The 57,671-nt window shown below is 67.0% G+C and carries 47 protein-coding genes and 3 pseudogenes (2 of these 50 only partly in view); 39 read left to right on the top strand and 11 right to left on the bottom strand.

Annotated features, from left to right (window positions below):
- Positions 1-2,716, top strand: partial view of an NACHT domain-containing protein gene (locus GA0070613_RS31745; RefSeq protein ID WP_089015637.1) — the 3' portion only. It extends 182 nt beyond the left edge of the window; only the last 2,716 of its 2,898 coding nucleotides appear in the window; its start codon lies off the left edge, out of view; it ends in the stop codon at positions 2,714-2,716.
- A gap of 431 nt (positions 2,717-3,147) precedes the next feature.
- Here the strand turns inward: GA0070613_RS31745 and GA0070613_RS31740 are convergent, their stop codons facing one another.
- Positions 3,148-3,807 carry an HNH endonuclease family protein gene (locus GA0070613_RS31740; RefSeq protein ID WP_089015636.1) on the bottom strand — a complete coding sequence of 220 codons (660 nt, stop codon included), beginning with the start codon at positions 3,805-3,807 and terminating at the stop codon, positions 3,148-3,150.
- A 117-nt stretch (positions 3,808-3,924) separates the two neighbouring features.
- Positions 3,925-4,206 (bottom strand): hypothetical protein, encoded by a 282-nt coding sequence (locus GA0070613_RS31735; RefSeq protein WP_157746228.1) that lies wholly within the window; start codon positions 4,204-4,206, stop codon positions 3,925-3,927.
- A gap of 330 nt (positions 4,207-4,536) precedes the next feature.
- Here GA0070613_RS31735 and GA0070613_RS32605 point away from each other — a divergent pair, with 330 nt between their 5' ends.
- From GA0070613_RS32605 to GA0070613_RS31725, 3 genes are all read left to right on the top strand, one after another.
- A complete protein-coding gene (locus GA0070613_RS32605) occupies positions 4,537-5,286 on the top strand; it encodes a hypothetical protein (protein WP_157746632.1) in 750 nt (249 codons plus the stop codon).
- 406 nt (positions 5,287-5,692) lie between these two features.
- Positions 5,693-6,025, top strand: a complete 333-nt coding sequence (locus tag GA0070613_RS31730) for a hypothetical protein (protein WP_157746631.1) — start codon at positions 5,693-5,695, stop codon at positions 6,023-6,025.
- 430 nt (positions 6,026-6,455) lie between these two features.
- Entirely contained in the window at positions 6,456-6,941 is a 486-nt protein-coding gene (locus GA0070613_RS31725) for a hypothetical protein (RefSeq protein WP_089015634.1), read from the top strand.
- A gap of 516 nt (positions 6,942-7,457) precedes the next feature.
- Here the strand turns inward: GA0070613_RS31725 and GA0070613_RS32600 are convergent.
- The 4 genes from GA0070613_RS32600 to GA0070613_RS31715 all read right to left on the bottom strand — a co-directional run bounded on the left by GA0070613_RS32600 (position 7,458) and on the right by GA0070613_RS31715 (position 12,194).
- Positions 7,458-9,758, bottom strand: coding sequence for a hypothetical protein (locus GA0070613_RS32600; protein WP_157746630.1), 2,301 nt, complete (start codon positions 9,756-9,758; stop codon positions 7,458-7,460).
- 843 nt (positions 9,759-10,601) lie between these two features.
- On the bottom strand, positions 10,602-11,525 hold the full coding sequence (locus tag GA0070613_RS31720) for an IS110 family RNA-guided transposase (RefSeq protein ID WP_197699026.1): 924 nt from the start codon (positions 11,523-11,525) through the stop codon (positions 10,602-10,604).
- On the bottom strand, positions 11,501-11,623 hold the full coding sequence (locus GA0070613_RS34125; protein WP_269459027.1) for a hypothetical protein: 123 nt from the start codon (positions 11,621-11,623) through the stop codon (positions 11,501-11,503). The genes GA0070613_RS31720 and GA0070613_RS34125 overlap by 25 nt, the downstream gene beginning before the upstream one ends.
- 319 nt (positions 11,624-11,942) lie before the next feature.
- The gene (locus GA0070613_RS31715; protein WP_089015633.1) at positions 11,943-12,194 is read right to left on the bottom strand and encodes a winged helix-turn-helix domain-containing protein; all 252 of its coding nucleotides are present in this window, start codon (positions 12,192-12,194) and stop codon (positions 11,943-11,945) included.
- 217 nt (positions 12,195-12,411) lie between these two features.
- Between GA0070613_RS31715 and GA0070613_RS34255 the strand changes: the two are divergent.
- From GA0070613_RS34255 to GA0070613_RS31635, 15 genes and pseudogenes are all read left to right on the top strand, one after another.
- Positions 12,412-12,777, top strand: a pseudogene (locus tag GA0070613_RS34255) (hypothetical protein); the annotation flags it as partial.
- On the top strand, positions 12,774-13,082 hold the full coding sequence (locus GA0070613_RS34250; RefSeq protein WP_089015631.1) for a hypothetical protein: 309 nt from the start codon (positions 12,774-12,776) through the stop codon (positions 13,080-13,082). The pseudogene GA0070613_RS34255 and the gene GA0070613_RS34250, both read left to right, overlap by 4 nt.
- A gap of 1,617 nt (positions 13,083-14,699) precedes the next feature.
- Positions 14,700-14,885 (top strand): helix-turn-helix transcriptional regulator, encoded by a 186-nt coding sequence (locus GA0070613_RS31695; protein ID WP_089016315.1) that lies wholly within the window; start codon positions 14,700-14,702, stop codon positions 14,883-14,885.
- Between the two features lie 873 nt (positions 14,886-15,758).
- The gene (locus GA0070613_RS31690; RefSeq protein ID WP_089015629.1) at positions 15,759-16,556 is read left to right on the top strand and encodes a hypothetical protein; all 798 of its coding nucleotides are present in this window, start codon (positions 15,759-15,761) and stop codon (positions 16,554-16,556) included.
- Positions 16,557-16,606: 50 nt separating this feature from the next.
- Entirely contained in the window at positions 16,607-17,734 is a 1,128-nt protein-coding gene (locus GA0070613_RS31685; protein ID WP_331716712.1) for a hypothetical protein, read from the top strand.
- Complete coding sequence (locus GA0070613_RS31680; RefSeq protein ID WP_089015627.1) at positions 17,731-19,218, top strand: hypothetical protein; 1,488 nt, start codon at positions 17,731-17,733, stop codon at positions 19,216-19,218. The genes GA0070613_RS31685 and GA0070613_RS31680 overlap by 4 nt, the downstream gene beginning before the upstream one ends.
- The gene (locus tag GA0070613_RS31675; protein ID WP_197699025.1) at positions 19,209-20,525 is read left to right on the top strand and encodes an AAA domain-containing protein; all 1,317 of its coding nucleotides are present in this window, start codon (positions 19,209-19,211) and stop codon (positions 20,523-20,525) included. The genes GA0070613_RS31680 and GA0070613_RS31675 overlap by 10 nt, the downstream gene beginning before the upstream one ends.
- A 121-nt stretch (positions 20,526-20,646) precedes the next feature.
- Positions 20,647-21,903, top strand: coding sequence for a metallophosphoesterase family protein (locus GA0070613_RS31670; protein ID WP_157746629.1), 1,257 nt, complete (start codon positions 20,647-20,649; stop codon positions 21,901-21,903).
- Positions 21,900-24,899: an AAA family ATPase gene (locus tag GA0070613_RS31665; protein ID WP_089015624.1), complete on the top strand. Its 3,000-nt coding sequence runs from the start codon at positions 21,900-21,902 to the stop codon at positions 24,897-24,899. The genes GA0070613_RS31670 and GA0070613_RS31665 overlap by 4 nt, the downstream gene beginning before the upstream one ends.
- Before the next feature lie 320 nt (positions 24,900-25,219).
- On the top strand, positions 25,220-26,782 hold the full coding sequence (locus GA0070613_RS31660) for a DUF3375 family protein (RefSeq protein WP_089015623.1): 1,563 nt from the start codon (positions 25,220-25,222) through the stop codon (positions 26,780-26,782).
- A 121-nt stretch (positions 26,783-26,903) separates the two neighbouring features.
- The gene (locus GA0070613_RS31655; protein ID WP_157746628.1) at positions 26,904-27,551 is read left to right on the top strand and encodes a DUF4194 domain-containing protein; all 648 of its coding nucleotides are present in this window, start codon (positions 26,904-26,906) and stop codon (positions 27,549-27,551) included.
- Positions 27,544-30,903 (top strand): ATP-binding protein, encoded by a 3,360-nt coding sequence (locus tag GA0070613_RS31650; protein WP_172875938.1) that lies wholly within the window; start codon positions 27,544-27,546, stop codon positions 30,901-30,903. The genes GA0070613_RS31655 and GA0070613_RS31650 overlap by 8 nt, the downstream gene beginning before the upstream one ends.
- Positions 30,900-32,099 carry a Wadjet anti-phage system protein JetD domain-containing protein gene (locus GA0070613_RS31645; protein ID WP_089015620.1) on the top strand — a complete coding sequence of 400 codons (1,200 nt, stop codon included), beginning with the start codon at positions 30,900-30,902 and terminating at the stop codon, positions 32,097-32,099. The genes GA0070613_RS31650 and GA0070613_RS31645 overlap by 4 nt, the downstream gene beginning before the upstream one ends.
- Before the next feature lie 156 nt (positions 32,100-32,255).
- Positions 32,256-32,633, top strand: a complete 378-nt coding sequence (locus GA0070613_RS31640) for a type I restriction-modification system subunit M N-terminal domain-containing protein (protein WP_231929607.1) — start codon at positions 32,256-32,258, stop codon at positions 32,631-32,633.
- 43 nt (positions 32,634-32,676) lie between these two features.
- The gene (locus GA0070613_RS31635; RefSeq protein ID WP_089015619.1) at positions 32,677-33,456 is read left to right on the top strand and encodes a transposase family protein; all 780 of its coding nucleotides are present in this window, start codon (positions 32,677-32,679) and stop codon (positions 33,454-33,456) included.
- Between the two features lie 89 nt (positions 33,457-33,545).
- Here the strand turns inward: GA0070613_RS31635 and GA0070613_RS31630 are convergent, their stop codons facing one another.
- Complete coding sequence (locus GA0070613_RS31630) at positions 33,546-34,466, bottom strand: transposase family protein (RefSeq protein WP_089015618.1); 921 nt, start codon at positions 34,464-34,466, stop codon at positions 33,546-33,548.
- 696 nt (positions 34,467-35,162) lie between these two features.
- Here GA0070613_RS31630 and GA0070613_RS31625 point away from each other — a divergent pair.
- Positions 35,163-35,360, top strand: a complete 198-nt coding sequence (locus tag GA0070613_RS31625; RefSeq protein WP_089015617.1) for a hypothetical protein — start codon at positions 35,163-35,165, stop codon at positions 35,358-35,360.
- Positions 35,361-35,510: 150 nt separating this feature from the next.
- Here the strand turns inward: GA0070613_RS31625 and GA0070613_RS31620 are convergent, their stop codons facing one another.
- The gene (locus GA0070613_RS31620) at positions 35,511-36,764 is read right to left on the bottom strand and encodes an NAD(P)/FAD-dependent oxidoreductase (protein WP_089015616.1); all 1,254 of its coding nucleotides are present in this window, start codon (positions 36,762-36,764) and stop codon (positions 35,511-35,513) included.
- Positions 36,765-36,922: 158 nt separating this feature from the next.
- On the opposite strand from GA0070613_RS31620, the gene GA0070613_RS31615 reads away from it, so the two are divergent.
- The 16 genes from GA0070613_RS31615 to GA0070613_RS31540 all read left to right on the top strand — a co-directional run bounded on the left by GA0070613_RS31615 (position 36,923) and on the right by GA0070613_RS31540 (position 52,209).
- On the top strand, positions 36,923-37,744 hold the full coding sequence (locus GA0070613_RS31615; RefSeq protein WP_172875937.1) for an IclR family transcriptional regulator: 822 nt from the start codon (positions 36,923-36,925) through the stop codon (positions 37,742-37,744).
- A gap of 160 nt (positions 37,745-37,904) precedes the next feature.
- Positions 37,905-39,080, top strand: coding sequence for an ABC transporter substrate-binding protein (locus tag GA0070613_RS31610; RefSeq protein WP_089015614.1), 1,176 nt, complete (start codon positions 37,905-37,907; stop codon positions 39,078-39,080).
- Between the two features lie 70 nt (positions 39,081-39,150).
- Positions 39,151-40,020, top strand: a complete 870-nt coding sequence (locus tag GA0070613_RS31605) for a branched-chain amino acid ABC transporter permease (RefSeq protein WP_089015613.1) — start codon at positions 39,151-39,153, stop codon at positions 40,018-40,020.
- The gene (locus tag GA0070613_RS31600; protein WP_089015612.1) at positions 40,017-41,744 is read left to right on the top strand and encodes a branched-chain amino acid ABC transporter ATP-binding protein/permease; all 1,728 of its coding nucleotides are present in this window, start codon (positions 40,017-40,019) and stop codon (positions 41,742-41,744) included. Before GA0070613_RS31605 ends, GA0070613_RS31600 begins: the two co-directional genes overlap by 4 nt.
- Entirely contained in the window at positions 41,741-42,442 is a 702-nt protein-coding gene (locus tag GA0070613_RS31595; RefSeq protein WP_089015611.1) for an ABC transporter ATP-binding protein, read from the top strand. The genes GA0070613_RS31600 and GA0070613_RS31595 overlap by 4 nt, the downstream gene beginning before the upstream one ends.
- Positions 42,439-43,281 carry an amidohydrolase family protein gene (locus tag GA0070613_RS31590; protein WP_157746627.1) on the top strand — a complete coding sequence of 281 codons (843 nt, stop codon included), beginning with the start codon at positions 42,439-42,441 and terminating at the stop codon, positions 43,279-43,281. Before GA0070613_RS31595 ends, GA0070613_RS31590 begins: the two co-directional genes overlap by 4 nt.
- Before the next feature lie 7 nt (positions 43,282-43,288).
- The gene (locus tag GA0070613_RS31585; protein ID WP_089015609.1) at positions 43,289-43,804 is read left to right on the top strand and encodes a 3-phenylpropionate/cinnamic acid dioxygenase subunit beta; all 516 of its coding nucleotides are present in this window, start codon (positions 43,289-43,291) and stop codon (positions 43,802-43,804) included.
- Between the two features lie 47 nt (positions 43,805-43,851).
- Positions 43,852-45,273: an aromatic ring-hydroxylating oxygenase subunit alpha gene (locus GA0070613_RS31580; protein WP_089015608.1), complete on the top strand. Its 1,422-nt coding sequence runs from the start codon at positions 43,852-43,854 to the stop codon at positions 45,271-45,273.
- The gene (locus tag GA0070613_RS31575) at positions 45,240-45,968 is read left to right on the top strand and encodes an SDR family oxidoreductase (protein WP_157746626.1); all 729 of its coding nucleotides are present in this window, start codon (positions 45,240-45,242) and stop codon (positions 45,966-45,968) included. Before GA0070613_RS31580 ends, GA0070613_RS31575 begins: the two co-directional genes overlap by 34 nt.
- Positions 45,969-46,019: 51 nt before the next feature.
- On the top strand, positions 46,020-47,252 hold the full coding sequence (locus GA0070613_RS31570) for an NAD(P)/FAD-dependent oxidoreductase (RefSeq protein WP_089015606.1): 1,233 nt from the start codon (positions 46,020-46,022) through the stop codon (positions 47,250-47,252).
- Positions 47,253-47,316: 64 nt separating this feature from the next.
- Positions 47,317-47,517 carry a ferredoxin gene (locus GA0070613_RS31565; RefSeq protein WP_089015605.1) on the top strand — a complete coding sequence of 67 codons (201 nt, stop codon included), beginning with the start codon at positions 47,317-47,319 and terminating at the stop codon, positions 47,515-47,517.
- Entirely contained in the window at positions 47,514-48,398 is an 885-nt protein-coding gene (locus GA0070613_RS31560) for an alpha/beta fold hydrolase (RefSeq protein ID WP_089015604.1), read from the top strand. Before GA0070613_RS31565 ends, GA0070613_RS31560 begins: the two co-directional genes overlap by 4 nt.
- Positions 48,399-48,474: 76 nt before the next feature.
- Entirely contained in the window at positions 48,475-49,434 is a 960-nt protein-coding gene (locus GA0070613_RS31555; RefSeq protein WP_089016314.1) for a 3-carboxyethylcatechol 2,3-dioxygenase, read from the top strand.
- The gene (locus GA0070613_RS31550; protein ID WP_089015603.1) at positions 49,422-50,357 is read left to right on the top strand and encodes an acetaldehyde dehydrogenase (acetylating); all 936 of its coding nucleotides are present in this window, start codon (positions 49,422-49,424) and stop codon (positions 50,355-50,357) included. Before GA0070613_RS31555 ends, GA0070613_RS31550 begins: the two co-directional genes overlap by 13 nt.
- Positions 50,354-51,367 carry a 4-hydroxy-2-oxovalerate aldolase gene (gene dmpG, locus GA0070613_RS31545; RefSeq protein WP_089015602.1) on the top strand — a complete coding sequence of 338 codons (1,014 nt, stop codon included), beginning with the start codon at positions 50,354-50,356 and terminating at the stop codon, positions 51,365-51,367. The genes GA0070613_RS31550 and dmpG overlap by 4 nt, the downstream gene beginning before the upstream one ends.
- A gap of 59 nt (positions 51,368-51,426) precedes the next feature.
- Positions 51,427-52,209, top strand: coding sequence for a 2-keto-4-pentenoate hydratase (locus GA0070613_RS31540; RefSeq protein ID WP_089015601.1), 783 nt, complete (start codon positions 51,427-51,429; stop codon positions 52,207-52,209).
- A gap of 29 nt (positions 52,210-52,238) precedes the next feature.
- On the opposite strand, the gene GA0070613_RS34120 is transcribed toward GA0070613_RS31540, so the two are convergent.
- Complete coding sequence (locus GA0070613_RS34120; RefSeq protein WP_269459026.1) at positions 52,239-52,367, bottom strand: hypothetical protein; 129 nt, start codon at positions 52,365-52,367, stop codon at positions 52,239-52,241.
- Between the two features lie 256 nt (positions 52,368-52,623).
- Between GA0070613_RS34120 and GA0070613_RS31535 the strand changes: the two are divergent.
- Positions 52,624-53,447, top strand: a pseudogene (locus GA0070613_RS31535) (IS5 family transposase).
- A 55-nt stretch (positions 53,448-53,502) separates the two neighbouring features.
- On the opposite strand, the gene GA0070613_RS31530 reads toward GA0070613_RS31535, so the two are convergent.
- Entirely contained in the window at positions 53,503-54,828 is a 1,326-nt protein-coding gene (locus tag GA0070613_RS31530; protein WP_231929389.1) for an IS4 family transposase, read from the bottom strand.
- Positions 54,829-55,142: 314 nt separating this feature from the next.
- Between GA0070613_RS31530 and GA0070613_RS31525 the strand changes: the two genes are divergently transcribed.
- Together GA0070613_RS31525 and GA0070613_RS32595 are read left to right on the top strand one after the other, a co-directional pair.
- The gene (locus GA0070613_RS31525) at positions 55,143-56,282 is read left to right on the top strand and encodes an IS701 family transposase (RefSeq protein WP_157746654.1); all 1,140 of its coding nucleotides are present in this window, start codon (positions 55,143-55,145) and stop codon (positions 56,280-56,282) included.
- A 397-nt stretch (positions 56,283-56,679) separates the two neighbouring features.
- A pseudogene (locus GA0070613_RS32595) lies at positions 56,680-57,263 on the top strand (excinuclease ABC subunit UvrA); the annotation flags it as partial.
- A 91-nt stretch (positions 57,264-57,354) separates the two neighbouring features.
- Here GA0070613_RS32595 and GA0070613_RS31510 read toward each other — a convergent pair.
- On the bottom strand, positions 57,355-57,671 hold the end of the coding sequence (locus GA0070613_RS31510; protein WP_089015599.1) for a FadR/GntR family transcriptional regulator. Its footprint extends 379 nt past the window's final position; 317 of the gene's 696 nt are visible here — the last part of the coding sequence; its start codon lies off the right edge, out of view; its stop codon occupies positions 57,355-57,357.

Below are 57,671 nucleotides of genomic sequence, written 5' to 3'. Positions count from 1 at the left end.
GCGCTACCTACTGTCGCCCGACTTCGACCACGTCTGCTTCGAGTACGCCCTGCACCGCCGGCTGAACTACGGCGGCAGTCATCGACAGTACGAGGAGATCGTTACCGCGATCCGTGCCGAGATCATCGAAGGCCTTCGTCACTTCACTTCTGTCCAACCACATCAGCGGACCCTGCTGGCGGACGTCCTGCTGCGGGAGATCGTCGCCGGTGCCGAGGTCGCCATACCCACCAGGGGGCTGATCCCCGACGAGATCGACGTGTCGGTCGTTGGGCACGCCGCCGCAGCGGGAGTGCGGAATAGTCAACTTCTCGCCAAAATCAATAGCTTGTCCGAGATTCACGACTTTGCGCAGCAAATGCGGGCACAAGTCCGGAACTGCCTAGGTGAAATGGCCCTCCCCCATATCCGCGGCGCGCAGAAGGTGCCGTACGAGGAACTCTGGGTGCGACCGGAGTTCGGTCGATTGGGCGAAAAGGCAGTAGAGTCGGCCAAGTCGCCTTCGGGGCCACTGTTCGAAGGACGGAACGTCCTGCTGGGCGCCCCCGGCGCAGGTAAGTCCACGATGGCCCAAAAAATAGCGTTGGATGTCGCGAGCGCGGATCAAGAGGGGAGCGCGCTGGTTCCCTTCCTGGTCGTCCTCCGCAACTTCACAGCCGAGTTTCAGCAGGTCGGCCGGACGCTGGACGAGTTCCTCGAGATGCAATGTGCCGACCCGTACGGACTGAAACCGCCTAACGACGCGGTGCCCTACCTGCTCCAGAACGGGCGCGCGGTCGTCATCCTCGACGGTCTCGACGAGCTGACCCGGGTGTGGCTTAGGCGCCGCGTGGTCGATCTCATTGAGGGCTTCACCTACCGCTATCCCAATGCAAGCATAGTGGTGACCTCGCGGCAGGTGGGATACGAGTACGCTCCGCTATCCCGCAAGCTGTTTAGCGTGTGGAAGCTGGAGCCCTTCACCGACCAGCAGGTCGAACGGTATGTGACCAAATGGTTTGCGCTAGACGCACAGCAGAGCCGGAGCGCTGAAGCCGCAGGGAGCGGTGGCCGTCGGGACAGCTTCCTCCGCGAGAGCGAGTCGATCCGTGACATCCGTAGCAACCCGCTCATGCTCTCGTTGCTTTGCGGCATCTACTTGGCCGAGCACTTCATACCCGCCAACCGCGCCGACGTCTATCGCAAATGCGCGGAGCTGTTGTTCGCTCAGTGGGACGCCATGCGCGCGGTCGCCAGCCAGGACCAAAGCGTACTTGCGGCGCGGACAGCGCTCCAGCATATCGCCTGGGTCTTCTACTCTGAGACACCCGACGCAAAACTCAGCCGTCGACACATGGCAGAGCACCTGAAGCGACACTTCGCGGAGCGGTTCGACGAGGACATCGCGGCCGAGAAGGCGGAGTCCTTCCTGGAGGTTTGTGCGGGTCGAAGCTGGGTATTGGCCCAGGTCGGCTCGACCAACACTGACGAGATTTACGCATTCGTGCACCGAAGCTTCCTCGAGTACTTCGCCGCCGAGCACGTTTCACGGACTTGTACCAGCGTCGAGGGCCTCCTGAGCAAAATCGGCGACCGAATCTCACGGGGTGAGTGGCTGGAGGTCACCTACCTCGCCGTGCAGCTGCACGTCCTCTACAAGGGCGGTGCTCGGGAGGTGGCCGAGGGGTTGCTTAATGGGGTCGGCCCGGGCGTGCGCGGAGAGCCGGTCCTCGCCTTCGTAGCCCAGATGCTGTCATACACGGGCTTCCCGCCGTTCTTGCTGCGCGCGGTCGTCGACCTCATTGTCGTGCTGGCGATCGACAACGTTGACGACACCTCGAACATGACCGTGCTGCGCGATAATCCCCTGAAGATCCTATTGTCCGAGGCCTCTCCCGAAAACCTTGAGATGATCCGCCGTGCGGTGGTCGAGACTATGACGAAGGAGCTGCGGACCCGCCCCTCCAGCGTTATTGCGCTAGTGGTTCACCTTGAGCATTACCTGCAGAACGCATCACCGACGCGATTCGGATTCTGGACGCGGATGCGGGACACCTTCATCGAGGAGTTGCCAGAGATTGCTTTGCCTCAGAATGATCCGCGGGAGCTCTGGTTCCGGGCCTGGCGAGCTCAGGAGGATCTCGCTGCGGCCGTGGAACTCGTCAAGGCCTTCGGGCCTGCCAGCCTCTATGCAGATGTTCCGCTGCGGCTGGGCACGGTGAGAGCTCCGGTAATACGTTTGTTGGTTCACCCCGGAGACTCGTCGCCGACCGGGGAATCCGCTTATGCACTGAGCCAGGTGTTAGTGCAGTTTGATACACCGTGGGTCAGAACTTTACCAGCGGGGCTAGTCAGTCCCGCTCTGGCTGCCATTAACGGACAAGTGGACGTCGATCTGGCAGCCCACGACATGGAGACCAGGACGCTGCTGTCGCTGCCGTTCCTGGAGTGGGTCGCCCATCCGATGCGTCGCGAACTGACCACTGGGCAGCGCGGGGAGACCGTCGATCTCGGTGAACGGCTCACCAGAGACATCCGGGGGCACCGCCTCCTCCGCGCCCGGCGGGACGGCCATGCTCGGAGCGACGTCCTCGCTCACTACCGAGAGGCGGGCTGCAGCGACGACTTTGTGCGGTTCCTTGTGCAGTGGGTCGAGGGCCACCTCAACACCCTTGACTCCAAGGATGTCTCCGTGCCCGCCCAATACACTGGCTCGGTCGTGGTGCTCGATGATTGACCCACTCCGACGGTCCTCACTATCACCGAACGCGTGGGCTCTCGACAGCAACGGGCCCGGACGAGGGCAACGGCCGGCGGCCGGGCGCAGACAGCCGCCCGAGGTCGTAGATGCGGACGGACCCGCCGGACGAGCCGCCTAGAACCTTTTGGCGAGGCGTCAGGGGTTCGCGAGCCCGGGCGCCACGCGGCTGGCGGAAGGCCCGACAGGGGCTGGACTAAGCAGTGTCCGTAGCGCGCAGATTGTCTCAACGCCTGCTGGGCGCTGGGGTGTGGCTGAGGGAGGCCAAGGTTCTAGCTGCGCCGCTAGTTCCGGGGTACCGAGCGTGCGTGCCGTCAGCACCCACCGCTAAGGCAGCGACGAGAGTAGGTCGCCGTCGAGGCGAGGGCGGCGCGGCACGCACGGCGCGGCACCGCCCTTGCCTGTGGTTGTTAGAAGGCGCGGACGACGGTGATGGTGACGTTGGAGCAGGAGTTCGCCCAGCTGGTCAGGGCGTTCTTCTCGGCGGTGTCGACGGTGAGCCGCCAGCGGATTTTGGTGGCGACCCATTCGTTGATGTAGCGGCAGCGGGCCGAGCTGTAGGAGGGCATCCAGGTGGCGGGGTCCTGGTCGCCCTTGGCCTGGTTGACGTTGTCGGTGACGGCGACCAGGGGGCGGGAGTCGCCGAGGTCGTTGGCGTAGGACTGGCGGCGGCTGGTGGTCCAGTTGCGGGCGCCGGAATCCCACGCTTCGGCAAGGGGAACCATGTGGTCGATGTCGAGGTCGCTGGTGATGGTCCAGTAGGTGTTGTCGTAGTAGGAGTACCAGCGGCCGCCGGACAGGGCGCAGCCGGCGCCCACCGAGGGTTTGGTGGTGGCCTCGGCGATGAGGACTTCGTAGCGGGTGTTGCAGCCGTCTCCGTCGGCGTCGATCCACAGGGGGAACAGTCTGCGGTCGTAGCCGGTGCGGACCTCGGTGGCGACGGGCAGGTTCGCCACGGCGGTGCGCAGGGCGGCGGAGTAGGTCTCGGCGTGGGCGGGGGCGGCGGTCAGGGTGGTGGTGGCGGTGACGGCGGCCAGCAGGGTGGCGGCCCAGCGCAGGGTACGGGTCACGATCGGCTCTCCCGGTCATCGAAGATAGCGATACCTCGATATACGCGGGTGTCGACCGCCATAGCAATGGGCTGCAAGCAAACAGCGGCAGAACAACCAATCCGCCGGCGGTAGCGGTCAGTCTCCCGCCTCCGACGGAGGCTGCTGGTACTGGTAGACCTCGATGTCGTCACGACTGTCGGCGAGCACGTAGACGTGCTCAACCGCGGGCGCCGCGACATCACTCGCCCCGAGGTAGAAGCCGGTCTGAGGCAGCTTGACCACCGTCGGCGGATTGCCGTCGGCCGTGGTCTCCACGGGCATCAGTCTCCCGTCGACCGGCCCACCCAGAAACCACGCCTCAACCGCTGCCATCCCGCCATCATGCCGCCCGTCCGCATCTTTGCCGTTGACATCCATCGCTGACATCAACCCCGATGACCGAGGATGGACTCTCATGCACGTTCGCGGGACCCATCGCGGACGGCACGGACATCTACGGACGCCATGACTCATGCCGGAAGCGACTTGTAAGCAAGGCGTCGGGGTCCTTCGCTCAGCTCGCAACTTTCATCGAAGGTACGGATGATCCAGGGGCGGAGACGGAGGCGGGCGCCCTCGCAACGAACAGCGCCACCCTGGGTGACTGCGGACGTTCGGCTGCTGGGCGCGAGGGGCAGCAACTTTGAACGGCGAGAGCTAGGCTCGGGCGGCTCTGGTCCACAGTTTGATCATGAATAAGGGGCCTGCATGACTACTGCAGCTGAGTGGTACGAGGTGGGCAACTTTTGGGTTGCGCTGGCCGGGGTAGTAATCACCTTGCTCATTGGGATGATCACGCTGTGGGATTCTTATAGGAAGGAGATGCCGCAGCGTCGCATCGTCTACAAGTGCGAAGTCGAACCCCTGCACAAAGGCTCTGGCGCCAAGGACGCGGGCCTAGTCGTTCATCACAATGGACAGCTGGTCGAGAGCCCTCGAATCGCCTTCCTGGGAATTGGCAATGACGGCAAGAGAGATGTGCCGTCCAGTCTGTTCGATGGAGACAAGCCTCTTGTGCTCGATTTTGCCGTACCGGTTCTGGAAATCCTCAGCCGTACCTCGAAGCCGCCGGGGACAGTGGAACCGGAGCTCCAGCTCTCTGGCACCAAACTCTACATCGGGCCCTCTCTCTTGGCTGCACGCCAACTGGTCAACGTCTCCCTTCTCCTTAACGGTGATCCCATCCTGTCTGTCTCTAACCCGATTATTAATGTCCGCGAGGTGAATGCTAAAGACGTAGCGTCGAGACGTCAGTTGTTCAGTGGAAGGTTGAGGATAGTGTCGCTAATAACGGCGGCTGTCTCCATACTTCTGCCTGTTGTATTGGGCCTTCGATCCTCCCTGTCAGTCCCGCTTATCGTTATAGGCATGTTCTTCGTGCTTGTTGCGGTCCTCGCTCAAGGCGCAGCGCGAAAGATCCTTGGCAGTAGCATGACCGCAAAGGACAAAAGTATTTAATCGGGCCGAAGAGGAACGCCGAGGCCCGAGGCGGCGACGAGCCGGAGGCAGCGAAGAGGCAGCAAGCCGTTTGATCCAGGCGAGTAGGAGACAGCAGAGGACGCCTAGCGTCAGCTGCGCAACCGCACTGGTCGGTAAGGATTGGCACGAGCCGACGAGGTGTGTCCGGCTCCCCCCGGTGGGGGTCGAAGGTCCGTCTCGACCTGGTCGCCGTACAGCATGGAAGCACACCAACCCATGCCACCGTTACAGCCCTCGACCGGCCGATTGAGGCTCGCGACCTGCTTACCGGACCGTCAGCGACCGCCCTGCCGGCAGTCCATAGGTCCAGGACTACGACCAGGACCAGGACCAGGACCGGCCTCGCGCCTTGGCAACCGTGGTACCAACGTTGTACCTTCTGTTCATGCTTACAGAACTCCAATCTGTCCGATCCGACGTGCTGGCTGCGCTCAACAGGATCGATGCCCTGATCGCAGGCCTTAGCTCCCCCTCCCGCGAAGACGGCGTCCAGGCGCAACGGGAGGAGGTCGCTGCACTGCCCCGGACGAAGGCGATCGAGTGGGTGCTTGCCCGTAGTGGCGAACCTATGCGACCCGTCGAGATCTGGGCCGAGCTCCAGGCGTTGGGTCGCGACGACCCAAAGATGGAAATTCAGGTCACCACCTACGACCTGTGGCAGCGAGGCCGGATCGGAAAGGTCGGACGCGGTCTTTATCAGTCGATCAACGAACGCTGACGCGGCGTCCTGATGCCCCCCGATACGCCCCCGGACCGTGAGCGACGGCGGGCAACGGCTGGACTCAGTGGGACCAGACAAGATCGGCCCCTGACCGCATTTCTGCTGGTCAGGGGCCGTCTTCGCACCTGGTGGCGGGTAGAGGATTCGAACCTCTGTAGCTTTCGCGACGGATTTACAGCACGCCGCCATATCAACGAGCCTCGGGGCTCGGGCGCGCACTCCTGGTACTTGGGGATCCAGCACCCCCTTGATCGTGTCGCCCGGACGCACTTGTGCCGCCGGACCGGCGGTCGCCCGTGCTTCGCCCCATCTGATCCTCGGCGGGGCGGCGGATCGTGATGATCAACCTTAATATCCGCCCATGCCACTGATCTCTGGCAAACGAGGTGGCGGCGCCAACCGGACCCAGGGACGAGGAGGACCGCTGGTGATCGCGTTCAGGGTGCGGCTCGCCGCGATGGTCGCCCTGGGCTTCGCCCTCAGTGGAGTGTTGAGCTGGACAGCAGGCTTATGGCCCAATGACCAGCCACGCGCCGTTATTGACCACTGCTACGTGACGTACGACCGGCTTGAGGTCATGCACAGCCGGTGCATCGGCAACTGGACCCGCGGCGGCCGCGGACACCAAGGGCCGATCTACGGCGTCGACGTCAAGGCGTCCTGGCAGGCCATGGATGAAGAACCCAACAGCGCCTACGAGTGGGAGGTGGCCATCCCCGAGTCGGTCAAGCAGCCCCGGGTACTTGCCGACAGCCGGCAGGCCTGGATGCTTTCGACGCGGGCCCTGCCGTGGGGGATGGTTCCCGCCACCCTCGGAGCACTGCTCGTCGCGCTGGTGTCGTGGTCGATCGTCGCGGTGGCCTGGCCGAGCGCCCGCGCTGAGCCGGCGGGCTCGACTGCCCCGCCAGTCTGACCGGCTACTGGCCGATTCTCGAGGACATCCCCGGCGGGCGATCGACTCCGGCCACACCAGCTGGGCTCCGCTGGCGGCGGTTGGCCTGGGAGCGCTGCTCGGCGAGCAGGGAGATGTCGATGGGGCGAGGGACGCTTACCAGCGGGCAATCGACTCGGGCGACCGCGTGGCCGCTCCGAAAGGGCGGGATTTGCTGATGAGGCTTGACGACGATCACAAGAGGAACCAAGGCGACCCGGATAAGAGAGCGAGTTAAGCAGGCAGGTGAGTGACCCTGATCGTGATGCGATCTTCGCTGCTCGCTCGTGGAGACAGTGAGGGGGAAGGAACGGCGCCGAGAGTGTCGCGGTGAGCGCACGTCTTCTGCGCTCACCGCCAGCCCTGCGGGTGCCGCGATTGTACCTAGTTGCCGGTCCTGAGTAGCTGGCGGCAGGGCAAGCTTCCGGCCTCGTTGCTGACACCTTCATGCTCGTCGCCATCGAGCCGCTGAGGCATCCACCGTCTACCGCCAACGCGTCAGGAACGTTGCCGCCATATCCCGACTGGGAAGGGTGAACTTGGGAGGTCGTAGTCATGGTTGAAGTCTGAAGTCAATTCCCACGCAAGCCTAGGATTGACGGAGAACGCCATACGTGCTCGTGCAAGCCGGTCCGGCGCCGAGTAATGAGATCCTCCGGCAATCCATTCTAGCCGGTCGCGATCAATAGGGCCGTCAAAGAATCTTGCGATCGTTTCGGCGAAATATAGGTAGGCGGCTAATTCGATGCGTAGTCGCGTTAGTGCTTGCCACGCATCGCCCGCACTCGGTTCGCTTCCTAACCCGCTCGGCGATGCCGTTGTTGATTCTATTAGGAGCGAACGCCGGCCCCGCAATACAGAGGCGACATCACGCGCATCGACAACTCCTCGAGGAAGCGTGGAGAGGAAAATGCCGACGGATGGCTCAAGGGCAATCTCTTGAGCGGCGGTGCGGGCTGCCAAGAACTTTCGATTAATGTCGGTTGCTATGACTCCTGCGGTTACCGAGCCTAGGTCGCGATCCTGCCCCTTTTTCTTGGACAGGTTAACGACAGAACGTGCGGCGCGAATCAAATCGCGCGGAAGACCGCCTGAGAGCGCATGACAAAAGCCGATGAATGGTTCCGGCATGCCGATTACGCGACGCCTTATCAGACGGCGTGACTCGACAAGATCAAGATATGGGGTGGCAACTATGGCGTCGAAGGCGGAATCAAAGGCGTCCCGTAGAGGTAGTCCTCGGCGCTCAAACGCGCTCATTGCATTGTCTGATACCGAGACGATGTAATAGCAGCCTTCAAGCCCGAAGATGCTCTTTATATCGTTGAGAAAGCGCTGAGCATCTTCGGCTGATTCAATCTTGTCCAGCTCGTCGATGCCGATAAAGACTTTCTTGTGTCCAGATAGCTGGCGCAGGAAGTCGGCCAGCCGAGATACGATCTCCGGAAGACTCATTGGTCGTTCGGTCATGGTCACGTTGGATGAGCTAGTGGCCTCGAACCCAACGGGAGGTTTCAATGCTGCGGACCAGCCGTGCGCAACCGACTGCTGGTATGACAGACCAACAAGCAAGTTCTCGGCCATCATTTCGATTTGGGACGGACTTGAATGATATTCGCGTCCAAGAGATAGCTCAACACGCCACAGCCGCCTCCTTGCAGCGCGCGTATAAATGAGGGCGGATAAGCCGGAGGCGGATAGGACTATTAAAAGGACGGCGGACTGGAGGCCGGGGTTTATCTTCCAATCTGCAATCACGGCTGCCAGTTGTATCAATCCCCATGCCAGCGACAATGGCAACAAAAGGCGGATTAAAGAAGTGAAGAAGGCCCTGGTTTCATCGAACTGATTTAATGCCGCGTCGAAAGGAGAGCCATACTTACCCACCTCGGGGGCTAGCTCGCGACAAACGTTGGCGAATAGGTGGATCACAAACTCTCGTGCGTCGTAGCGTACGGGGGCTGCCAAAGTGACGCGAACCGCGTCATCTTCCTCGCTAAGCGGGCGAAAATCCCTCGAGCAGAAGTAGCGCAAGAGCGTTGTTTTTCCGGCGCCGCGAGGGCCGGCCAGTCCAATGCTGCCACTTGGCATTGAGTCAAGCAGTTCCTGTATCTGCGCCTTGGCGTCTGTATCAACGAGGTAGAGAGGGTCCCTTACCTCGGAAAGGCCGTTCGCTCGCTGCACGTCTATATGATTGACGAACGTGGGAAGGCGGGCGTTGATCTCTTCTCTAAGTAGCGGTTTTACTCCGTTATCGCCTACTGCATTGATCCAATTTGCGCGAGCCGTCTTGACATTATCCCGAAGAAACTGGAAGGTGCTGGCAGTTCGCGCTCGTTCGGCCAGCTTACCCCGCCTGAATCTAAGCAATAGGACGACGAGGCCAAGACTGGCAGTGGTGATGATTACTAACATCAGTGCGCCGCGGGTTGTGTCCCAGATTGGACCCAGTTGCTCGTGGCTCAGGATGCCATAGAATATGCCGATGCAGCCATAAAGAATGATTGCTAGCGACATCGCGGTCCCAAAGACTGCCCTGATGACTATCTCGTATCTTGGCGCTTTTTCCCACCGTGCTGCAATTACCTCCTCGGCACCTTGAAGCTCCATTGCGCTCAGGTTGAGTTGTTTTAGTTCCGTCAGGCAGGCACTCTCGATTTCGCTGCGCCGGCTGAGGACTGAACTGAACAAATCCCTTTCGTCGGCCTCCGCTTTCTGTATGCCCGATCTAATCTCCCTGTCATTGTCGAGTACGTGGCGTAGTTGGTGCTGAATTACATCATCGGGCCGTTCTGCCACCGATTCTCCTAGTTTGCGGGACGCCGGGGTACACCAGGAGAATTTAGCGTCTGCACAGTGGAAGTGGGCCCGCCGCCCATATGAGTTGCTTGCCAATGCCAATGCGAGGTGGTCGGCGGTTGACTGACGCATGTTGGTGCGGTATAACCAACGGTTTAGATTGTGGCACATGCGCACGAAACGGAAGCTCCTGGACGTGGCGGGTTTTGTGGCGGCGCAGGTCAAGCCAGGTGACTGCCGAGCGGCTTCCGCCATGTCCACCCCTAAACCGCGTGCTGCGGCCGCCAAGCGTGTCAGCGTCCGGGGACCAGGTGGGGACCACACGGCGTGCGCGATGGTGGCCGGCATGCCGTCGACTGCACGGTCTGACCGTGGGGATGGCGTGTGTGACGTGCCTAGACGTATGGGGAATCGTTCTGGGGGTCATCCCTGAAGAGGCGGGGCCGTGTCAAGCGCGGACGCTGGACCGGTTGTGACCGGTTTGTGTTGGATTCCCGGATTGGTGCGGGCAGGCGTCGGTGAGGGGTCGGGGTCCAGGCTCGACCTTTAGGTCGACCCGCGTAGCGGGTGTGGCCTTGACGCCGGTCCCGAGGCGATCGCACGATGGCGGCGCCGGGAGCAGGCTATGAGGTTGTGGGGGCCGTCTTCTCCAAGGTCCTGAATGGACGTGCGGCATGCCGGTTGGGATCCGGCTGCCGGTCATCCCTTCGCCGCTGTTCGTGCGGCATGGAGTGGTGCGGCCACAGCCAGGGCCGGGTCAATCAAGTAACGCTCGACCGCGTCCCGTGTTCGGGAGGGTCAGACCCCCAGCGACCTCGGGTCCTGGCTGTGTCCGGATCAGGCTCACGCCGGTCGGGTGCTCAGGGCGCGGATATGCCCGTCGCGCAGCCCGTAGAACACCAGCGTGAGTAGTTTTCGGCCGGCGGCGACCTTGCCTATGTTGGATCCCCGGCGGGCGCCGACTCGGATCCGGGTCGCGCCGACCGGGCCGCGGCTGAGCCGTTGCACCGCCTCGATCGCAGCCCAGCGCAGCAGGGGACTGCCTTGTTTGGTGATCTGGCCCCGGTGCACGGTGGTGTCGGATTCCCGGTGGCGTGGGGTCAGCCCAGCCCAGGAGCACAGCTGCTGCGGGCGGTGGAAACGGCTGACGTCACCGATCTCGGCAACGAAGATCGCCGCCAACACCGGGCCGACACCGTCGATGGCCTGCACGGCACGGTATCCCGGATGCCCGGCGAGTTTTGCTGCGGTGCGCCGAGCGACCACGTCGATCTCGAAGTCAAGGGCCTCGATCAACCTGCGCAGCGACACGATCCGTGCGTGGTAAGCCGGGTCCAGGCGCAGATCATCGAGGAGCTTCCCGCCCGCCGTGCCGAACAGATCCGACATCGGCACCATGACGCCCTGCTTGCCGAGCACTGTGTGGACCTGCGCTTTGAGTCCGGACCGCAACGCGACAAGCTTGCTGCGATGACGCACCGCTTCCCGCAGCTCCCGCACCGCCGGCGGCGCGATCCACGCCTCCGGCAACCGACCCATACGCAACAGATCAGCCAGATCCGATGCATCGCGCACATCGTTCTTGACCCGCCGATAGGCGAACCCTTTCACACCCAACGGGTGGGCCAGGTGCACCACCGCGCCGGCGTCCTGGAGCACGTCGACGGCCCAGTACCAGCCGTAGGTCGCCTCCAACACCACCTCGGGTGCTTCACCGGCCTTCGCGATCTCCAACCCCAACGTCAGCGGATCGTTGTCAATCCGCACGTCTCGAGGTGCTCCCCGGCCTGCGTCATCCGCACGATCACCGTGCGCCGCCGATGCAGATCGATACCGACGATCTGCTTGCCGTCATACTCATCCACAGGGGCCTCCATCGTCGTGGTGGACGTAGACAGCCCAAGCGAACATCGCAACCTGGGTGACTGTCACGGGGAGGCGAGGCCCCGCCTCTTCATCGCATCAAGGGGTCGACGAGGACTAGGGCCAAGCGATCGCCAGGTCGCCAAGGGCGAGCCTGACATCAGTCGTTGACATCAACGGTGGCGGCCGAGGCTGGACGAGTGTGCACGGTTGCTTCCGACAAGCCGCGCCGATGGACCCCAGCGGACGTAGCGACTCTTGGCGGAAGCGCCTTACAAACGAGGGGTCGATGCCCCACCGGCGGGCGGCTGGCTAGGGGAACTACTCGGCGACGAAGACGCCCACGCCCGGCAGCGTCTCGGTCATCCCTTTGATCCACAGCACCTGCATGGCGCGGTCGATCACCGGCTCCGTGACCCCGTAGTGCTCGATCAACTCTCGCCGGCTGGGCAGCTTGGAGCCGGGTGGGAACTCCCCGGACGAGATGCGTCCAGCAAGGTCGTCGGCGATCTGCTCATAGCGGTAACGCGGTGGCACGGTGTTTCCCCTCGGTTGGCAACACGAGTAGACCACCTACGTCACCCCTTGACTACCCAACGGTACCTGTGGGAGGTTGCCGAGGAGGTCGATTCCCCCGGTTGGCGCTGTGGGCCGTCCTCGCCGGCGTGGATGTCCGGCGCATCCCTGCGATCGGGCATCCACGCCTCCGATAGCTGCGGCAGGAGGAGCTGGCAGTGCTCCCTTCACCTTGGCTGGCACGACAGTTCATGGCTCAGGGGTCGAATGATGGGCCGATGAGGCGGGTCCCGTACGACGAGTACGTCCTGGCGGTTGCGCTGACCCTGGCGCGTCGGCATCGGCCGGTCTGGTGTTGGCGGCGGTGGCGGCGGGTCTGCCGGTGCGGAGCCGAGCTGCCGTGCCGCTCCCGGCATCGGATTCCGATCAACCGTGGCCACTGGCCGGGGGAGGAGGAACAGTGAACGACGGGCAGGAGCGGGTCATCCTCGCGGTGCACGTCCGCGGTCTCGACGGCATGTGCGTCGGCTGCCGCGCGTGGTGGTCGCGGCTGGCGCCGTACCCGTGCTGGCAGGTGGAATGGGCGACCAGCCGGCAGGCCCGGACGATCACCGCCCGGTTCCTCGGCGGTGTGCGGTGACCACCCACGGCCCGGTCATGCCGACCTGGAGCTGCGGCGGCTGCGACATGCCCTGGCCCTGCCCGACGCGGAAACGGGAGCTACGGGCGGAGTATGCAGATGCTCCGGTGTCGCTGGCCCTCTACCTCGGTTCGTACCTCGTCCAGGCCACCGAGGACATGCCGTGGACGCCGGCCGGCGTGCTGCATCACCGCTTCCTCGGATGGACCAGGCAGGTCGAGCGACCAACGCCAGCAGTACAGCAGCGAAGTACAGCAACCGTGCCAGCCACATGGCACCGAGACGAGCCGGAGCAACCCGTCTGACCTCGGAAGATACCCCCGCCGCACCCCATCGCCGACAGTTCACACCGAAGAGGTCACTGGTTCGATCCCAGTATCGCCCACCATAAATATATACAGGCAGGAAGCCCGTCGCCGGAGCCACCGGTAACGAGCTTCCCGGCTGTTGCCCCTTAAATTGGGAGCAATTTGGGAGCAGGGGACGCCGGGACCATCCGCTATCTCCTCGGCCGCGGCTGCGGACGCCAGCACAACAACCCGATGCCGGAGCAGTTCTGGCCTCGAGTGAACCCGGCGAGTGGGCAGCGTGTCGAAGGCCAGGGTGATCTCACTGGTTCGGCTCACCATGATCAATACAGTGCTGTCGGCACCCATTCGGTACGGGAGCGTGAGCAGTCAAAGTTCTGCGCCCAGGTCATTTGGGTGAGGCACTCATCGCCTGGCGGAGTCCATAGGACCGTCCTCACCGGATATGCTTGCTCTGCTGTACGCCTCCGCTCATCGCTGCTCGACGATCCTTCCAGCGTCGATTCCGAGCAACCCGAGGCTGGAGAGACCCGCGGACCGGCACGGCGACCGACACCCGCTCGGCCCCGCCGGGTCAATCGCGGGTAGACGGCTACCACGAGTCCGAGCCCGGCAATGACCCAGCCGTCCGAGCAGTCGACAGCGGCTCGCCGCAGTCGCGCCAAGGCCGTCCCGATCGCTTTCTTCAACCTCCACTTGCGGGTCGCTTGTAGACCGCCGCCGTCGCGGATCGACGACGGCCGCAGGCGGTTGTGGCTGGTGCGGCGCAGTCTCGTTCATCAGCGGACTGATGCCGCCGGCACCTGCAAGCCCACCGCTAGCTCACGAACGTGGTCTTGTCTACGTCGACGTCAACGGCGAGGGCTGCGACGAGGACGTCCCTGAGGTCTTCCCACGCCGGCATCCAGTCGGTGACCGTAGGAAGTTCAGCGGCGAACACCGCGCGAGGGGAGGTCGCCACCCTTATCCGGAGGCTCCGAGCGCAGCCAGCCGAGGAACCGGGCGTGCACCCCACGGTTGTCGAGGCCGAGGCGGTGTAGATCATTCAGGGCGTCAGCGAGAGCGAGTGCGAGGTATACGGCCAGTGACGAGCGGGCGTCCCGGTATTCCGCCAGCAGCGCCAGACGGGCGGGGGAGCAGGGCCAGGGGCAGCCACAGCGGCGGCACCGCCAGAGGGGGCGCATCGGCGTGTGGGGGCATCCCGGTGCGCCGCTCACCACTGAACGCCTGCCCGGCGCGACTGCGCGGGCGTCAGGTGCCCCGCCCGCCCAATTGGCGGGTACAGCGCCGTCACCTCCCGTCTCCATAGTGGCGGCGGCACCGAGGCGGCACCCCGGTATGTCGGCGAGGGCTCGGCCGGGGGTACTGGGCCGCGATCGGGGCACGGCCAGGGCAGGCCGCAGGTGCATCGCCGCCATCTCGTCCGCCAACCCCGGCGGTGTCGTGGACCTGTGGGTATGGGGTGGGGTGTCCTAGTCAGCGGCATGTGCTTATCGTTCGTCGATGGCTAGCCCTTGTCAAGATGCATCCTGCAACGCGACCAGTTGCTGTAAGACAGGCTGCGGTTTGACCAGTTACTGCATGGCTACCCTGCGGCCATGCCACGGCACCTGTATGGAGCGGGGGGAGATCGCTGCGCGCCTCGGCGTCAGCCGGCAGCGGGCGCGGCAGATCATCGACCGCCCGGACTTCCCTGGGCCGTACGACCGGCTCGGGATGGGCGCGGTGTGGCTGAAACGCGACGTGGAGGCGTGGATCGCGGAGCATCGCCCGCACCTGGGCGAGCCCGACGAGGAGTAGCGGCAGGCCAACGGCGGGACAGACGGTTTAGGAAGCCGTTGCTCTATCCCCTGAGCTACGAGGGCGCGAGTCGTCAGTCTAGCGACCTGCGGGTTGCCCTGGGATGCCAGGGAGTGGCCGACGTTGACCTGCGTCGTCCCGGCCGGCCGGGGGTGGGCGATGACCACACATGGACCACACGGGGCGCGCCAGTGACCATGATCATTGACCCCGGTTGACTCCAAGCGGCACCGGTTGACCCAGCATGGCGCCGGCTGGAGAGCACACACCACGCATCATCGAAGATCAGCAACAGCTGGCGTCTCACAACAGGCACACCAGGCTATGGCGCTCCCAGCGAGGCTGGCGGGCTTGCCAACCGGCACGTGGCGCAGTGATAGACGACAGGGCGCGCCCGCGGACGCCTTCCTTGGGGTGCCAACCAGATGAGGGACCTTGGCGTTGACGACAATTCTCCTGGGCAGTTCCCGACCTTGGAGTCCGACCCGCTCGGTATCACAGCAGCGACTCGTCGCGACCCCCTCTGCCCAAGACACTGCCCGAGTCGACGGCTGTCAGGGCGATCATCCTGGCCCGGGCTCGTCATGGGGACGATCTTCAGGCGGCGCTCCTGAGGCGACGGTCACGGGTGATGATCAGCCAGCCCCCGGGTCCACGCCCTCCGGAATCCAGTCCGCGCCCTCGGTCGAAGCCGAGGCGGCGGGCACGGCGAGCGCTGGCGTTTATGGATGACAGCAGGGCTCTGCAAGTCCCTACAACCGGCCGGCCACGAACTCAGGCCGATGACCGGCCGGCGCTCGCGCCATCGAACGGACAAAAATCTGGAAGCCCATGGAACTTGCTGGAATGCCTTGGGGCGGTTAAGGTTTCGTCGTGGCCGACTCGATGGATGCTCTCGAGCAGCGGATCGATGACCTCCGGGCGGAGGTACGGCGATCCGCGATGGCGGGCGACCGCGCCCGGGCCAATCGACTCCGCTCCGAACTGCGCAAAGTGGAGGCGGAGTGGGACGCGACCCTGGCCACCCTTGCCGGGCCGGAGCCGCTCGAGGACGCGGCGATGGCGCCGACCGCACCGCTGCTGCCCGTCCGGGAGCAGGTGCACCAGGCGCTGACGTTCCTCACGGTCCCGGCGGCGCCGAAGTTGATCGTCGCTCTCCATAACGCGCTCTTCGGCGGGACGCTTGCGAGTGGGCAGTTGACCAGCCTTCGGCGGGACGAGGAGCGTTCGTTCAAGACAAACCGGCACGGTCGGCCGTACTACATCTGCGCGGCGTTGACGGCCGATCGGTTGTCGCCCGCGCGCGGGCTGTTGGCGGTATCGACGTGGTCGATGGAGGCGCGCGTCGTCGGACCACTGAGCCCTCGCGTGCACTTTCTCAAGGCAGCCATCCGGGTCGCTGAACACCTTCGGCAACCGGAGTGGGCGACGCTACCCGCGCGTCGGCTGTTGTGGGAGTTCGCCGCCAACATCCCTGGCGGGGCACGGACGTTCGACTCCATGACCCCGGACGCCGTCCAGCACGCAGCACGCACAGAACTTGAAGTTCATGAGGACGCCGACCGTTCGCACCGCGAAGCGGCCGCTCGGCGGGTCATCAAGCTCGACGATCTACAGCAGATGTTCGGCACCACACTCGGACTCGCCCCGGCAACCATGGGCGAGGGGTAGACGCCACCGCTCCGCTGTTCGATCGCACTTCCCACGCGAAGGAAGGGCACGTGAACGATCTCAAAGCGCGTCTCGATGCGCTGCGGGGGTCAGAAGAACGCCGGAAGCTCAACGCCCGCGGGCTCGCCGCACTCACAGCCAACCCCGGCTGCCAGCGGAGGAGCGTTCTGGACGCTGCAGGCATCGACAAGCAGATGCTCGGCTCGGCGCTCGGCTTCGCGATGTCGGCGGACCAGTCCCAGTTCGCCCTCACGCGTGGCACCGCGTTCGAGGCGCAGGTCAAGGCCAACGGATGCGCGCAGCTGCTCACGCTCCTGCGCGAAGTGCTCGGCCTGCCGCTGGCCGAGGTCTCCTACGACGATCTGGAGACCGTCGGCGGGAACGCGAGCCCCTCGGCGCGGCACCGCCACACCGTCCGGCTGCTGACCCAGGCCGGCTCGCTGGCCGAGGACGCTGGCACCCTGTTCGACCACCCCTTGCTGGAACTGGTGGTCGCGGGCTATCCGGTCTACCTCGAGCCGGACCTGATCGCGTTCCGGTTCGACGGCCAGTTCTACATCGTGGAGATCAAGTCGTTCGCGGTCGTCGACGGGCAGGCGCCGGCCGCCTCGGTGGCGGCCGCCGAGCTGCAGGCTGCCGTCTACGTGCACGCCATGCGGGAGCTGCTGCGCTCCCGCGGCCTGGATGAGCAGCTCGTCGCGCCGGAGGTCGTGCTGGTCTGCCCGAAGGACTTCAGCAACCGGCCGACCGCCGTCAAGGTCAACATCACCAACCATCTGAACGCGGTCCGGCGGCAGCTGTCACGGATGCAGGGCCTGGACGCGATCGTCGCCATGATGCCCGCCGGCGCGACTCTTGACCGGTGGCGCGACCCGAATCGGCTCGATCCACGGCCGGCGGAGGAGCTCAAGCGCACCCTGCGCATCGTTGAGGCGCGTTACGTCCCGCAGTGCCTGAGGACCTGCGAGATGGCGAAGTTCTGCCGCAGCGAGGAGCGTGGGTCGACCGCGGCGCTCGGGCGGCAGGTACGCGAGGAGCTGGGCGGGCTGGAATCGGTGAGCGAGGTGGTCGGGCTGGCCACCGGAGCACGGATCCCGGCGGATGACCAGGCCGAGCAGGCGCGGCTGCTGCGACTCGCGCACAGCTACCGCACCGCGTTCCTCGGCGGTGCTGCATGACGCTATTGACCTCCCTCGGGCGGGCGCTTGCCGTGGACCGTGGCCAGGCGCAGCGGATCACCACGGTCCGGCACCTGCACGTCAGCTCGACACCGCTGGTGTTCGTGCCGTTGAAGATGGCCGGCGAAGCCAGCGCCCCCATGGCCGCCATGATCGGCATTGACCGGGAGAACCCTCGGATGCTCGTCGTGGCCCAGCCGCGCAACCGCGACCAACGGTTCGCCTTCGCACACAACCTGGCCCGGCTGCTGTTCGCGGAACTTCTGCCGATGACCTTGCACCGGCCTCCAGTACCCGGCCAGCCGCCGGACGGCCCGCGTCGCTGCGCAGACGCGCCGCAGATCTGGGTACCCAACCGCGCGGGCGTGGAGTTCGTGCGCATGCTCGGCCGGTCCACCCGCTTCCGAAAGACCACGGGCCAATGGGCGGTCCCGGCGAACGTCCCGCGGATGGGTAAGTGGCTGACGTTCTACGCCGATCGGGTGCAGTACCCGGGCTCGAGCCTGCTCGTGCCGGCCACGGCGGCGCTGTCGGCGCACTGGGCCACGGGGCAGAGCAGTGAAGAGGACGAGCATCTCGGCACGGTCCTGGCATGGCTGGACCCCGGCGGAGACCTGACCGGCGCCGAGGCTGCCCAGATCGTGGAGGACCCGGTGGATCACCCTCCGGCCGGGCCGGCGACGGACCCCACCTTTGACAACACGGTGCTGGCCCCGCTGGTCCGGCGCTACCACGACAACGCCGACAACAGCGTGGAACGCGCCCGCGTGGAGTCCCGCATCGAGTCCGCGCTGCACGATCAGCTGATCGGGACGTGGCAGCGGGTGTGGCAGGCGATCGACCTGCTCGCCGCGATGGAGCCCGGTCGCCACGTCGCCGAACGGTGGGATCACGACTTGGACGCGTTCACCCGCACTGCGGATTGGATCGAGAACAGCCCGGCGACGCAACCGAAGCGCGACTCGGCGGTCACCGCCGCGATGCGACTGTACGAGCTGGAACGCGCACAGGCGCGGTACGAGGCCCAGCGGGCCTTCGACGACCCCCTCGTCATGGCGGAGGTGCGGTTGGCGGGCGAGGCCTTCGTCGGCACTGTGACGGCCGCCGAACCTTACCGCCGCATCGGGCGGCGCAACCTACCGCTGATCACCGTCGAGACGGCCGACCCGGTACGCCTGCCGGTGGGCGAGAACCGCCTCCGCAGCCCCGCTCGCATCGGACAAAAGGCGGAATTGGTGTCGATCGCCGAGGTTGGTGACCGGGTGCAGGTGGTGCTGGAGCTGTCGGAGGGCATGGGCAACGGGCGCGAACCAAAGCCGGGCAGTGTCCCCGAGCTGCACGAGGAGGTGTGCTACAGCCTGCTAACCACCAAGGTGCGGCGGATGCCAGCGTTCCCGCGACGAGAGGAGACGCCGTGGACGCATGGTGGGCCCCCGGCTGAGTACGTGCCCACGGATGAGGACGCCCAGGAGGAATGGCAGTGACCACGCCGACCGTCTCCGACGTCGTCGATGACGCGATCGACCGGCTGTTGAACGGACCGCACCGTGGCGTCGTGCTCGACTCGCCTCCCGGGGCCGGCAAGTCCCGGGCGGTCGTGCGCACCGCCGTGCATCTGGCCGCCGCGGGGGAACCCGTGCGGGTCGTCGCGCAGACCAACTCGCAGGTCGACGACCTCGTCCACCGCATCGCCGAGGCTGCGCCCAGCCTCTCGGTGGGCCGATACGCCGCAAAGGATTACGTGCCGCCGGACTGGCTGCACCGACCGGGCGTCGTCATTCGCCAACGGCTGCGTGACCTGGCCGACGTGCCGATTGTGGTCGGCACGGCCGCGAAGTGGCTGGATCCGGTCGTCGAGCAGCGGGGGCCGTGGGCCATCATCGACGAGGCGTACCAGATGCGCTCGGACACCCTGCTCCGCCTGGCGTTCATCTTCGAGCGCGCCTTGTTCGTCGGCGATCCCGGCCAGCTGGACCCGTTCTCCGTCGTCAACGTCGAGCGGTGGACCGGCCTGCCGTGGAATCCGATGCAGAGCGCCGTCGCGGCCATGCTCGCCAACAACCCCGAGATCAAGCCGCTGCAGCTGCCGTACTCCTGGCGGCTGCCCCCGTCGGCGTCGACGCCGGTGTCGGCGGCGTTCTATCCCCACGTGCCGTTCCAGTCGGCGCCCGAGCAGGGGCCCCGGCGGATGTGGCTGCCCACGAACGGGCTCGGCGGCGTCCACGACCACGCCGTCGAGCGGGCCGCCGAATCCGGTTGGGCTTATGTCGAGCTGCCCGCCCGGCACACGCTGCGCACGGACGCCGAGGCCGTCGAGCACGTCGTCGCCCTCGCCGTACGCACCTTGGAACGCGGCGCCATGGTCGAGTCCCGGAACGAGCCCGATGGTGCGCCCGTGCGATCGGACCGGGTCGCCATCGGCGCGGTACACCGTGACCAGGTCGCCGCCATCAAGGACGAACTGACCCGCGTCGGTCACCCGGCCATCCGCGTCGACACCGCCAACCGGCTGCAGGGCGCCGAGTTCGACGTCGTGGTGGTGCTGCACCCCCTGTCCGGGCGCCGCGACGCCACCGCGTTCCACCTGGAATCCGGACGGCTGTGCGTGCTGACCTCCCGACACCGCCACGCCTGCATCGTGGTCGGACGGGCCGGCATCGCCGAGCTTCTCGACGCGCACCCGTCGGTCGACCCGGTCCCGCTCAACACGAAGCCGAAGTTCCCCGACGGCTGGGAAGCCAACCACTCCATGCTCGAGCACCTCATGCGGCACCGCATCCGAGCCGCCTAGACCAGCACCAACCTCCGCCACGCGATCAGCACCCGGATACCGGCCGATCGCGCGGTACCCCCCTGCCCACACACCGGCGATGCCGAGCCACCGCCGCCACCACCACCGGGAAGAGGCTCCGATGAAGGTTCTCCACACCTCCGACTGGCACCTGGGAAGAACCACCTGGGGCCACAGTCGCAACCAAGATCACGAGGTGGTCCTTGACGAGATCACCGCCATCGCGGCCGCCGCGCAGCCCGACCTCATCCTCAACACCGGCGACCTCTTCGACCAGCAGCGGCCGCCGGTGCAGGCGATGAAGCTCGCCACCGACGTCCTTCGCGCCCTGTCGGCGATCGCCCCCGTCGTCGTCATCTCCGGCAACCACGACTCTGCGCCACTGCTGCACTGGCTCCACGGGCTGCTGCGTCACGGCGAGCGCGTCCACATCGTCGCCGACCCCGACGCCGTGCGTGTGGGCACCGTGCTCCGGTTCCCGGTCGGCGACGGCCGGTTGCACCTCGCCGCCCTGCCGTTCATCACCGCGAACCGCATCGTCACCGTCCTCGACGATCCCAGCGCCCGGCGCAAGGCCTACGCCGCGCACATCGCGGCCGTGCAGCGCGAGCTGCTGCATCGCCTGCATGAGGACTTCGACCCGGCCAGCGACGTCAGCGTGTTAGCCGCGCACCAGTACCTCGCCGGCAGCGTTGCGTCGCGCACGGAGAACCCGAATCACACCTGCGACTTCTACGCCACCGACCCGGAGCAGATTCCGCCGGTGGACTACGCCGCCTTCGGGCACATCCACAAGCCGCAGGAGCTGCCGGGCCATGTCAGCGGCGCGTACGCCGGCTCGCCGATCCAACTCGACTTCGGCGAAGTCGGGGAGGCCAAGAGCGTCGTCCTCGCCCACCTTCACCCCGGCAACCCGGCCCGCATCGAACGCCTCCCGCTGCACGCCGGGCGGCGACTCGACGTCGCCACCGGCACGCTCGACGAGCTCCGGGCACGCGCCGACTCGATCAGTACCGAGATCTGCCGCATCGTGGTCCACACTCCGAGCCACGAGCCGGACCTGTCGCGGCAGATCCGGGCGCTCTTCCCCGACGCCACGATCGTGCAGATCGACGAGAACGCGGCGGACCGCAAGCTCGACCTCATCACCCCAGACACGCCCGCCGGGAGCGAACCGGACAACGTTGCCATGTTCAGCGCCTACCTCGCCGAGCAGGGCACCCGTGCGGCGAGCGCCGATCGCGTGCTCGAGCTGTTCGGCACCCTGCTGCACCACGCGGGCGACGAACTCCCGCCGGCTCTCCCCGTTGAGGAGCTTCTCGCCGAGGACCTCAGCGCCTTCACCGTTCCGGCCGAGGAAGACGAGGCTGCCGCATGAAGCCCCTGGAACTGACCTTCACGGGCCTGCGTTCCTACGTCGAGCCCCAGACGGTCGACTTCACCGGCAAGACCTTCATCGCGATCCTCGGCGATACCGGGTCCGGCAAGTCCACCCTCCTTGATGCCATGTGCTACGGCCTGTACAACCGGTGCAGCTGGTACGGCGGTAGCGTCTCTGATCTCATCGCCCACAGCGGTGACGGCACCCTCAGCGTGGCCTTCACGTTCCAGGCCAGCACCACGGTGTGGCGGGTGGAACGCTCCACCAGCGCCCGCGGGGCCGCGCTGCACAGGCTGACCGACGTCGACGCCGGCACCGTCGTGGCCACCGGAGCGGGCGCCGTCACCACTCAGGTGCGGCGCATCATCGGCCTGGACTACGACACGTTCCTACGGTCGGTCATCCTGCCGCAGGGCCGCTTCCAGGAACTGCTGCGCATGCGCGACCGGGACCGGTCGACGATCTTGAAGTCGCTGCTCGGACTGGACCAGCTCAGCGCGGTCCGCGAACACGCCCTCACTTTGCATACCCGCCTCGCGAGGCGCCTGGGCCAGTACCGCGAACGACGCGTCGAATTCATGCGCGACCCTGTGGCGACGATCCGGGAGGCCACCGAGCGTCAGCGCGCCGCCCAGGAGCGCCTCGGCCTCCTTCAGGCTGCCCAACACGCCGTAGCGAAGGCGGCGGAAGCCGCGTCCGCGGCCCGCGCCCGCCACGCCGCCCTCGACAAGGCCCGGGCCCGACTTGTCGACGCGACGCCCGCCGACGCGGCGGCGAAGTACCAGGCCCTCCTCGCCCTTGCCGGCGACATCGCCAGCCGGCGCGAACAGGTCGACCGGGAGCGGCACGCACTCGACCGGCAGACGCAGCGGCTCCAAGCCGAGCTCGACCAGGCTGATGCCGAGGGCACCGGCGTGGAAAAGACCGCCTCAGCCGTCAGCACGCTCATCCACCTCGCCGAACAGGTGCCCCAGCTCGACACTCAGGCCGAGCGGCTGGAGAAGGAGGAGCGCGAGGTCCGCGTCGGCAAGACCGTGCTGGACAACCGCAGGAACGACGTCGCCAACCGCAAGGAGAAGGTCGCCCTCGCCAAGCGCGCCGCCGACGAAGCGACCGGACGCGTCACCCTCGCCGAGGCAGCACACCGGGTCGCGGCGGGTGCGCTCGCCGCCTTCCGACAGGCCACCGACGCCGCCCAGCACGCGGAGGAGCAGCTCACCGCCTATCGAGACGAGGTTGCCAAGCTCAAGGCGCACGCGGCGGACGCGTCTGCAGAGGCCCGCGAGGCCGAGCGTGCGGTAGAAGCGGCCGAGGCCGAGGACGCCCGCGCGCGACGGTTAAACGCGACCGCCATCGCCGCGGACGGATGCGGACCCGGGGACGCATGTCCGGTGTGCCAGCGGGAACTGCCGGAGGACTTCACCGCACCCAGCGACGCGACCAAGGCGGGCGCGACCGCACTGCGGGCCGCGCAGAAGGCCGCGAGGCGCGCGACCACGGAGGAGGCCGCCGCAACCGAACGAGCCAAGATCGCCGAGAACAAGACGCTGGCCGACGCGCTCAACGAGGTAAAGGCCGCCGCCACCAACCTCGACCAGGTCACCGCCGATGTCCGCGCTGTGTTCGGCGACGTCGACCTAGACGCGCCGGATGAGCAACTCCTGCACCACCATGCCGCGGCTGTCCAAAGCGCTGCGGCCGACCGGGAAGCGGCCGAGGCCACCCACGGTGAGGCGCACGACGACTACACCCGCGCCGACTCTCAGGTGCCCGTATTGGAAGAGGAGCAGGCACGGCGGCAAGCCGCCCATGAGGAGGCGCAGGCCGACCATGAGGCCACCGTCGTGCGGCTCAACCGCGCGGCACGCGGCGTACCGCGCGCCTTCCGCCCGGCCCACGGACTCCTGCTCGCGGACATCACCCACCAGCGTGACCGCGCCCAGCAGCGGCAGGACGAACTCAAGCAGCTCTGCGACCGGCTGAACGACGTGCGAAGCCGCGTGGCCGAACTGCACACCGCGTCGGGACTGCTCGACACCGAGGTCAACACCCACGTCACCCGTCCCGCCGCTGACCTCCGCCGCCAGCTCGACACCCTGGCCGACCGCGTCGCGGACGCCGGTGCCCTCCTCGACGCCACTGGGCATGCTCTGCGCCCCAGCGAGATCTCCCTCGCCGACGAAGCCGCCTGGGCCACCTCCCTGATCAAGCACACCGTCGTGCTGGTCGCCGCATGCCGCGAGCAGGCGGAGGCCGCACGAGTGGCGGCCGACGCGGCGGGGCAGGCGGCTGAGCAGGCTCGGCGCGACTGCCAGGCCGACGACGACGACCACCTGGAGCGGCTCGTCCGGGTGGCGAGCACCGCCGAGCACAACGCCGGCCGTGACCTCAGGCGGGCCACGGCACACCAACCACTGGCCGCCGAGCTGGACCGCCGGATCCAGGCGGCCGAACCCACGGTCACGGCCTTGGGCGACCTGGCCGCCTTGCTCACTGACGGAAAGTTCGTCGCCAACGCCGTCCGACAACGACAACTTGCTCTGCTAGGCGCCGCTAGCAAGACCCTGCTGACCATCTCCGGTGGCAAGTTCGGCTTCGCCGAGAACTTCCGCATCATCGACACCGGAATCGGCCAGGCGCGCGACGTGAAGACCCTGTCCGGCGGAGAGACCTTCCAGGCGAGCCTCGCGCTCGCCCTGGCCGTCGTCGAACTCGCCAGCCGGGCCTCCGGCCGGGTCGACTCCCTGTTCCTGGATGAGGGATTCGGCTCGCTCGACTCCGGCGTCCTGCAAGACGCCCTCAACGCCCTCGCCGCGCACAGCACGGCCGGCCGACTCGTCACGATCATCAGCCACATGCGCTCGATCGCTGAGATCACCGACCACGTCCTCGTGGTCGAACGCACCTTCGCCGGCAGCCGGGCTCACTGGGCCAGCCCGGAGGAGCGCGAGCAAATCATCAACGACGACCTCAACCGCGGGCTGCTGTCGTGACCGCACTCCCTCTACGAACCAAACCTGCACCGCGGCGACCGACTGGGCAGACCACCCCAGCGGACGCGTCAGCGGACGGCCGCCTGGATCTTCGCCATTCCTGCCGGTCGGCCCGATCCCGTACAGTGCGTGCCGTCATGGCTACCTATCGATGGAACGCCGCCCGGCCCCGGCCTACGGTCGCCAGCAACACCGCGGCTGCCCCTCGCGACACCGCACTGTTGCTGGCCGAGGCGGCGGCTGCCCCTCCTGCCTGCTCATCACACCCGGTCGGCGCCGGCCCCGCCCGGGCCCGCGCAAGGAGGGGCGGGTGATGGCCCATGGCGGCTAAGTCCGCCGAACAGCTTTTCCACGAGTTCCGCAGCAACTCCGCCGCCGACGTCACGATGTCGCTGCTGCGCTCGCCCCACGCGCTGGTCACCCTCGCCTTGATGGCGGCCCACCTCGGAGATGGGCAGATCGTCGACGGGCAGACACTCGCCGCGCAGCTCAACGCCGACCTGCCCGTGCTCCTGCGCGGCTACACCGGAGATGACGAGGAGCCCGAACCGGACGCCCTCATCGCCGACATCCCCGACGCCGACGTCCTGCTGACCCGCTGGACGCGCAAGGGCTGGCTACACCGCAGCGTCGACCCCATTACCCGCATCGAGCGCTATCAGCTGTCCACCGGCGCCGGTCAGGCCGTGCGGCAGATGCGAAATCTCCAGCGCCACAGCTCGGTAGCGACCGAGTCGGCGCTGACGATGGTGATGGCGGAGATGCGGCAGATCGCCACCGACGCCAACCCCGACCCCGTCGCCCGCCGGGAGGCCATCAACGACCAAATCGCGGCGCTGGTCGCGCAACGCGACGCCCTCGACAAGGGCGAGCTGCCCACCGTCAGCCACCGGGAACTCGTCGACCGGCTGACCGCGGTCGTGCAACTCGTCGAACGCATCCCAGCGGACATCGCCCGCTACGGCGAACTGATGCACGACAACGCCGCCGCGCTGATGCGCCAGAGCCTGACCGACGACCCGGCCGAGTTCGCCGATTCACTGCAGCGAATGTTCGACGGCCACGACATCATCGCCGAGTCCGCCGAAGGGAAGGCCTTCACAGCCTTCGCCACCGTCATCGCGCGCCCGTCCCAGCGCTCCCAGCTCGAGGCCGACATCCAGGAGATCACCGCCCAGGTAAGTCCCCTCCCCGCGCACCTGGCCGAGCCGCTGGCCGGTTTCATCGACGCGATGTGGCAACGGGTTCAGGAGGTCGAGGAGGTCCGGGCGATGGCCTTCCGCCGCATCAGCACCTTCGTGCGCGGCGGGGACGTCCTGCACTACCGGAGCATGCGCACCCGCATCGCCGAAGCGCAAGCGGCCGCCGCCGCGGCGTTCCAGCGGCTGCATGGAGGGCGCGACATCGGCTTCATCGTGCCCGCCGGCGGCGTGAACACGGCCTCGGTCGGCCGGCTGAAGCTGCATCCCGGCACCGCCGCCGTGCCGGACCCCCTCAGCGCCGCCGGCGGTGACTTCCCCGTCGACCCGACAAGTGCCCGAAACCTGGAGGCCATCGACTGGGCGGCGCTGCGCGCGGCCGTCCACGCCGCCCTCGCCGCACACGGCGGGTTCGCCACCCTGCCCGAGGTCCTCACCTACCTACCCGCCGGGCGCACCGGCGACGTCGTCGCCCTGTGGTCGCTGGCCACCCGCTACGGCGACGTCGACCCCACCACGACCACCACCGTGCAGGTCCGCACCCGCGACGGAGGCCGCGACCTCACCGTCCCGTACCTCGTCTTCGGCGCCGAGCTACCCGACCTAGCGCCGTCCCCGCACCCCCACGGCTCGGCGCCTAGGGCGCCGGCCACCTTGCTGGAAGGCCTGCACAATGTCCACTGAGCCGCAGCCCTCGTTCGAAGACATCTTCGGCCCCGAGCTGTTCGACGACGCCGGACTGACACCCCCAGCGGGCCCGCTGCTCGATCCGAACGAGTTCTTCGCCGGCTCCGACGGGGAGACAGTGGGGACCCTGGTCACCGGCCCTGGGCCGCAGCCACGCTTCGACGGCGACACCAGCCAGCTGCCGGCCGAGGTGTGCTGGACGCTGCAGGAACTCGTGGCCGCGCCGCACATCAGCGACAAGCAACGCAAACACTGGCCCGTGGTCCTGCAGTACGAGGACGTGCTGCGCAGCCGCCTGTCCGAGCTCGGCCTCATCCTGGAGATCAACCGCGAACACCGGCACGCCTTCACCCGGCAGGCCGACGACCCCAATCCCTTGAGTCGCACGATCTTGCGGACCCGGACGTTGAGCCTGGCCGCGAGCGCGCTTGCTCTGTACCTGTACCAGCAATACCTGATGTCGCCCGACGACCCGGTCGTCGAAACCGCCGACATGCTCGACCACATGTTGGCCTACAAGCGCCCAGGCGACACCGACGAGGCCGCCTTCCACAAGAAGATCATGACGGCCATCAAGCTGCTCGACGACGCCGCGATCATCAAGCCGGTCAAGGGCACCACGCGGTATCTGATCTACGGGGTCATCACCTCGCTGCTCACCATCGAGCGAGTCGAGGCGCTGCGGGAGCGGTACCTGGCGATTGAACGCGGTGAGGCGATCGGGGTGGCCGATGTCGAGGCCGAGGAGGAGGACACCCATGCCTGACCGCCACCGCAAGCGGACGGTGCACCTCGGGCAGTACCGCCTCACGCGCCTGCAGGTGGTCAACTGGGGTGCCTTCTGCGGCTACAAGTCGATCGACGTTGACGAGCGCGGCGTGCTGCTGACCGGTCTGTCCGGCTCCGGCAAGTCCTCCCTGCTGGACGCCCACTCCGCCGTCCTGCTGCCCAGCACGGACCAGCGCTTCAACGCCTCGGCCGACCTCACCGCGCGTGGCGCCAAGCAGAGCACTCGCTCCATCGCCGACTACGTACGCGGCGCCTGGTCGGAGAACCACGACGAAAATGATCAAGCGCATGTGCAGTACCTGCGCGGCGGCAAGCCCACCTGGTCGGCCATCGCGGCGACCTACGACAACGGCCTCGGCTCTGTCATTACCGCCGTGGTGGTGAAGTGGTTCACCGGCACGGAAACCGACGGCGGCTCCCTCAAGTCCCTGTACCAGCTCCACGAGGGGTACTTCTCCCTCGAGGTCCTGGAAGAGTGGGCCGCCCGGCGGTTCGACACCAGATGGCTCAAGGCGACGTATCCGCCACTCGACGACCCCGGCTCCAACCAAGGCAACTACATCCAGGGTTTGGCCCGTCGGGTGGGTCTCGGCACGTCAAAGACCGCCATCTCGCTGCTCGGCAAGGCCAAGGCGCTGAAGAACGTCGGCGACCTGAACCTGTTCATCCGCGACAACATGCTCGACAAGCCCGCAACCTACGCTGCCGCGGCGCGGATGGTGGCCTCCTTCACGCCCCTCAACGACGCATTTCAAACCGCCGAGCGCGCTCACCGCCAGGAACGGGTCCTGAGAGACGTCCCCGAATTGTGGGAACAGTATGGGGAATCGCGCACCTCCCTTAACCGTACGCGGCAATTGCTGGGCGATCCGCTCGAACGATACCTGCGCGGCGCACACCTCCACGCCGCCGAAGGTGAAATCGAGCGCATCGACGAACGCTTGGAAGAGCTGGACCAAACGCTCGGCATCGAGGAGAACGAACGCGAAAAACGGTTCAACGAGTTCAAGCTCCTCGACAAGCAGTGGGAAACCGACGCCGAGGCGATACGCGGCTTGGAGTCGGCGCTCAGCGTCGCCGAAGCTGAAGACAAGGCGGCCAAGGCAGGTTACCGCGCCTACAGTGGAATCGTGACTCGGCTTCAGCGCGAAGCTCCGACCACGGCTGATGCGTTCGCTCAGTTGAAGGCCGAGCTTCCCCGCATTCTTGAGACCGCGCAGACAGCCGAGACGGACCTGAAGAAGTCCGGATACGACGTCGCGGACGCCCTCAGCGAGGCCCGGCGGGCGTACCGGGAAAAGCAGGAGGAACTGGAGGCGCTGCAGTCGGCGCCCACGTTGATTCCAAAGCGGGAAGTCGCCCGACGCCTGACCATTGCCCACGGCGCGGGCGTGCCTGTGGCAGATCTGCCCTACGTCGCCGAGCTCGTCGACCTCGCGCCCGACGAGGACCGGTGGCGGCCGGCCGCGGAGAAGGTCCTGCGCAACTACGGACTCCGCCTCCTCGTGCCGGAACACCATGCAGCCACGGTCCGGCGGTTCATCGACGAGAACGACATGAGGGGCATCGTCGAGTACAGCACCGTCACGGCCACCTCCAACCATCAGCCCGCTCTCCGGCCTGGCACCCTGGCCACCAAGTTGATCGTCGATGAGAGCCACCCTTACCGCACGTGGCTGGCAGCCCAGCTCGCGCGGCGCTTCGAGCACGTCTGCGTTGAGACGGCCGATGACCTCGACGAGCACCGCTTGGCCGTGACCGTGCGCGGCACGCTGAAGCTGCCCGGCAACCACTACCGCAAAGACGATCGTGAGGAGGTCACCAATCCGTCCAGCTACATCCTCGGCGTCAACACCATCGCCAAGCGGGAGGCGCTGAAGGCCGAGGTTGACGCCCTCCACGAACAGCGCCGCATCGCGACCGAGAAGGCGGACGAGCATCAGAATCGCCTGCGTGCGACGGAAAACACGATCGCCGCTGTGCGCCAGCTCAATGACTATTCCGCCTGGGCGGTCCTCGACAAGTGGGAGACGAGTCGCCGCATTAACGAGCTGCAGCAGCGCATCGAGGCGATCCGGAACGAGAACGAGGATTTGCGACGCCTGGAAAAGGAGCGCAACGACGCGCAGGACCGCCATAGGGCGGCCGAACAGAAATGTGCGGGAATCCGCAATGAGATCGAGGCGCTCACCAAGCGAATGCCCCGACTCGTCGACCTCCAAGAGTCGTTGGAAAACCATCCGCACGAAGTCGATGACCCCAGCGACCGAGAGTTTCTGGACGAGGTACTGGCCGCAACGGCGGTACCCCTCAATCCGGAAGCGTTTCAGCCTGTCGTGGTCGCCATGCGCAGAGAGTTGACTGCGCGCCGTGACGCGGCCGACGGCGATCGGAAGGTGGCTCAGACGAAGCTGGAGTCGTCCATCAAGGCGTTCATCGAACAGTGGCCCGACGCCGCGCCCGATACCAGTGGTGACGTCGAACGCAGCGGTGCAGACTTTGTGGCCCTGCATGACGAAATCGCCCGGCGGCGCCTGCCCGAAGCGATGGATCGATTTCAGCGACTGATCGCCGACGACATGGTGCCATCGATCAGCTTCCTCCAACGCGAGGTCGAGAAATCCTCGACCGAAATCCGCAAGCGGATCACCATGGTCAACGAGGGCTTGCAGCGCGTGGAGTTTAATGCCGGAACGCGGCTGCAGATCGCCCACAAGGCGCAGCCGTCCGAGGACGCGCGCCTGTTCCGCAATGCCGTAGACACGCTACTGCGACACGCGCCGGCCGCCCGCAAGGACGCCGAGGCGTCTCGGCTCCAATTCAAGCGGGTCCGGCAGCTGATGGCCCGCTTCACCGCGGACACCACCGACGGCCGTCAGTGGCGTGACAACGTCCTCGACGTGCGGAACACCTACTCCTTCTATGGCCGCGAAGAAGTGATCGAGGATGGAACCACGCTCGCCACCTTCAGCAACACCTCCACGAACTCCGGTGGCGAACAGGAAAAGCTCGTCGCTTTCTGCCTGGCGGCAGCGCTGACCTACAACCTGGCCGACGGCACGGGCGACGGCGTACCGCTCTTCGCGCCGCTCATGCTCGACGAGGCGTTCAGCAAGTCCGACGAAACGTTCGCGGCCCAGGCGCTGAGTGTGTTTCACGAGTTCGGCTTCCAGTTGGTCATCGCGGCTCCTATCCGGATGTCCGGCATCATTGAGCCCTTCATCGGACAGGCCGTCCTCGTGGAGAAGCGGCAACTGCCCGACGGCCCGCGCTCCAACGCCGCCTCGGCGACCTTCGGGCAGCTCGCGGCCCGGCACGACGAGGAATGACCACCGCGATGCGCCGACCTGAGGATGTGATGGCGTGGGTGCGCCGGCGGTTCCAGCAGGACTATCCGACGTGGGCCCGCGGGGCCGGCGCCTGGCCCATGCGCATCCCGCTCCATCCACCGACGACAGACCAACGTTCACTGGACCCGATCGGCTGCCACGCCTGGGCAGACGAGTGGGCGTCGTACCGCGGACCTGGACAGGTCGAAGACACCAACCTGCGCTTCCCGACCGGCACCCACCCGATGCCGCGGGCGCTGATGCTGCGGCATCCGGGCGAGGCTGCCGCCTGCCACCCGGACACCCACGCGACCTGGCGACGATGCGGCCAGCGGCTCACCACGCTGCAGCGGACCTTTCCTTGCGCCGACTTCGCCGGCATCATCCGCCGCATCACCGAACTCGACGACGCGGACTACCAGCGCCTCGCCCGAGCCGCCGCATGGCTACACAACAACCCCGCCTCCGGCATGCTGCTTCGCCAACTCCCCATCGAGGGCCTCGACACCAAATGGCTCGCCAAACATGCACGACTCGTACTGGCTCTCCTCGGCGACAGCGACCAAGATGACGCGGTCGAGGCACCCGCGGCCGCCGGATCTTCCAGCCGCATCCGCCTTCACCAACGCCTCGGGCTCCGCGTACCACCAGACCTCGTCCAAGTCGCCGTCCTCGACCCCCACATTCGCGACGGCGTAGGCGGCATGCGGAACTTCGCCGCGAGCGTGAACGACCTCAGCGCCTGGAAACACAGGCCCCGCACCGTTCTAATCATCGAGAACAAGGAAACCGGATACGCATTTACCGGCGACCGCCCGGGCGTCGCCGTTCTCCACGGCCAAGGCTTCAGTGTCGCGCAGTACGCCCGAATCGACTGGGTGGCCAACGCGGACCGAGTGCTTTACTGGGGTGACATTGACGCGCCCGGCCTACAATTCGTCCATGAACTGCGAGGGTACGGAATCAAGGCGGAAACCGTCCTTATGAACATGGCGACGCTGGAGCAATTCCGCCACCTTGCCGTCGACGGCGCGGGTCCGCAGCGCACCGAGCTCGCGAATCTGAACGCTAGCGAAGCGGCGTTGTTTGCCCACCTCGTCCATCATGCGGCGCAGCACGGGGTTGGCCTGCTGCTGGAGCAGGAGCGTATCCCGTGGCCACATGCATACGAAACCCTCACCCCTTTGCTGTGTTGATGGAGCGCAAGCCACCGCTCGAACATCAGAGCAGCACGACGGACCCGCCGCGCGTGGACACCGGTCGTAGACTGTGCGACGCCTGTTCGGATGGCGCGCGCGGGCTCGCGCTGGGCGTCCAACATCTATCGTCGAGTGAGCCTCGTAAGGAGCCTTGTGAGCACCCTCGGTAGTTTCATCTGGTCGATCGCCGACCAGCTTCGGGGTCCCTACCGCCCCAACCAGTACGGCAACGTGATCCTCCCGCTCACGATCCTGCGCCGCCTCGACTGCATCCTCGAGCCGGACCGGGAGACGGTCCGGGAGTTGGCGGCGAAGTACGACAACCCGAACCGGCTCAGGATCGAGGTCAAGAAGGCGACCGGCCGGCCGTTCTACAACACCTCGAACTACTCGTTCGCCAACCTACTGGCTGACGCCGATGGGCTGGCGGACAACCTAGCCGACTACATCGACCGGTTCTCGCCCGATGTCGACGTGTTCCAGTACTTCGACTTTAAGAAGGAGATCCTCGCCCTAAGGGATGTCTCGTAACCCCGGTGTCTGTCTTGTGAGGACGATCGTTCAAGGTGCCTGGGTGCAGGTGATCACCGCAGCTCGCCCGGCATGGATCTTCCCGTTCACCGGGCTGCAGCCCGCCCAGTTCCGCAGGCTGGTCCGCCTGGTCGCCAAGCGTGGCGGTGACGCGATCGCTGACGGCCGGCCGGGCCGGCAGTGGGCCCTGGACCTGCCCGACCGGGTGCTCTTGGTCGCGGCGTACTGGCGCACCAACCTGACCATGCGCCAGATCGGCCCGCTGTTCGGGGTGTCGCACTCCGCAGCGCACCGGGTCATCGACACCCTCGGTCCGCTGCTCGCGCTCGCGCCGGTGCGCCGGCGACCGGTGGACCAGATCGCCATCGTCGACGGCACCCTGGTCCCGACCCGGGACCACCGCCTGGCCGCCCGGGGCAAGAACTACCGCTACTCGACCAACCTGCAGGTCGCCATCGACGCCAGCACCCGCCTCGTCATCGCCGTCGGCGACCCACAACCGGGCAACCGCAACGACACGATCGTCTACCGCACCAGCGGCATCGAGGAGAAACTCAACGGGCGACCCGTCATGGCCGACGGCGGCTACCGCGGTAACCCCGAGGTGATCATCCCGTACCGCAAGCCCTCCGACGGCACGGACCTGCCGGACTGGAAGGAAGCCCTGAACGTCGAACACAGGACCGTCCGAGCAGGGGTCGAACACGCCCTGGCCAGGATGAAGTGCTTCAAGATCCTGCGCGACTACCGACGCGCCGCCCACACATTGACCGATGCCGCTTCCGGCATCGCCAACCTCCACAACATCATCCTCGCTGGCTGACCGCCGGTCCGGCAAAGGGCAACACCTTCACCCAGTTACGAGACGTCCCTTACGACCTGGGGATCAATTGTGGTGGGTGTTGGGGTTGGTCATCGGGCTGCGGCGCGGTCGCTGGCCAGGCCCGCTACGGCTCGGATGACCTCTGGTAGGACGTCGCGGCGGCCGGTGAAGCGTTGCAGGGTGCGCCACCATTTGATCGCGGCGATGGCGTGTTCGGCGGGGATACGTTGCGAGGACTGGGCTTTGCGGGCTGCTTCGTAGGCGGCGACCTTGTCGGGTGGGGCGTCTTTCTTCGGTTTCAGCGGTGGGGCGATGACCTGGTCGGGGTGGTCCTTGGCCAGTCCGCGGTAGCCGGCGTCGACCAGGAACTTCACGTCGGGGTAGGCGTCGAGGAGGTCGTCGATGCCTTCGGTACGCACGGCGGTTTGGTCGTGTTGTCGGCCTGGACGGATCGCGCCGGCCCACATCGGCCTGCCGTGGGCGTCGGAGGCGACGGTGGCTTTGATCGTGTTCTGCTTCTTCTTGCCGGACACGAACGCCCGCCGGCCGGGCTGGTTGGCGTTCGGGCGGCGGACCTGAATCTCGGTGCCGTCCAAGCGGACGGTGAGTCCTTCGGCGGCGGCGTAGGCGAGGAGGTCGGCCAGAGTGTGCAGTCGTTGCCCGGACGGGGTGGCGAAGCCTCGGCCCGCCAGCAGTGGCCGGACCTGGCGTATCGCGTTGGAGACGGTGGAGCGGTCCACGCTGTAGAGCAGGGCCAGGGCCTGGTGGGGCAGGGCCAGGCGGAGCCAGGCCAGGGTCAGCAGCAGTCGGTCGCGCAGGGTCAGGGTTTCGGGGTGTCCGGCGCCGGGCCAGCGGTGGCGGTCCCGGCCGCCACGTCGGCGGTGCAGCCGTCCTTCCCTCGCGGCGGCGGACGGTTCGGCCAGTTCGGTGACGAGCCGGTCCAGGTGGTTGCGGGAGATGCCGGTGAAGACAGAATGGGACAGGGCCGCACGGGCCTTCTTGATCGTCACAAATCAGCAGACCGTGCGGCCCGCCATCATCTCGATCAAGCCGACACGCCGGGTCACATCAACACACCACTATTGATCCCCAGGTCGTTAGCCACCGACGACGCTCGACGCGCCGCGGTCAGAAGCCAGGCGTACGCACTTCTCGGAGCCGGTGAAAACCCGGACTACTGGCCGACCCGAGTCCTGCAACAACTCGGTGACGCACTGAAGGAGGACGTTGGACTCCTGGTCGCGCAGGGGTGGGCACTCAGGTCGTTCGCGGCAATCCTCTGGGCGCGGCACGGCAACCCGCCGCAAGCCGGGGAACGGCTCGCCGCCGACAATGACGTCCGCGTCCGACGAGCCCTTGCCAAGGCGCTCGCCAGCGTCAAGGTTGCGGACTTTCAGTTCTCTGCGCGCGACCGGCTGGCCCAGGACCCCTGCTACAGCGTCCGCTCCGCACTGGGCACCGGGCCAAGACGATAGTCCGAGTAGCGTGACCGCACGCAGCGCTTGACTGCCGGTCTTCGGCCGGGTTGCTCCGCGCCCTCGCGGCCGCCGTCCGCACCGTCGGCGCTGGCCGCCGCCACACCGCCCTCGACCACCGCCTCACCCGCCTGTGACACCGGCCGTTGAGACCGGTTCGCGCGAGTATGGCGTGGGTCAAAGACCTGTAGGCCACGTCCCGGTCCGGGTGGGTTGCATACCGTCGTAAACGTGAACGTGCTGCTGCGCGGCGGGCCGGGTGACGGCCAGGCGGTGCCCGGCGGCGGGGAGACCGTCGTATGGCAGGCCTGTCTGTACGAGATCACGCCCGAGTTCGGCCGCCGGCACGGACGCGACCTGCGCGTGTACCGGCACCGCCCCGACTGCTGTGAGCCGTACGGCCGAGGTGCCGAGGACCGCTGCGAGTGACCTGCCCGTCCGGATGCCCGCAGACATCCCATGAGCTTTGGAGTCAAGCTGCGGCGTCTTGGTGGTGCTCTTCGTGGTGTGGCCACTTGGATCATCACGTACCGACACGTCGTGCGACTTTGTTAGGACCTCTAAGTCATCCTTCCAGGGTCACCAGGCGATGGCGTCGAGGGCCGAGGCCCAGGAGGAGGCACCGCGGACGGCTCTCCTGACAGCGACCATCTGGTGGCGTGCGTCGATGGCCACGACCCCGAGCACATCGTTGCCCTTCCGGTACAGGGCAACGAGAGACGCCGCCTGCGGCGTGCCCCATACGAAGTCCAGGTCGCAGCCTGCAGGTGGCTCACCAACGACCTCGAGGCGGAAGCCGAACTGATCAGACCAGTAGTAGGGGATGTTGTCGAACGGTGTAGCGTCCGGGCCGGCCATGATGTTGTGGGCCACGTGCTCGGCTTGGGCGACGGCGTTGGTCCAGTGCTCCAGACGTCTGCCTCGTTCACCCGGCGGCCCCCAACGGGTGACGTCACCGGCGGCGAAAACGCCCTCGTGCGCCTGCAGCGTCTCGTCGCAGACGAGTCCGTCGTCCAGTTGCAGTCCCGACGCCTGCAGCCATCCCGTCGTCGGGGTGACTCCCACTCCGACGACGACAGCGTCCGCGGCGAGGGACTCGCCGTTCGCCAGACGCACCTCGGTGCTGATGCCGCCGTCGGCTGCGGAGTCGACCATGATCTCGCGTACGGTCGCGTTCGAACGCAGGTTGATACCGGCCTGCCGGTGCCTGCATGCGAGTACGTGACCCATCTCCGAGTGCAGGACCGCGCTCATGGGTGCTTCGCCGGAGTCGATCAGGGTCACGTGGGCGCCGAGGCCCAGGCTCGTTGAGGCGACCTCGGATCCGATGAACCCGGAACCGACGACGGTGACGTCGGTCGGTCGGCCGTCGGGGCGGGGCAGCAACACGTCGGACAGCCTCCGGCCGTCCTCGATGGTGCGCAGGGTGTGCACACTCGGTGGCCGACTGGTCTCGGTCAGACCAGCGATCAGTCGTGGCCGTGCACCGGTCGCGATGACCAGCGCGTCGTAGGCGAGCCGTTCGCCGTCGTCCAGCTCGACGTAGCGGGCGCAGAGGTCCACGTTGACTGCCGTACGACCGAGCGCCAGGGCCAGATCGAGGGCGTCGAGCTCCAGCAGCGTCGCCAGCCAGATGCTGCTCTCGTCGCTGGTGCGCGCAAGATAGTGCTTTGACAGCGGTGGCCGGTTGTAGGGCAGGTGTGGCTCCTCGCCGACCAGGTGCAGCGAACCCCGGAAGCCGAACTCGCGCAGAGCCTGGGCCGTGCGGTAGCCGGCCAAGGACGCGCCGACGATGACGACGGCGTTCAGCGATCGGTCATGTCGACGCGTCATATGTGTTACCGCTCCGGGCCGGTGGACGTTTTCGAGGTCGATCGCACGCAGGCTACCTGCCGCACGCGTGACCGTCGCAGAGGCAGTCCACGGAAGCCCAAGGTTCCGGCGACGCTCCGTAGTCTATGCTGCTCCCCCGGGCAGTCAGGAGGTCGCCAGTGCCGGATCAGGCAGACCGTATGGCGCCAGCGCCGTACGGCACGCGCGTGGACGATCGCGCTGAGCCGCTGGGTTCCGTCGAGAAGGCCCTGATAGTCCTGGATGCCTTTCGAACCGGCTACCCCGTCATCGGCCTGAGTGAGATCGCGCGGCGGACCGGTCTGGCCAAGACCACAGCCCTGCGCCTGCTGACCTCCCTGGAGGAGTCCGGCTACCTCAAGCGGGTTGGTACCCAGTATCGACTTGACTGGCGGGTGCTCGAACTCGGGCGGGGTGCCATGCACTGCGAGCCCGGCGGCCTGCGCGACATCGCGCTACCCTACCTCAGCGAGCTCCATGTGGAGTCCGGTTCGACCGTCAACCTCGCGGTGCTGGACGGTCCTGACGTCCTCTACCTGATTCGTATCCATCGCGGCGGCTCCATGAAGCTGCCGGGTGGCATCGGCGCCCGCGTGCCCGCCACGTGCACGGCACTCGGCAAGGCGATTCTGGCCTTCCGGCCCGCGGAGACGGTCCAGACGGTCGTTGCAAATGGGATGAGCGCATTGACCAAGCACTCACTGACCACGCCCGGACTGCTCGCTGCGCAGTTGGCCAGGGTGCGCGAGGAGGGCCTCGCGTTCGAGCGGGAGGAGTCGGCCGTCGGCGTCGTATGCATCGCGGCCCCGATCCTGCATCGTGGGACGGCAGTGGCGGCGATCTCGGTGTCCGGCCGGGCCGAGCGCCCAGCAGCTCGCTCCCTGGACGGGCTCATCCGCAAGGCTGCGGCTTCGACGGCCAGCGACTATGCCGTCGCGTTGGGGCGTTACCGGCGCGCGTAGCGTCCGCCATCACGCTCATACGTCGTTCGGTCCGCTCAGCGGACCGATTGGTTTGCATGCGAAATATGAGCTTGCTCAAATGGCGCCCTGCCAGTGTGGTTTCTGCCACGCGGCAACCCGGCCGTGATGACCGGTCGGGGGCTGCCATCGAGGAGTGAGGATGAGCAAAGCGGTGCGTTTCACGGTCGGTTTAGCAGCGGCGGCCACGCTGCTAGCTGGCTGTGGCAACACGGGCAACATAGCGGGAGGAGGCGGCGGCGACCGGTACAAGCTGGGCGCCATGTTCGCCCTGACCGGCCCCTCGGCAAGTATCGGGCAGGATTTCCGCAAGGGCGTCGAGATGGCCGTCAAGGAGATCAACGACGCGGGCGGCATCAAAGGCGCGAAGATCGACCTGCGGCTCGAGGACGGCAAGGGCACCGCCGAGGGTGGTGTGGCGGCCATGAACAAGTTCGCGAACCTTGACAAGACCCCCTATGTGATCACCTCCACCTCGGCGCAGAGCCTCGCGGCGCAGCCGATCGCGGCCCAGCGCAAGACCGTGCTGGTCAACGTCGGCGGCAGCAGCCCTGACCTGCTCAACCTGCCGTTCCTGTACAACGACGCGGTCAACATCAACGCGATGGGGCCGGCGCTCGCCGATCACCTGTACCAGAAGGGCTACCGCAAGCTCGCCTTTATCGGCACCGCGGACCCGTTCGGCGAGGGCAGCGTCAACACAATGACCCCGACCTGGAAGAAGCTGGGCGGCACCGTCGTGGAGAACCAGTCGGTCAAGGCATCCGACACCGACTACAGCGCTCAGCTGCTGAAGGTCCGACAGGCCGGTCCGGACATCGTCATCGCGACCGCCATCGGCCAGACCCTTGGCCAGATCGTCCAGCAGGCCAAGGCGGCGGGCATCAACGCCCCGATGGCGGGTCCGCTGGCGACGGCCGGTCTGACGTCCGTGGGGGGCAAGGCCGCCGAGGGCTTCGAGGACATCAGCATGTCGGTGGTCGACCCGACGAAGGCTCCCGGAACGAACGCGGCGAAGTTCGCGACCGCTTTCAAAGCACAGTACAACGAGGACCCGTCCTGGATCCCGGGTGCCGGGTACGAGGCCGTGTACCTCTACAAGGCGCTCGTCGAGAACGCCCTGGCGCAGGGCAAGAACGCGCGTGACGGCGCGGTGCTGCAGAACCTCATCCAGAACGCCACGTTCCCGGACTACATGCTCGGTGGTAGTGAGGTCAAGTTCCTTCCCGACCACTCGGTGGGCCGGGCGGTCACTCTTCGCGAGGTCAAGGACGGCAAGTTCGTCGTGACCCAGACGATCCAGGCCGGCCAGAAGTGACGTCGCCGTCCACGCGGCTGCGCAGCGGTGCTGCGCAGCCGCAAGGCGCGGTTCAGAGGGGAGGCGCCGCATGAGCGACGTGCTGAACCCCCTGTTGCTGGGTGTGGCTCTGGGCTCGCTGTACGCCCTGTTCGGCGTCAGCTTCTCGCTCATCTACACCCCGTCCGGCGTCTTCCACCTCGCCCACGGCGCGGTCTTCATCCTTGCCGTGTACACGATCTACGGCCTGACCGTCAACGCCGGGCTGCCGTGGTACCTCGGTCTACTCGGCGCGCTGGTACTGGCGGCCGCGTACGGCGTGCTGATCGAACTGGCGGTCTACCGGGTGTTGCGTCGGCGCAACGCCTCACACCTGATCGTGTTCATCGCTTCCACGAGCGTGCTGGTGTTGACGCAGGGCGTGCTGTCGATCGCCTTCGGCACCGGACATATCGGGCTGCCCCTCCAGGCGAAGTCACTGTCGGACAAACTGTCGCTGACGAACGCGCAACTGGCGTCCGTGGTCGTGACATGGACGCTGATCGTGCCGCTCGCGGTGGTGCTCAAGCGGTCGGTGTGGGGCACCACCATCCGCGCGGTCGGCAACTCGGTCGAGGCGGCTCGCCGGCGCGGAATCAACGTGCCGCGCGTCTACCTCGCCTGCTTCGCGATCGGCTCCGCACTGCTCGCGCCAGCGGCGTTCCTCCAGACCTGGTCGGTGGGGGCCACACCCACTGTCGGCCTGCACGTGGCGCTCATCGCGACCGCGGTCACGCTCATCGGGGGCAAGCGCGGTGTCTGGAGCACCGCCGTCGTCGGCGTGGCGCTCGGGGTCGTCCAGGCGCTGTCGCTGTTGGTTTTCCCATCCGGTTGGCAGGAAGGCGTCACGTTCCTGGTGCTCTTCCTGGTGGTCGTGGTGACCGGACTCGCACAGGCTCGAAAGCTGGGACATCTGCGATGACCGAATACGTCGCACAGATCTGCACGCTCGCCGCCATCTACGCGCTGCTCGCGGTCGGTTACTCCGTCCTGATCGGCTCGACCGGGGTCTTCTCGGCAGCCCACGCCGCATTCTACGGCTTCGGCGCCTACGCCGGTGCCTATTCGGCAATGCACTGGCACCTGGCGTTCCCCCTGGACCTGCTCGCCGGGGCGGCTGTCGCGGGAGTCGTCGCGGTCATCGTCTCGCTGCCGATGGCCCGGCTCGTACAGGAACAGGTGCTCGTCGCGTCCCTGGCCCTCCAGTTGGTGTTCTTCAGCCTCTTCAGCAACTGGAAGCCGGTCACCGGCGGCGCCGGGGGCCTGTACGGTATCGAGCGACCGACGCTGTTCGGCTATCAGCTCGCCGACACGATCCCGTTCGCGATGCTCACCGTGCTCTGCGTCGCCGTGCTGATCGGTGTGCTGGCGCTGGTGCTACGGCGACGGTCCTGGCTACTGCTGCGCGCGGTGCGCGACGATGCTCTGCTGGCGAAGTCATTCGGGGTGTCGATCGCCCCGCCACGGCTGCTGGCGTGGATTCTCGCCGGCGCGGCGGCGGGCGGCGCGGGAGCGCTGTTTTCTCGGTTCTTCGGTTACCTTTCGCCTGGGTCATTCGACGTCAGCCAGACCCTGCTCATCCTGACGATGGTCGTGGTCGGTGGGCTGGGCAGCATCCGTGGCGTACTGCTCGGAACAGCGCTGCTGACGATCGTGCCTGAGCTGCTGAGCTTCATTCCGGCGACCTCGGCTGCGGCCGACCAGATCGGGCCGATCATCTACAGCGTCGTGCTGCTGGTCGTCGTCATGTTCCGCCCAAAGGGCCTGCTGCCGGAGACGAATCTGCGGCTACGGCAGCGCACGCTGCAAGGCGGCTCCGCCGAGGCTCCCGCAGGCGTCGTCGACAACGCTTCGCGGGCACCGGCGGAGGTGTCGGCCGAGCCGGCTTCGACCGACGGTGAGTCGCTGCGCCTGACCGAAATCCGAAAGCGGTTCGGGGGTCTGGAGGTCCTGCGCGGGCTCGACCTCACCCTCAGGCCGAACGAGATCACCGCCGTCCTCGGGCCGAACGGCGCGGGCAAGACCACGCTGTTCAACGTGCTCACCGGCGTCGTGCCCGCCGACTCCGGTTCGGTTTGGTGGAACGGGCAGGACGTGACGTCAGCCTCGCCGAGCGACCTCGCGCGGCTGGGAATGGCGCGTTCGTTCCAAGACGGCCGGCTTTTCTCGAGCATGACGGTCTACGAGCACATGCTCATGGCGGCGCACACCCAGTCGCAGACCGGCCCGGCGCTGTTCGCGGCCTCGTCCAGCCCGGTGCTCGACGCGCGCATCGTCGAGGCGCTGCGCGCCGTCGGTTTGGCCGACCAGGCCAATGTGAAGGCGGCTTCCCTGTCGTACGGAGAACAGAAGACGCTGCTCATCGCCGAGATGCTGCTCTGGGATCCGAAGGTCGTGCTGCTGGACGAAGTCGTGGCCGGCCTGGACCACCGGGCCGTGGACGAGATCGCGGCCAAGCTGCGTGGGATGCGCAGCGAGCACCGCATCATCTGCCTGGTTGAGCACAACCTGGACTTCGTCTGGAAGGTCGCGGACCGCGTGATCCTCATGGGCGAGGGGCGCATCGTCGCCGACGACTCACCCGACGGCATCCGCGCCGACCCACTGGCCCTCGAGACCTACTTCGGGAAGGCGATGCTGGCATGACCATCGCGATCGAGAAACTCGCCGCGAGCTACCGGCAGGGTCAGCACGTGCTCGCCGACATCGACCTGACGGTCGACGCCGGACGGATGGTGCTCGTGCTCGGCCACAACGGTGCGGGCAAGACGACCTTGCTGAACTGCGTCTACGGCATCCACAACCTCTCGGGCGGGCGCGTCACCCTGGACGGCCAGCCGCTGGCCGCCGGCACCCAGAGCCGGACGGAGCACGGCATCGCCTTCATCCCGTCCGAGCACGCCTGTTTCATGGGCCTGACGGTGACGGAGAACCTGCTGGTCGCGGCTTCGGCGGTCCGGAGTGACAAGACCGCGAGGGCGCAGGCGATCGAGAACGCCTTCAGCAACTTCCCCGCGCTCAAGGACAAGCGGGCCGCGCTGGCGGGATCGCTGAGCGGTGGGCAGCGCCGAATGCTCGCCGTCGGCATGGCCATCGCGCAGCAGCCCCGCTACCTGCTGATGGACGAGCCGTCGTTGGGTCTCGCCCCCCGAATCGTGGAGGACCTCTACGAGAGCATCGCCAAGCTGCGGGTCGAGATGAACCTCGGCGTCGTCGTGGTCGAGCAGAGCGTCAATCCGACGCTGCTACGCGCTGACGCCGTCCACGTCATTCGGACCGGCCGACAGGTCTTCTCCGGCACCGGTGAGGACTTCGCGCGACAGGATCTGTGGGAGCTTCTGTGAACACCAAGACGATCACATTCGAGGTTCCGGAACTCGTCTTTGACGTCCACCAGCACGTCGGTGCGATCGCCGTCGCCGAGGAGCATGGCGGCAGCGCCAGCGACCTGGACACCCGCATCGGCATGATGAAGGAAGCCGGGATCGATTTCGGCTGCTTGTCGCCGAGCCTGCAGTACGAGCGGCCCAACGGCTGGCGGGACACCGTCGACCTGAACGACCGCATCGCCGCGTACCGCAGGCAGCGCGCGGATGTCTTCCCGGTCGCCTTCGGCGCGGTTGATCTGGTCGCCGGCACGGCGAACGCGGTAGCCGAGGCCCGACGGCTCGGTGCCGAGCTGGGGCTGGCGGGCATCAACTGGCATCACCGCTATCAGGGGTTGATGGCGGATGACCGGCGTATGCACGCCGTCCTCGACGTCTGCGCCGAGCTGGGGCTCGTCGCGGCCGTCCACCTATTCGCCGACTCGACGATGGAGAACCCGGACGCGCTGGAGCGACTGGCTACCGCGCACCCGGAGGTGACCTTCCTTGGGCTGGACGCGCTCAGCGGCTTCGCCCAGTCGCGAGCGCTGCACCTCACGCTTGAGCGCTGCCCGAACGTCCTCATCGACACGGCCGGCTGCTTCGGCCTGGCCCGGGTCATCGACTCGGTCGTGGCGAGCTTCGGTGCCGAGCGGGTCCTGTTCGGCACCGACCTGTACACCACGCCGCGCATGTGGAACTACCCAGTCGGCCTGATGGAGGTGAGCTCCTCCAAGGACCTCACCGACGCCGACAAAGCGCAGATCACGTACGGGAACGCCGCGCGGCTTTTCCGCCTGACGGAGAAGGAGGGATGACGAAGCCATGGACGCCGAACGCATGAGGCTGCTGCGGCAGGTCGAGGAGTGGTTCTACCTCGAGGCCGACCTGCTCGACGATCGCCGGTTCTCCGAGTGGCTGGAGTTGCTGCACGACGACCTCGAGTACTCGATGCCGTTGCGCCGCAACGTCCACTCGCAGGACGGTAGCCGTGACTTCACCCGCCCCGGACAGGACATCCTGTGGTTCGACGAGGGCAAGGAGACCCTGACCAAGCGCGTTTACCAACTGCAGACCGGCGAGCACTGGGCCGAGGAGCCCGTCTCGCGGGTCTCGCACCTGGTCACGAACATCCGCCTGGTGGACGTCACCGCCGATGTGGTCGAAGTCAGCTGCCGATTCCTGGTGTACCGCAACCGGATGGACGTCGAGTCGGACACCTTGATCGGCCGGCGTAGAGACACGCTTGTCCGCCACGGTGACGGCTGGTTGCTGCGCAAGCGGCTCATCCTGTTGGACCAGAGCGTCCTGCTGGCCAAGAACCTGACCGTCTTCTTCTGACCCTCCTCGCAACTGAAGTAGCTATCTCCTTTCGGAAAGTGGTGGCAATGAAACCCTCTGCAGGCGCGCGGGACCGTGAGCCACTCGAACTCTCCGCGCTGGTCGACGTCGACGCCGGCACGATCAGCCGCGAGATCTTCATCAACGAGCAGATCTTCCGGGCCGAAATGGACAACCTCTTCGCGCGGGCATGGTTGTTCATCGGCCACGAGTCGCAGATCCCGGAGCCGGGCGACTACTTCGCCTCGCGTATGGGCTCCGACCCGGTGCTGCTGACGCGCGACAGCGAGGGTGAGATCCACGTCCTGCTGAACTCCTGCCGGCACCGCGGCATGAAGGTCTGCCGGTACGACTCGGGAAACACTTTGCAGTTCACCTGCCCCTACCACGGTTGGTCCTACTCCGTGGACGGCGAGCTCGTGTCCACACCGGGCGAGCTGTTCGGCGTACCGCAGTTCCACAACGCCTACGGCGGCAAGCTGCGCCGTGAGAACTGGGGCCTGGTGCGAGTCAGCCGCACCGTGAACTACAAGGGCCTGATCTTCGCCACCTGGGACGACGACGCCCCTGCGTTCGAGGACTACGTCGGCGGCTTCATGCTGTGGATCGACAACCTGGCCGACACCCTCGCCGGCGTGCCGGCGGGGACCGAGGCATTCGGCGGCGTACTCAAGTGGCGGGTCAAGGCGAACTGGAAGTTCGTCGCGGAGAACTTCCTCGGTGACATGTACCACGCGGCGACCACCCACGCCAGTGTCGAGGCGGCCGGCATCGGCCCGGCGGGTGCCAACTCCAGCCGGCACGGCACCAGCCCTGAGGCGCTGGCCAAGCGACGCGCCATACAGCACTCGACGTCGTTCTACCTGCTCGGTCACGGCGCGACGGACTCCGCGATCGAGCAGCGGGTACCGCCCACGTTCGCCGATCACCCGGAGCTGACGGAGTACTTCGCCGACCTGTTCGCGAAGAAGGTTGAGATCCGCAAGGCCAATGGGCAGCACGTGGGCGGCCACGGTCCGGCGACCCTGTTCCCGTCGATGTCCTTCCATTCGCTCGGCTTCCCGCGCACCATCCTGGTCGCGCACCCCATCTCCCCGAACGAGACGGAGCTGTGGCGCTGGTTCATCGTCGACAAGGACGCGCGACCCGACGCCCGTGATTGGCTGCGTGGCTACTACATGCGCTACTCCGGTCCCGCAGGTCTCACCGAGCAGGACGACATGGAGAACTGGGACTACGCCACGGACGCCAGCCGGGGAGCCGTCGCACGCCGCTACGACTACAACTACGCGCAGGGCCTCGGGCACAGCCAGGACGGCCCGATCGAGGGCACTGTCGAGTCGGTGCACTGGTCGACGGAGGAGAACGCGCGCAACTTCTACCGTCGTTGGCTGCGTTTCGCCGAAGGCCAGAGCTGGGCGAGCCTGATGGATCCGTGCTCGGTGAAGAAGCCGGACGTCGTGGCGTGAACGACACGGGTCAGAGGTCGGCGATCGTCACAGGCGGTGGCGCCGGCATCGGCGCCGCCGTCGTCGCGAGCCTGCTCGAGCGCGGCTACGCCGTAACAGCGATCGACCTGCATTTCGACAGAAAGCATGACGATCCCCGGTTTCTGCCGGTGGAGGCTGATGCTCGCGACGAGGGGCGGTGCCGCGAACTTGTGTCGTCAACGCCCGATCTGCGGTTGCTCGTCAACTGTGCCGCCATCCGTCCGGAAGCTCCCGTCCTGGACCAGACCGTCGAGGGCTTCCGGGCCGCTGTCGACGTCAATCTGACCGCGGCGTTCGTGCTGCTTCAGGCTGCCGCCTCGGCGATGGACGCCGGTGGGTCGATCGTGAACGTCTGCTCGGCTGCGGCGTACGGGAAGCGGCACCTGGCCGCGTATGGCGCGTCCAAGGCCGGCCTGGTCACGTTGACGAAGGTCGCCGCGCTGGAGCTTGCCGAGCATGGCATCCGGGTCAACGCGGTCTTGCCGGGCACGACGGATACGCCCATGCTTCAGCAGGTGCGCCGTCCTTCGTCGTCCGGAGGCAGGTCACCCAGGAACGTCACCCAGCTCGTTCTGAAGCCGGCCGAGGTGGCGTCTTCTGTCGTGCGCGTCGCCGAGGACCCGATGCTCTCGGGCGCGGTCGTCCCGGTCGGCCTGCTGCCGTACGAGTGGTGAGCCGACCGTGCGAGCGACACCACCCCAGATCTGCGCCTCGAAGGGGAGAACATGCAGAACGTCGTGATCGTCGGCGCGTCGTTGGCCGGCACGCGCGCGGCGGAGCAGCTGCGCTCGGACGGGTTCGACGGCGCGGTCGTCCTGCTCAGTGATGAGCAGGAGTGCGCGTACGACCGCCCACCCCTGTCCAAGCAGTACCTGCAGGGGCAGTTCACGCGTGACGAGATCAGCCTCCTGACCGAAGACGAGCTGCGCGGACTGGACATCGACGTTCGGCTCGGTTGCCGCGCGATCGGCCTTGATGCGGCTGGCCGGATTCTCCACGTCGCCGGTGGCGAGTCCATCCCGTTCGACGGGTGCATCGTGGCCACGGGGGCGCGGCCGCGTCTCCTGCCCGGCCTGTCCGAACCGCTCGACCGTCACATCCACGTCCTGCGCACCGCGGCGGACGCCGCGCGGCTTCGCGCCGTGCTCGGTCCGGGTGTGCGCCTCGGTATCGTCGGCGGCGGCTTCATCGGCTGTGAGGTGGCCTCCACAGCGGCCGTGCTCGGGGCCGCTGTCACCGTGCTCGAGCGCGACCCGCTGCCGATGTCCAGGGTGCTCGGTGACCTCGTCGGCCGACAGCTTGCCGACATGCAGCGCAGTCACCAGGTGGAGCTGCATTCCGAGGCAGCGGTCAAGGACATCAGGATCGGGGACGGCAGGGACGGCGCTGTCGAGATCCACCTCATGGACGGCTCGCGGCTGTCCTTCGACCACGTCCTGGTATCGGTCGGCGCTCAGCCCAACGTCGAGTGGCTCGAATCGTCCGGCCTGCGGATCGAGGATGGTCTGGTCTGCGACGAGAAGCTCTTTGTCACCGACCACGTCGTGGCAGCCGGCGACGTCGCGAGGATCGAGGACACGAACGGGTCGCTGCAGCGGCGCATCGAGCACTGGACCAACGCGGCGGCCCAGGGCGAGGTGGCCGCCGCCGGCCTGCTCGCCGGCCGAACCTCGGCTCGCCCCTTCCGGGCGGTCCCGTACGTGTGGTCCGACCAGTTCGGCGCCCGCCTGGAGATCGTCGGTTCGCCGCTCGGCACGGACGAGGTGAGCGAGGTCTGGAGCTCCTCCGACCACAATCGGCGGCTGTACGCGTACCGCAGGGGCGAGAGCGTCACTGCCCTGGTCGGCTTCAACGCCGTCGAGTGTCTGGTCAGGATTCGGCGGAACCTCGTCGGCGAGGCGCACATCACCGACGCGGCGCTGCGCGAACTCGAGACCAACCTGCCGTTGGCCAGCTGAAAGTCAGCGTGACCGAGCCCGACGACTACCCACCCGGCATCCGTCCGAACTGGAGTGACCCGCAATGCACATCAAGGCCGACCTGGGCAAGTGCCTGGCGTACGCCAACTGCGTCGCCGCCGCGCCCGACGTCTACGACCTGGAGGGGTCGTTCGTCAAGGTCCTCGAGCCCAACCCGAGCCCGGAGCACCAGGCGGCAGCGCGCCGCGGTGCCCGCCAGTGCCCGGTGAAGGCTCTCACCATCGAAGAGGAGACCGTGAAGTGACCGAGCAGCAGACTGCGGAGCGTCCGTACACCAGTGTGTGGGCGGACCTCAACCAGGTGGAGTTCAGCCAGGGCTTCCTGCAGGCCGGCCCGTACCGGACACGGTATCTGCACGCCGGCGACGAGTCGAAGCCGTTGCTGCTGATGATGCACGGCATCACCGGGCACGCCGAGGCGTACGTGCGCAACCTTGCCGCCCACGGCGAGCACTTCAACACCTACGCCATCGACTTCATCGGGCACGGCTACTCGACGCACCCCAAGCACCCGCTCGAGATCCCGCACTACATCGACCAGGTCAACCACGTCCTGGACGTGCTCGGCGCCGACACCGCGTACCTCAGCGGTGAGTCGCTGGGTGGATGGGTCAGCGCCCGGTTCGCGCAGCTGTACCCCGACCGGGTGGAGCGGATCGCGCTCAACACGATGGGCGGCACTATGGCGAACCCGAAGGTCATGGAGCGGCTCTACACGCTCTCGATGCAGGCGGCAGTGGACCCGAGCTGGGAGCGAGTGAAGGCGCGGCTGGAGTGGCTGATGGCCGACCCGTCGATGGTGACCGACGACCTCATTCGGACCCGGCAGATGATCTTCCAGCAGCCGGACTGGAAAGGGGCCTGCGAGGCCAACATGGCGCTGCAGGACCTGGAGACCCGCAAACGGAACATGCTGACCGACGACGACCTGCGCGCGATCAAGGCGGAGGCGCTCGTCATCTGGACGACGAGGGACCCGTCAGGCCCGGTCGACGAAGGTCGCCGCATCGCCGATCTGATCCCCAACGGTCGGCTCGTCGTCATCGAGAACGCCGGCCACTGGCCGCAGTACGAGCAGACCGAGGAGTTCAACCGCGTCCATCTGGACTTCCTGCTCGGCCGCTGAGCATCACAGCCGCTGGGAGCCGGCGCCCCTCACGCCGGCGGCCCCGGTGGCCGATCGATGAGAATTGGAGTTCGTCATGCCGGTTGCGCTGGTGTGCATGTCGCACAGCCCGTTGCTGCGCTTCGCGGAGCCGCCCGCCGAGGTCAGAGCTGCGGTGGACGATGCCTTCGGGCGCGTCCGGGAGTTCGTCGCCGACTACGACCCGACGCTCGTCGTGTCGTTCGCCCCGGACCACTACAACGGCTTCTTCTACGAGCTCATGCCCCCGTTCTGCGTCGGATACGAGGCGGAGTCCGTCGGCGACTACGGCACCCAACTGGCCACGCTCGACGTCGCGACGGACGTGGCGGAGCGGCTCGCTGCGCACGTGATGGGCCATGACATAGACATGGCGATTTCGCGCCGCATGCGCGTCGACCACGGGGCGGTGCAGCCGCTGGAGGTCCTGTTCGGCGGCATCACCGCGAAAAGGGTCGTCCCGGTCTTCGTCAACGGCGTGGCGCGTCCGTTCACCTCGATGCGTCGAATCGGGCAGATGGGCGCTGCGGTCGGCGACTTCGTACGGGGCCTTGACGAACGGGTGTTAGTGATCGGGTCGGGCGGCCTGTCGCATGACCCGCCGGTGCCGCAGTGGGCCACCGCCAACCCCGCGCAGCGGGAGATGCTGCTGAGCCTTACCGAGCCGACGAACGAAGCGCGTAGGGCGCGTGAGCAGCGGGTCATCGACGCGGCGAAGCGGTTCGCTGCGGGAGAGGCCGACATCATGGACCTCAATCCGTCGTGGGACGAGGCGTTCATGGACCTGCTGGCCTCCGGTCAGCTGGAGAAGATCGACGGTTACCAGCCGGCCGAGATGGCCGCCGAGGCGGGAAACTCCGCCCACGAGGTACGAACGTGGGTCGCAGCCTTCAACGCCCTGGCGGCGAGCGGACCGTACGAGGTCATCGACCGGTTCTACCGACCCATCCCGGAGTTCATCGCGGGCTTCGGCGTCATGACGGCTCGCGTCGCAGGAGTAGAGACATGTCCAAGGTAAAGGTCGCCATCATCGGCTCCGGAAACATCGGCACCGATCTGATGATCAAGATTTTGCGGCTGTCGGAAACGCTGGAGGTCGGCGCCTTCGTAGGCATCGACCCGAAATCTGACGGCCTGGCGCGGGCCGCTCGGCTCGGCGTGCCGGTCGTCACGACCGGAGTACGTGGCCTGCTCGACCATCCCGATTTCGGCGACATTCGAGTGGCCTTCGACGCGACCTCCGCCGCGGCTCATCTGGCCAACGACGCTGCGCTGCGTGACACCGACATCAAGATCGTCGACCTGACCCCGGCGGCAGTCGGCCCGTACGTGGTTCCGCCGGTCAACCTGGACGAGCACCTCGGCCAACGGAACGTGAACATGGTGACCTGCGGCGGCCAGGCGACCATCCCGATCGTCGCGGCGATCGCCTCGGTGGCCACGACACGTTACGCCGAGATCGTCGCCTCGATCTCGTCGAGGTCGGCCGGGCCTGGGACCCGGGCGAACATCGACGAATTCACGGAGACCACGTCGCGGGCGATCGAGCAGGTGGCCGGGGTACGGCGGGGCAAAGCGATCATCGTGCTGAATCCAGCCGAACCACCGCTGATCATGCGAGACACCGTCTTCTGCATTGTCGACGACTGCGACCGCGACGCGGTTACGTCGGCGGTCCTCGCCATGGAGGAGAAGGTCAAGGCATATGTTCCCGGGTATCGACTCAAGCAGGATGTCCAGTTCCGCAGAATCACCGCGCGGAGTCCGGAATCCGATCTCATCCCGGAAGCGCCCCGAGGGGAGCGCTGGGTCGTGAGCGTGTTCCTCGAGGTCGAAGGGGCAGGGCACTACCTGCCGCCGTACGCGGGCAATCTCGATATCATGACCTCGGCCGCCCGGCAGGTCGGCGAGCGTCTGGGAGCGGCGGTGGCCGCCCGATGAGCGCGCGCGTATACATCCAGGACGTCACGCTTCGCGATGGCATGCACGCCATTCGGCATCGGTACACCCTTGACCACGTTCGCACAATCGCTGCCGCGCTCGACGCCGCAGGCGTCGCCGCGATCGAGATCTCGCACGGGGACGGCCTCGCCGGCAGCAGCCTCAACTACGGCCCCGGTGCGCACACCGACTGGGAGTGGATCGAGGCCGCTGCCGAGGTGGTGGAGCACGCCACTCTCACCGGTCTTCTCCTTCCGGGCATCGGCACCGTTCACGAGTTGAAGAAGGCCTGGGACTACGGCGTCCGTTCGATCCGGATCGCCACCCACTGCACCGAGGCCGACATCGCCAACCAGCACATCGCCGCGGCGCGGGAACTGGGCATGGACGTATCCGGCTTCCTGATGATGTCGCACATGGCGCCGCCCGAGGTGCTCGCGGCACAGGCCAAAATCATGGAGGCGGCAGGCGCCCACTGCGTCTACGTGACCGACTCCGGCGGTCGGCTGACCATGGATGGTGTCCGCGAACGCGTACGCGTCTACCGTGACGTGCTCGACCCAGGTACCCAGATCGGTATCCATGCCCACCACAACCTGGGCCTCGGCGTGGCCAACTCCGTCGTCGCCGTCGAAGAGGGAGTGTTCCGCGTCGACGCCTCGCTCGCAGGCCAGGGGGCGGGGGCGGGTAACTGCCCGATCGAAGCCTTCATCGCCGTCGCGGACCTGCAGGGCTGGGAACACAACTGCCACCTCTTCGCGCTCATGGACGCGGCTGACGAAATCGTCCGTCCGCTGCAGGACCGCCCGGTACGGGTGGACCGCGAAACGCTGACACTGGGCTATGCCGGCGTCTACTCCAGCTTCCTTCGCCACGCGGAAGCCGCCGCCGCCGAGTACGGTCTCGATACGCGCAGCATCCTCGTCGAGGTCGGCCGCCGGAAGATGGTCGGTGGCCAGGAGGACATGATCGTCGACGTGGCACTCGACCTACGACGAGATGGCCGCTGACGGCCGACCGCGCCGCAAGCCCACTCCCGCAGCATCCTGAACCTCTTGGAGTCCGTCTCATGAGCGCCGTCGACACTGCCATCACCCGGCTCGCAACCGCCGCCATCGAGCGTCGGCCCTGCGAGCCCGTCCGGGACGTGCTGCCGGTCGGTGACGTCGAAACCGCGTACGCCGTGCAGAGTGCGCTCATCGCCCGCCGCACCGCCGCCGGAGCCCGTAACGTCGGCCGCAAGATCGGGCTGACCAACCCGAAAGTGCAGGCCCAACTCGGCGTCGACCAGCCTGACTTCGGGGTGCTCCTGGACGACATGGCCTGCCCGCAGGACCAAGCGGTGGACATCACCCGTCTGCTCCAGCCGAAGATCGAAGCCGAGATTGCGTTCGTCCTCGACGCCGATCTCGACTCGGAATCGATCACCGACGCCGACGTGGCCGCCGCCACCGGATACGTCGTCGCCGCGCTGGAGATCGTGGACAGCCGAATCGACGGATGGGACATCAGCATCGTCGACACGATCGCCGACAACGCGTCCTCGGGCCTGTTCGTACTCGGCGATCAGCACGTCTCCCTCGATGGCCTCGATCTTGCCGCAGCGTCGATGACGATGGACAAGGACGGACAGCCAGCCACGACCGGCACCGGCGCCGACTGCCTGGGCAGCCCGCTGACCGCTGTCGCCTGGCTGGCCAACACCGCTCGCGCCTACGGCGCACCGCTACGCGCCGGCGACATCATCCTGTCCGGCGCGCTCGGACCCATGGTCACCGTCGAGCCAGACTCAACCTTCACCGCCGACATCACCGGTATCGGAGCCGTCACCGTGGCCTTCTCCCGGCCCTGACGCGCCGGGAGCACCTGCGGCGAGCCAGCTCACGCCAGGCGGCAACCCGCACTGAACCGCAGGGCCGGCGCCTCGGCTCGAGACGCGATCCCGGACTGATGGCGACGATCGACCAGCACGCGGCGGCGGTACGCGACGAACTCGGTGACGGTCTTCACGAAGACACCACGGCGACCTGCGCCGGTGTGGCTACTGACGGCCGAGAGCGGTCGAGTAGGAGCCGCATCTGGTAGGCGAGGCTGCGGGCTTGGCCGCGCGTCAGAGATGCGACAGACGACGCACCTGCTGAACATCGAGCACTAGGGCGTGTCTCCTGGATCTTGGGTGCAGATTCGGCTATCCACGTCTGTCGTGAGTGGGCGGTTTGAGCTGACTGAGGTCGAGTATGCGCGGATCGCGCCGTTGCTGCCGGCGATGACTCCGCAGCGTGGTGGGCGGTGGCGTGATCACCGGCAGGTGATCAACGGGATCGTGTTCCGGGTGCGGACCGGGGTGCCGTGGCGGGACGTCCCGGCACGGTATGGGCCGTGGAAGACGCTGTACAAGCGGTTCACCCGCTGGCAGGAGGACGGGACCTGGGCGCGGATCGAGGCGATGCTGCAGGCTGACGCGGACGCCGCGGGGGATCTGGACTGGCACGGCAACGCCGATTCCACGATCGTGCGTGCCCACCAGCATGCCGCCGGCGCGCGTAAAGGGGGCTGAGCAGCAGTGACGCAGCGCGACGGGAAGGACTCGGCAAGTCGCGCGGCGGGTGGACCACGAAGATCCACACGATCGGGGACGGTCGGGGCCGGAACCTGACCAGCCACCTGACCCCGGGCCAGGACCACGACACCCGCCAGTTGGTGCGACTGCTCGACGACGTGGCCGTGGCCCGCCCCGCCGGGATCGGCCGCCCACGCAAACGCCTCGATTCCCTCTCCGCGGACAAGGCCTACAGCTCGCGCGGCAACCGCCGTTCGCTGGGGGCCCGGCGCATCCCGCACGACATCCCAGAGAAGGACGATCAGAAGGCCAACCGGGCCCGGAGAGGATCACGTGGTGGCCGCCCGCCCACCTTCCGCCCGCACCGCTACCGGCAGCGCAACACCATCGAACGGCTGATGAACCGGCGCAAGCAGTTCCGCGCCGTGGCCACCAGGTACGACAAGCTCGCCTGCCGCTACCGAGCCACCGTGCAGATCGCCGACATCCTCATCTGGCTACGCGCGAAACCGGACCGCCCCAAGCCATGATCCGGGAGACACGGCCTAGTACCAACGCCGTTCAGTTAGGGCGGTGGTCGGCGTGTCAAGGGTCGGGGCTGATGATGTCGATGCTGGTGGTGGCTTTGTAGCTGTGTCGGTCGATGTTCGGGCCGCGGGCTTGGTATTTGGAGTTCGAGCGTTTGATCATGCGGGTCTTGGTGCGCAGGCGGCGTTCGGGTAGCAGGTTGGCCAGGATCTGAGCGCCGATGACGCCGACCAGGTCGATGACGGTCTCGGCGATGACGCCGGCGGCGTGCACGATCTGGTCACGGGCGGTGTTCAGGGCGGTGGTGAAGCTGGCCCGGTCGGGGTCGAGGCCGGGCTGGCTGTCGGTGGCGTCGGCCATGGCGGTGCGTAAGAGCTGGTAGACGATGAGCAGGGCGTGGATTTCCTGGTCGATGCCGTCGGGGGTGCGGGCGCGTAACACACGTCCGGCGAGGATCGAGGATTTCAGTTCGAGGTAGGCGGTCTCGATCTCCCAGCGTTCGTGGTAGATCCGGATCAACTCGGCGGCGGGATGAGTGTGTGGGTCGAGCAGGGTGGTGATCAGCCGGTAGTCGCCGGTGTGGGTGCCCGCGGTGGTGGTGATACTGATCCGGGCTTCGACGACCCGGACCGTGAGGGCGCCGATCTTGGACAGCCAGGATCCGTCGGGCAGGCGAGCGATCATCGCCAGACGACGGTTGGCTTTGCTGCGGATCAGCAGATGCGCGCCGGTCGCGGCGATGGTGGTCAGCAGGTCGGCGGCGGCGTAGTTGCGGTCGGCCAGCAGCAGCATTCCTGGCTGCAGGCTACGGGTCAGCGTCCGGGCCTGGTCGAGTTCACCGACGGTGACGGGGTCGAACACGGCATCGATCACCGAGCGGGTGCCGCAGGTCAGCAAGGCGCTCAACCGCAGCTGGGGGTACCCGGAACTACCGTTGGCGCAGCGATGCTTGGTGTATCGGCCGGTGTTCGCCGGCGAGTCCGCGACGACCAGGGTGGTGCCGTCGATCACCGTCAGCAGCAGACCTCGCCAGCGCACCTGCCTGGCGCTCGTAGCGGCAGGGCCGCGTAACAGGTCGAACAACGCGCGCACCGGTCGCGGGCCGAGGCGTTGCCGGGCCTGACGTAACGCGCTGCCGCTGGGCGAGGCGATCGGCAGGCCGCGCAGGCCGCTGGTGAGTTTCGACCACACCTGCCGGTAGCCGAGTTCGGCGAACAGGCATCCCGCGAGCAGCAGATACACCACGACCCGCGCCGGCAACAGCCGGACCCGCGACTGTGTACGCCCGGTCGCGACCAGAACATCATCGACCATCTCGAACGGCACCAGCCGGGTCAGCTCGCCCAGATGACCCGGCGCGAACACCCCTGCGGCTACCGTCACCGACCGGGATATGGCAATCTGATCTGCCAGCGGAGCTCCAGGTGTCAGGGCGTCTTAGAGTGACCACCCTCTATACCGGAGCTCCGCTGCTTTACGTCTCAGACACGCCTTGACACGCCGACCACCGACCTAACTGAACGGCGTTGGCACTAGTACTCCAGCCGCACTTTCAGGTTCGGAGTCTGCGCTGGTAGTGGCTGGTTCGGGCGCGGTATTGGTGCCGGCGCCGTCACGACGTCGATCGTACTATTTAGACTTCCGGACTCGTGTCTGTGGATCTTGTAGCGGGCTGGGTAGCGGGCCTGGACGACGTGATGGCGCGCATCGCGCGCCGGTTCGGACGCGTGGAACCGCGCCGCCGAGCCAGGGGTTACCTACTCGGACTGCTGTCGCCGCTGGCGGGCAAGAACAGCTGGACCATCGCCGAGGCCGCCGGCGACACCACTCCCGACGGGATTCAACGGCTGCTCAACAACTTCCGGTGGGATGCCGACGCGGTCCGCGATGATCTGCGCGACTACGTCGGTGAGCACCTTGGCGAGGCCGACGGTGTCCTGATCGTCGACGAGACCGGCTTCCTGAAGAAAGGTGTCAAGTCCGCCGGTGTGCAACGGCAGTACTCCGGCACCGCCGGACGGATCGAGAACTGCCAGCTCGGGATGTTCCTCGCCTACGCCAGCAGCAAAGGACGCGCCCTGATCGACCGGGAACTCTACCTGCCGCAACGCTGGTGCAACGATCCAGCACGGCGCAGCGAAGCCGGGATCGGCGAGCAGGTGACGTTCGCGACCAAACCCGCGCAGGGCCTGACCATGCTGACCCGGGCGCTGGACGCCGGGCTGCCAGCCAAGTGGGTCACCGCCGACGAGGCCTACGGCAAGGACAGCAAGTTCCGCGCCGCGCTGCAACGACGCCACGTCGGCTACGTCCTCGCCGTCGCCTGCAACCAGAGGATCCCCACCGAGACCGGCAGCTCCCGCGCCGACACCCTCGCCGCCCGCGCCCCGGATCCGGCCTGGAAGCGCCGCAGCTGCGGCGACGGCGTCAAAGGCCCCCGCCTCTACGACTGGGCCGTGGCGTCTCTGCCCGACACCGGCACCGCCGAGCACGGCTACCGCCGCTGGCTGCTGATCCGCCGCAGCATCACCGACCCCACCGAATTGGCCTACTACCTGTGCTACGGCCCCGCCGACACCACCGATGAGGAACTCATCCGCGTCGCCGGCACCAGGTCGGCGATCGAAGAATGCTTCCAAACCGCGAAGAACGAGGTCGGCCTCGACGACTACCAGGTACGCCGCTACGACGCCTGGTACCGCCACATCACTCTGGCCATGTGGGCGCACGCGTTCCTCGCCGTCACCGCCGCGGCCTCAAAAGGGGCAGCGACCCCGAAGGGGACAAGCTCATCCCCCTCACCCTCGGCGAGGTCCGACGTCTCCTGGCACATCTGATCACCACGAGCCGGCACCAAGATCATATCTGGCAGTGGTCCTGGTGGCGGCGCCGGCACCAATACCGCGCCCGAACCAGCCACTACCAGCGCAGACTCCGAACCTGAAAGTGCGGCTGGAGTACTAGGGTCCCGCGCATGACTGCCCTCCCCCCGCCTCCCCCCGGCTCGCCCACCTCCAACCCCCGCCGCACCTTGCCTCTGGCGATCGGCGCCGTCATCGCCGTCATCGCCATCGCAATCGCCGCGTACGCGCTGGGCCGGGGCGGCGCCGATCCGGCGCCCCGCGCCGCTGCGGCCACCAGCGCCTCGGCGGCTTCCGCCCTGACCGTGCGACCTGCTGCCATGCAGATCGAGTGCACGAACATCGACCGTGCACACAACGCGTGGGCCGGCCGGACGTGCTCAACATGCCGATCGAGGAGGGGGCGGAGTTCTTCGAGGCGATCCCGGCGATCCACCGGCACCTCAAGACGCTGGTTGACGTCGGCCTGGGCTACGTGCGGCTGGGCCAGCCGGCGCCGACGCTCTCCGGCGGCGAGGCGCAGCGGGTCAAGCTCGCCTTCGAGCTGCAGAAACGCTCCACCGGCCGCACGGTCTACGTGCTCGACGAGCCGACCACCGGTCTGCACTTCGAAGACATCCGCAAGCTGCTCAAGGTCCTCGAAACGCTGGTCGACAAGGGCAACACGGTCATCACCATCGAGCACAACCTCGACGTGATCAAGACGGCCGACTGGCTCATCGACATGGGGCCGGAGGGCGGCCACAAGGGCGGCACGGTCATCGCCACCGGCACGCCTGAAGAGCTCGCGGGGTGGCGGAGAGCCACACCGGGCAGTTCCTGCGCCCCGTGCTCGGGCTCGAGCCCGGGGCGACCGGCGCGGCAGCGGCGACGTCGCGGGCGGCGAAGGGCACCGGCGCAGCGAAGGCCGCCGGCGCGACGAAGCCGCCGGCGGAGCGAAGTCCAGCGGCGCGGCGAAGAAGCCGCGCGTCGGCGCCCGGCGCACGGCCAAGGCCGACGCCTAGCACGGTCGATGGAGCCCTGCTCATCACGCGAGTGACGGGGTGGGTCAGGGCTCCCATCCGAGGAGGCGAACGCGACTGACCGTGCGCACGTGCCGGCGCATGGCGGTGGCGGCGGCGCGCGGGTCGCCCTCGCGGATGGCGTCGGCGATGCGTTGATGCTGGGCGAGCGAGCGCAGCGGGCGGCCCGACTGCCGCAGCGACTCCTGCCGGCTTTCGGCGATCTGCTCCGCGATGGATCGCATGAACTGCGCGAGCAGGGAACTGCGCGCCGCGGCCGTCACCGCGGCGTGAAACCGCCGGTCGCCATCGAGACCGAGCTTGCCCGCATCGATCTGCTGGCGCATCTCCGACAGCGCCGCGT

Origin of the sequence: Micromonospora inositola (assembly GCF_900090285.1) — a bacterium.
GTDB lineage: Bacteria > Actinomycetota > Actinomycetes > Mycobacteriales > Micromonosporaceae > Micromonospora > Micromonospora inositola.
This window is presented reverse-complemented; position numbering and strand designations above follow the sequence as displayed.

What these genes read in the sequence shown, in the direction of transcription:
- GA0070613_RS31610 (WP_089015614.1), top strand. Translation starts at nt 37,905, where the DNA reads ATGAGCAAAGCGGTGCGTTTCACGGTCGGTTTAGCAGCGGCGGCCACG.
- GA0070613_RS31665 (WP_089015624.1), top strand. Translation starts at nt 21,900, where the DNA reads ATGAAGCCCCTGGAACTGACCTTCACGGGCCTGCGTTCCTACGTCGAG.
- GA0070613_RS31550 (WP_089015603.1), top strand. Translation starts at nt 49,422, where the DNA reads ATGTCCAAGGTAAAGGTCGCCATCATCGGCTCCGGAAACATCGGCACC.
- GA0070613_RS31585 (WP_089015609.1), top strand. Translation starts at nt 43,289, where the DNA reads ATGGACGCCGAACGCATGAGGCTGCTGCGGCAGGTCGAGGAGTGGTTC.
- GA0070613_RS31650 (WP_172875938.1), top strand. Translation starts at nt 27,544, where the DNA reads ATGCCTGACCGCCACCGCAAGCGGACGGTGCACCTCGGGCAGTACCGC.
- GA0070613_RS31620 (WP_089015616.1), bottom strand. Translation starts at nt 36,764, where the DNA reads ATGACGCGTCGACATGACCGATCGCTGAACGCCGTCGTCATCGTCGGC.
- GA0070613_RS31540 (WP_089015601.1), top strand. Translation starts at nt 51,427, where the DNA reads ATGAGCGCCGTCGACACTGCCATCACCCGGCTCGCAACCGCCGCCATC.
- GA0070613_RS32605 (WP_157746632.1), top strand. Translation starts at nt 4,537, where the DNA reads ATGACTACTGCAGCTGAGTGGTACGAGGTGGGCAACTTTTGGGTTGCG.
- GA0070613_RS31670 (WP_157746629.1), top strand. Translation starts at nt 20,647, where the DNA reads ATGAAGGTTCTCCACACCTCCGACTGGCACCTGGGAAGAACCACCTGG.
- dmpG (WP_089015602.1), top strand. Translation starts at nt 50,354, where the DNA reads ATGAGCGCGCGCGTATACATCCAGGACGTCACGCTTCGCGATGGCATG.
- GA0070613_RS31600 (WP_089015612.1), top strand. Translation starts at nt 40,017, where the DNA reads ATGACCGAATACGTCGCACAGATCTGCACGCTCGCCGCCATCTACGCG.
- GA0070613_RS31645 (WP_089015620.1), top strand. Translation starts at nt 30,900, where the DNA reads ATGACCACCGCGATGCGCCGACCTGAGGATGTGATGGCGTGGGTGCGC.
- GA0070613_RS31735 (WP_157746228.1), bottom strand. Translation starts at nt 4,206, where the DNA reads ATGGATGTCAACGGCAAAGATGCGGACGGGCGGCATGATGGCGGGATG.
- GA0070613_RS31525 (WP_157746654.1), top strand. Translation starts at nt 55,143, where the DNA reads ATGGCGCGCATCGCGCGCCGGTTCGGACGCGTGGAACCGCGCCGCCGA.
- GA0070613_RS31595 (WP_089015611.1), top strand. Translation starts at nt 41,741, where the DNA reads ATGACCATCGCGATCGAGAAACTCGCCGCGAGCTACCGGCAGGGTCAG.
- GA0070613_RS31570 (WP_089015606.1), top strand. Translation starts at nt 46,020, where the DNA reads ATGCAGAACGTCGTGATCGTCGGCGCGTCGTTGGCCGGCACGCGCGCG.
- GA0070613_RS31660 (WP_089015623.1), top strand. Translation starts at nt 25,220, where the DNA reads ATGGCGGCTAAGTCCGCCGAACAGCTTTTCCACGAGTTCCGCAGCAAC.
- GA0070613_RS31565 (WP_089015605.1), top strand. Translation starts at nt 47,317, where the DNA reads ATGCACATCAAGGCCGACCTGGGCAAGTGCCTGGCGTACGCCAACTGC.
- GA0070613_RS31675 (WP_197699025.1), top strand. Translation starts at nt 19,209, where the DNA reads ATGGCAGTGACCACGCCGACCGTCTCCGACGTCGTCGATGACGCGATC.
- GA0070613_RS31605 (WP_089015613.1), top strand. Translation starts at nt 39,151, where the DNA reads ATGAGCGACGTGCTGAACCCCCTGTTGCTGGGTGTGGCTCTGGGCTCG.
- GA0070613_RS31555 (WP_089016314.1), top strand. Translation starts at nt 48,475, where the DNA reads ATGCCGGTTGCGCTGGTGTGCATGTCGCACAGCCCGTTGCTGCGCTTC.
- GA0070613_RS31695 (WP_089016315.1), top strand. Translation starts at nt 14,700, where the DNA reads ATGGAGCGGGGGGAGATCGCTGCGCGCCTCGGCGTCAGCCGGCAGCGG.
- GA0070613_RS31730 (WP_157746631.1), top strand. Translation starts at nt 5,693, where the DNA reads ATGCTTACAGAACTCCAATCTGTCCGATCCGACGTGCTGGCTGCGCTC.
- GA0070613_RS31580 (WP_089015608.1), top strand. Translation starts at nt 43,852, where the DNA reads ATGAAACCCTCTGCAGGCGCGCGGGACCGTGAGCCACTCGAACTCTCC.
- GA0070613_RS31680 (WP_089015627.1), top strand. Translation starts at nt 17,731, where the DNA reads ATGACGCTATTGACCTCCCTCGGGCGGGCGCTTGCCGTGGACCGTGGC.